Annotated in this window: 51 protein-coding genes, 1 tRNA gene, 3 rRNA genes and 1 pseudogene (2 of these 56 cut by a window edge); 28 read left to right on the top strand and 28 right to left on the bottom strand. The window is 65.1% G+C overall.

The annotated features are described in order from the left end of the window. The 4 genes from NATPE_RS10805 to NATPE_RS10790 all read right to left on the bottom strand — a co-directional run. Nucleotides 1-259 carry the 5' portion of a presenilin family intramembrane aspartyl protease PSH gene (locus NATPE_RS10805; RefSeq protein WP_006180891.1) on the bottom strand. The gene continues 803 nt to the left of window position 1, outside the view, so only the first 259 of its 1,062 coding nucleotides appear in the window; its start codon is at nt 257-259; the stop codon falls past the left edge of the window. A gap of 83 nt (nt 260-342) precedes the next feature. Next, nucleotides 343-582 carry an H/ACA ribonucleoprotein complex subunit GAR1 gene (locus NATPE_RS10800; protein ID WP_006180892.1) on the bottom strand — a complete coding sequence of 80 codons (240 nt, stop codon included), beginning with the start codon at nt 580-582 and terminating at the stop codon, nt 343-345. A 1-nt stretch (nt 583) separates the two neighbouring features. Beyond that, nucleotides 584-865, bottom strand: a complete 282-nt coding sequence (gene srp19, locus NATPE_RS10795) for a signal recognition particle subunit SRP19 (protein ID WP_006180893.1) — start codon at nt 863-865, stop codon at nt 584-586. 103 nt (nt 866-968) lie between these two features. Further along, a complete protein-coding gene (locus NATPE_RS10790; RefSeq protein ID WP_006180894.1) occupies nt 969-2,084 on the bottom strand; it encodes a PGF-CTERM-anchored ABC transporter substrate-binding protein in 1,116 nt (371 codons plus the stop codon). A gap of 60 nt (nt 2,085-2,144) precedes the next feature. Between NATPE_RS10790 and btuC the strand changes: the two genes are divergently transcribed. The 3 genes from btuC (at nt 2,145) to gatE (ending at nt 6,549) form a co-directional block, all read left to right on the top strand. Beyond that, on the top strand, nt 2,145-3,248 hold the full coding sequence (btuC, locus tag NATPE_RS10785; protein ID WP_015299044.1) for a vitamin B12 ABC transporter permease BtuC: 1,104 nt from the start codon (nt 2,145-2,147) through the stop codon (nt 3,246-3,248). After that, a complete protein-coding gene (locus tag NATPE_RS10780) occupies nt 3,245-4,600 on the top strand; it encodes a heme ABC transporter ATP-binding protein (protein WP_006180896.1) in 1,356 nt (451 codons plus the stop codon). The genes btuC and NATPE_RS10780 overlap by 4 nt, the downstream gene beginning before the upstream one ends. 80 nt (nt 4,601-4,680) lie before the next feature. Further along, nucleotides 4,681-6,549, top strand: coding sequence for a Glu-tRNA(Gln) amidotransferase subunit GatE (gatE, locus tag NATPE_RS10775; protein WP_006180897.1), 1,869 nt, complete (start codon nt 4,681-4,683; stop codon nt 6,547-6,549). A gap of 36 nt (nt 6,550-6,585) precedes the next feature. Here gatE and NATPE_RS10770 read toward each other — a convergent pair whose 3' ends face one another. Next, on the bottom strand, nt 6,586-7,068 hold the full coding sequence (locus NATPE_RS10770; RefSeq protein WP_006180898.1) for an Lrp/AsnC family transcriptional regulator: 483 nt from the start codon (nt 7,066-7,068) through the stop codon (nt 6,586-6,588). A gap of 181 nt (nt 7,069-7,249) precedes the next feature. Between NATPE_RS10770 and NATPE_RS10765 the strand changes: the two genes are divergently transcribed. Both NATPE_RS10765 and NATPE_RS10760 read left to right on the top strand, forming a co-directional pair. Further along, nucleotides 7,250-8,200, top strand: a complete 951-nt coding sequence (locus NATPE_RS10765; RefSeq protein ID WP_006180899.1) for a DMT family transporter — start codon at nt 7,250-7,252, stop codon at nt 8,198-8,200. Between the two features lie 139 nt (nt 8,201-8,339). Then, nucleotides 8,340-9,014, top strand: coding sequence for an HTH domain-containing protein (locus NATPE_RS10760; protein WP_015299043.1), 675 nt, complete (start codon nt 8,340-8,342; stop codon nt 9,012-9,014). A gap of 102 nt (nt 9,015-9,116) precedes the next feature. On the opposite strand, the gene NATPE_RS10755 is transcribed toward NATPE_RS10760, so the two are convergent. From NATPE_RS10755 to NATPE_RS10745, 3 genes are all read right to left on the bottom strand, one after another. Then, nucleotides 9,117-10,154, bottom strand: coding sequence for a hypothetical protein (locus tag NATPE_RS10755; RefSeq protein ID WP_015299042.1), 1,038 nt, complete (start codon nt 10,152-10,154; stop codon nt 9,117-9,119). A gap of 91 nt (nt 10,155-10,245) precedes the next feature. Then, entirely contained in the window at nt 10,246-11,007 is a 762-nt protein-coding gene (locus NATPE_RS10750) for an RNA methyltransferase (RefSeq protein ID WP_006180902.1), read from the bottom strand. Between the two features lie 266 nt (nt 11,008-11,273). Next, a complete protein-coding gene (locus tag NATPE_RS10745; protein WP_015298669.1) occupies nt 11,274-12,497 on the bottom strand; it encodes an IS701-like element ISNpe1 family transposase in 1,224 nt (407 codons plus the stop codon). Nucleotides 12,498-13,293: 796 nt separating this feature from the next. Here NATPE_RS10745 and NATPE_RS10740 point away from each other — a divergent pair. The 4 genes from NATPE_RS10740 to NATPE_RS10725 all read left to right on the top strand — a co-directional run bounded on the left by NATPE_RS10740 (nt 13,294) and on the right by NATPE_RS10725 (nt 18,057). Continuing rightward, nucleotides 13,294-14,520: a Cdc6/Cdc18 family protein gene (locus NATPE_RS10740; protein ID WP_006180903.1), complete on the top strand. Its 1,227-nt coding sequence runs from the start codon at nt 13,294-13,296 to the stop codon at nt 14,518-14,520. A gap of 201 nt (nt 14,521-14,721) precedes the next feature. Further along, a complete protein-coding gene (locus NATPE_RS10735; protein ID WP_006180904.1) occupies nt 14,722-15,936 on the top strand; it encodes an AMP-binding protein in 1,215 nt (404 codons plus the stop codon). A gap of 50 nt (nt 15,937-15,986) precedes the next feature. Further along, nucleotides 15,987-17,180 carry a dihydropteroate synthase gene (folP, locus tag NATPE_RS10730; RefSeq protein WP_006180905.1) on the top strand — a complete coding sequence of 398 codons (1,194 nt, stop codon included), beginning with the start codon at nt 15,987-15,989 and terminating at the stop codon, nt 17,178-17,180. Between the two features lie 169 nt (nt 17,181-17,349). Continuing rightward, nucleotides 17,350-18,057, top strand: a complete 708-nt coding sequence (locus tag NATPE_RS10725; RefSeq protein WP_006180906.1) for a 6-hydroxymethylpterin diphosphokinase MptE-like protein — start codon at nt 17,350-17,352, stop codon at nt 18,055-18,057. Between the two features lie 351 nt (nt 18,058-18,408). On the opposite strand, the gene NATPE_RS10720 is transcribed toward NATPE_RS10725, so the two are convergent. Both NATPE_RS10720 and NATPE_RS10715 read right to left on the bottom strand, forming a co-directional pair. Then, complete coding sequence (locus tag NATPE_RS10720) at nt 18,409-19,422, bottom strand: MBL fold metallo-hydrolase (RefSeq protein WP_006180907.1); 1,014 nt, start codon at nt 19,420-19,422, stop codon at nt 18,409-18,411. A 126-nt stretch (nt 19,423-19,548) separates the two neighbouring features. After that, nucleotides 19,549-20,709, bottom strand: coding sequence for a tubulin/FtsZ family protein (locus NATPE_RS10715; protein WP_015299041.1), 1,161 nt, complete (start codon nt 20,707-20,709; stop codon nt 19,549-19,551). A gap of 308 nt (nt 20,710-21,017) precedes the next feature. Between NATPE_RS10715 and NATPE_RS10710 the strand changes: the two genes are divergently transcribed. Both NATPE_RS10710 and NATPE_RS10705 read left to right on the top strand, forming a co-directional pair. Next, the gene (locus NATPE_RS10710; RefSeq protein ID WP_006180909.1) at nt 21,018-22,421 is read left to right on the top strand and encodes a cryptochrome/photolyase family protein; all 1,404 of its coding nucleotides are present in this window, start codon (nt 21,018-21,020) and stop codon (nt 22,419-22,421) included. Nucleotides 22,422-22,581: 160 nt separating this feature from the next. Beyond that, complete coding sequence (locus tag NATPE_RS10705; protein ID WP_015299040.1) at nt 22,582-22,887, top strand: HalOD1 output domain-containing protein; 306 nt, start codon at nt 22,582-22,584, stop codon at nt 22,885-22,887. A 6-nt stretch (nt 22,888-22,893) separates the two neighbouring features. Here NATPE_RS10705 and NATPE_RS10700 read toward each other — a convergent pair whose 3' ends face one another. The 7 genes and pseudogenes from NATPE_RS10700 to trmB all read right to left on the bottom strand — a co-directional run bounded on the left by NATPE_RS10700 (nt 22,894) and on the right by trmB (nt 31,249). Further along, the gene (locus NATPE_RS10700) at nt 22,894-23,862 is read right to left on the bottom strand and encodes a sugar phosphate isomerase/epimerase family protein (RefSeq protein ID WP_015299039.1); all 969 of its coding nucleotides are present in this window, start codon (nt 23,860-23,862) and stop codon (nt 22,894-22,896) included. An 85-nt stretch (nt 23,863-23,947) separates the two neighbouring features. Beyond that, the gene (locus tag NATPE_RS10695; RefSeq protein ID WP_006180912.1) at nt 23,948-25,030 is read right to left on the bottom strand and encodes a Gfo/Idh/MocA family protein; all 1,083 of its coding nucleotides are present in this window, start codon (nt 25,028-25,030) and stop codon (nt 23,948-23,950) included. Between the two features lie 132 nt (nt 25,031-25,162). Further along, complete coding sequence (locus NATPE_RS10690) at nt 25,163-26,350, bottom strand: ABC transporter ATP-binding protein (protein WP_006180913.1); 1,188 nt, start codon at nt 26,348-26,350, stop codon at nt 25,163-25,165. A 4-nt stretch (nt 26,351-26,354) separates the two neighbouring features. After that, nucleotides 26,355-27,413 (bottom strand): carbohydrate ABC transporter permease, encoded by a 1,059-nt coding sequence (locus tag NATPE_RS10685; protein WP_006180914.1) that lies wholly within the window; start codon nt 27,411-27,413, stop codon nt 26,355-26,357. Next, nucleotides 27,413-28,450, bottom strand: a complete 1,038-nt coding sequence (locus tag NATPE_RS10680; protein WP_006180915.1) for a carbohydrate ABC transporter permease — start codon at nt 28,448-28,450, stop codon at nt 27,413-27,415. Before NATPE_RS10680 ends, NATPE_RS10685 begins: the two co-directional genes overlap by 1 nt. Then, nucleotides 28,440-29,904 (bottom strand): annotated as a pseudogene (locus NATPE_RS10675) (extracellular solute-binding protein). The gene NATPE_RS10680 and the pseudogene NATPE_RS10675 overlap by 11 nt, the downstream one beginning before the upstream one ends. A 280-nt stretch (nt 29,905-30,184) precedes the next feature. Next, nucleotides 30,185-31,249: an HTH-type sugar sensing transcriptional regulator TrmB gene (trmB, locus tag NATPE_RS10670; protein WP_006180917.1), complete on the bottom strand. Its 1,065-nt coding sequence runs from the start codon at nt 31,247-31,249 to the stop codon at nt 30,185-30,187. Between the two features lie 139 nt (nt 31,250-31,388). On the opposite strand from trmB, the gene NATPE_RS10665 reads away from it, so the two are divergent. Together NATPE_RS10665 and NATPE_RS10660 are read left to right on the top strand one after the other, a co-directional pair. Continuing rightward, nucleotides 31,389-32,396 carry a mechanosensitive ion channel family protein gene (locus NATPE_RS10665; RefSeq protein ID WP_006180918.1) on the top strand — a complete coding sequence of 336 codons (1,008 nt, stop codon included), beginning with the start codon at nt 31,389-31,391 and terminating at the stop codon, nt 32,394-32,396. A gap of 93 nt (nt 32,397-32,489) precedes the next feature. Further along, the gene (locus tag NATPE_RS10660; protein ID WP_049804875.1) at nt 32,490-32,930 is read left to right on the top strand and encodes a universal stress protein; all 441 of its coding nucleotides are present in this window, start codon (nt 32,490-32,492) and stop codon (nt 32,928-32,930) included. A 22-nt stretch (nt 32,931-32,952) separates the two neighbouring features. Here NATPE_RS10660 and NATPE_RS10655 read toward each other — a convergent pair whose 3' ends face one another. Beyond that, entirely contained in the window at nt 32,953-33,363 is a 411-nt protein-coding gene (locus NATPE_RS10655; protein WP_006180920.1) for a universal stress protein, read from the bottom strand. A 157-nt stretch (nt 33,364-33,520) separates the two neighbouring features. Here NATPE_RS10655 and NATPE_RS10650 point away from each other — a divergent pair, with 157 nt between their 5' ends. Next, nucleotides 33,521-33,760 (top strand): DUF5816 domain-containing protein, encoded by a 240-nt coding sequence (locus NATPE_RS10650; protein WP_006180921.1) that lies wholly within the window; start codon nt 33,521-33,523, stop codon nt 33,758-33,760. A gap of 229 nt (nt 33,761-33,989) precedes the next feature. Continuing rightward, nucleotides 33,990-34,298 carry a DUF7116 family protein gene (locus NATPE_RS10645; protein WP_006180922.1) on the top strand — a complete coding sequence of 103 codons (309 nt, stop codon included), beginning with the start codon at nt 33,990-33,992 and terminating at the stop codon, nt 34,296-34,298. Nucleotides 34,299-34,323: 25 nt separating this feature from the next. Here NATPE_RS10645 and NATPE_RS10640 read toward each other — a convergent pair whose 3' ends face one another. Next, a complete protein-coding gene (locus NATPE_RS10640) occupies nt 34,324-35,535 on the bottom strand; it encodes a pyridoxal-phosphate-dependent aminotransferase family protein (RefSeq protein ID WP_006180923.1) in 1,212 nt (403 codons plus the stop codon). 209 nt (nt 35,536-35,744) lie between these two features. Between NATPE_RS10640 and NATPE_RS10635 the strand changes: the two genes are divergently transcribed. From NATPE_RS10635 to NATPE_RS10620, 4 genes are all read left to right on the top strand, one after another. Beyond that, entirely contained in the window at nt 35,745-36,731 is a 987-nt protein-coding gene (locus tag NATPE_RS10635; RefSeq protein ID WP_006180924.1) for a metal-dependent hydrolase, read from the top strand. A 71-nt stretch (nt 36,732-36,802) separates the two neighbouring features. Then, nucleotides 36,803-37,420, top strand: a complete 618-nt coding sequence (locus tag NATPE_RS10630; RefSeq protein WP_015299037.1) for a hypothetical protein — start codon at nt 36,803-36,805, stop codon at nt 37,418-37,420. Continuing rightward, nucleotides 37,413-38,072: a hypothetical protein gene (locus NATPE_RS10625; protein WP_006180926.1), complete on the top strand. Its 660-nt coding sequence runs from the start codon at nt 37,413-37,415 to the stop codon at nt 38,070-38,072. The genes NATPE_RS10630 and NATPE_RS10625 overlap by 8 nt, the downstream gene beginning before the upstream one ends. A gap of 84 nt (nt 38,073-38,156) precedes the next feature. Next, nucleotides 38,157-38,357 carry a dodecin gene (locus NATPE_RS10620; protein WP_006180927.1) on the top strand — a complete coding sequence of 67 codons (201 nt, stop codon included), beginning with the start codon at nt 38,157-38,159 and terminating at the stop codon, nt 38,355-38,357. A gap of 129 nt (nt 38,358-38,486) precedes the next feature. Here the strand turns inward: NATPE_RS10620 and NATPE_RS10615 are convergent, their stop codons facing one another. The 4 genes from NATPE_RS10615 to NATPE_RS10600 all read right to left on the bottom strand — a co-directional run bounded on the left by NATPE_RS10615 (nt 38,487) and on the right by NATPE_RS10600 (nt 40,960). After that, nucleotides 38,487-38,861 carry a HesB/IscA family protein gene (locus NATPE_RS10615; protein ID WP_006648667.1) on the bottom strand — a complete coding sequence of 125 codons (375 nt, stop codon included), beginning with the start codon at nt 38,859-38,861 and terminating at the stop codon, nt 38,487-38,489. Nucleotides 38,862-39,023: 162 nt separating this feature from the next. Continuing rightward, nucleotides 39,024-39,233: a hypothetical protein gene (locus NATPE_RS10610; protein WP_006180929.1), complete on the bottom strand. Its 210-nt coding sequence runs from the start codon at nt 39,231-39,233 to the stop codon at nt 39,024-39,026. A 76-nt stretch (nt 39,234-39,309) separates the two neighbouring features. Then, nucleotides 39,310-40,599, bottom strand: coding sequence for a histidinol dehydrogenase (hisD, locus tag NATPE_RS10605; RefSeq protein WP_006180930.1), 1,290 nt, complete (start codon nt 40,597-40,599; stop codon nt 39,310-39,312). Between the two features lie 139 nt (nt 40,600-40,738). Further along, on the bottom strand, nt 40,739-40,960 hold the full coding sequence (locus NATPE_RS10600) for a hypothetical protein (protein WP_006180931.1): 222 nt from the start codon (nt 40,958-40,960) through the stop codon (nt 40,739-40,741). A gap of 225 nt (nt 40,961-41,185) precedes the next feature. Between NATPE_RS10600 and NATPE_RS10595 the strand changes: the two genes are divergently transcribed. From NATPE_RS10595 to rrf, 5 genes are all read left to right on the top strand, one after another. Further along, the gene (locus NATPE_RS10595; RefSeq protein WP_006180932.1) at nt 41,186-41,797 is read left to right on the top strand and encodes a metal-dependent hydrolase; all 612 of its coding nucleotides are present in this window, start codon (nt 41,186-41,188) and stop codon (nt 41,795-41,797) included. Between the two features lie 726 nt (nt 41,798-42,523). Then, nucleotides 42,524-43,996, top strand: a 16S ribosomal RNA gene (locus tag NATPE_RS10590). 134 nt (nt 43,997-44,130) lie between these two features. Next, nucleotides 44,131-44,202: transfer RNA gene (locus NATPE_RS10585), tRNA-Ala, on the top strand. A gap of 224 nt (nt 44,203-44,426) precedes the next feature. After that, nucleotides 44,427-47,348: ribosomal RNA gene (locus NATPE_RS10580) — 23S ribosomal RNA — on the top strand. A 129-nt stretch (nt 47,349-47,477) separates the two neighbouring features. Continuing rightward, nucleotides 47,478-47,599 (top strand): 5S ribosomal RNA (gene rrf / locus NATPE_RS10575). The 16S, 23S and 5S rRNA genes sit together here with 1 tRNA gene alongside, the layout of an rRNA operon. Before the next feature lie 462 nt (nt 47,600-48,061). Here the strand turns inward: rrf and coxB are convergent. Continuing rightward, a complete protein-coding gene (gene coxB, locus NATPE_RS10570; protein WP_006180466.1) occupies nt 48,062-48,829 on the bottom strand; it encodes a cytochrome c oxidase subunit II in 768 nt (255 codons plus the stop codon). A 219-nt stretch (nt 48,830-49,048) separates the two neighbouring features. On the opposite strand from coxB, the gene NATPE_RS10565 reads away from it, so the two are divergent. Together NATPE_RS10565 and NATPE_RS10560 are read left to right on the top strand one after the other, a co-directional pair. Then, entirely contained in the window at nt 49,049-51,331 is a 2,283-nt protein-coding gene (locus NATPE_RS10565; RefSeq protein ID WP_006180467.1) for a DUF6789 family protein, read from the top strand. Then, entirely contained in the window at nt 51,328-51,912 is a 585-nt protein-coding gene (locus tag NATPE_RS10560) for a hypothetical protein (RefSeq protein WP_006180468.1), read from the top strand. The genes NATPE_RS10565 and NATPE_RS10560 overlap by 4 nt, the downstream gene beginning before the upstream one ends. A 42-nt stretch (nt 51,913-51,954) precedes the next feature. On the opposite strand, the gene NATPE_RS10555 is transcribed toward NATPE_RS10560, so the two are convergent. Then, a complete protein-coding gene (locus tag NATPE_RS10555) occupies nt 51,955-52,779 on the bottom strand; it encodes a manganese catalase family protein (RefSeq protein ID WP_006180469.1) in 825 nt (274 codons plus the stop codon). Nucleotides 52,780-53,100: 321 nt separating this feature from the next. Here NATPE_RS10555 and NATPE_RS22695 point away from each other — a divergent pair, with 321 nt between their 5' ends. Then, on the top strand, nt 53,101-53,277 hold the full coding sequence (locus NATPE_RS22695) for a hypothetical protein (RefSeq protein ID WP_006180470.1): 177 nt from the start codon (nt 53,101-53,103) through the stop codon (nt 53,275-53,277). A gap of 15 nt (nt 53,278-53,292) precedes the next feature. Here the strand turns inward: NATPE_RS22695 and NATPE_RS10550 are convergent, their stop codons facing one another. From NATPE_RS10550 to NATPE_RS23270, 3 genes are all read right to left on the bottom strand, one after another. Then, complete coding sequence (locus NATPE_RS10550; RefSeq protein WP_006180471.1) at nt 53,293-54,192, bottom strand: cytochrome c oxidase subunit 3; 900 nt, start codon at nt 54,190-54,192, stop codon at nt 53,293-53,295. A 117-nt stretch (nt 54,193-54,309) separates the two neighbouring features. Then, the gene (locus NATPE_RS10545; protein ID WP_006180472.1) at nt 54,310-55,701 is read right to left on the bottom strand and encodes an NAD(P)/FAD-dependent oxidoreductase; all 1,392 of its coding nucleotides are present in this window, start codon (nt 55,699-55,701) and stop codon (nt 54,310-54,312) included. A gap of 71 nt (nt 55,702-55,772) precedes the next feature. After that, nucleotides 55,773-55,901 carry a hypothetical protein gene (locus NATPE_RS23270; protein WP_006180473.1) on the bottom strand — a complete coding sequence of 43 codons (129 nt, stop codon included), beginning with the start codon at nt 55,899-55,901 and terminating at the stop codon, nt 55,773-55,775. 155 nt (nt 55,902-56,056) lie between these two features. Between NATPE_RS23270 and NATPE_RS10540 the strand changes: the two genes are divergently transcribed. Next, nucleotides 56,057-56,174: the 5' end (the start) of a D-2-hydroxyacid dehydrogenase gene (locus tag NATPE_RS10540; protein ID WP_015299035.1), read on the top strand. The gene runs 851 nt beyond the window's last position; only the first 118 of its 969 coding nucleotides appear in the window; its start codon is at nt 56,057-56,059; its stop codon lies beyond the right edge, outside the window.

Genomic DNA, 56,174 nt, shown 5'->3' with positions numbered 1-56,174 from the left:
AGATCGTCACGCTGACACCGACCAGCAGGAGTCTGATCAGCCCCTCGAGGTCGTACCGGAAGGCGGCGAGCATCAGCGCGGTTGCGACGAGCATGATACCGACGTAAAAGATGCTGTTGGTCGGATCCTGCGGGTTCTCGACGGCCTGTCGTCCCGACTGGTCGAACGGTTCGACCAGTGCCAGGGCACCGATCTGGACGGCGACGAACAGCAGGACCGTCGCGCCGACGGCCGCGAGGATCCGGCTCCGATCGTTCATGCGGCGGGGTTCGAACCCCGCTTATATCGGCTTTTTCACTCGAGGGGCTGGTGGTGACGAGGAGTTTCCGAGAAAAGCGACCGCTACCGCGCGTACAGCGTCGACCCGACCAGTGCGGGCAAGTGGACGCCGTCGTCGGGCGTCACCGCCAGATACGGCCGCGAGACCGGGCCGAAGACGTCGACCACGCGGCCGATCGCCTCGAGGTCGTCGTCGAGGACCGTCGTCCCGATCTCGTCGCGGTGGGCGTCGCCGTCCGTTTCGTCCGCCCGGAGGACCGCGAGGCCCTGTGCGGTGCGGACGACGCTTCCAACCCGGCGCATCTCACTCGCGCATCGCGACGACGTACGCCGCGACGGCTTGAACGAGGTCGTTCTTCGTCGAGTCGTCGGCCCCACGGACGACGACCCGGCCCCGGTCAGCCCAGTGTTCCCGCGAGTAGGCCTTGTCCCGCTCGATCGTGGCGTCGTACCCGATCTGCTGGACGGCCTTCGCGATCTCGTCGACCGTCGGTTCCTCGACCGCCAGATCCTCGGCCACGCGCCGTCCCTCGGCCCGCGAGAGGGCCGCATCGAGATAGGCGGGCCAGATGACGTTCTCGACCATGGGCGTTTCTGTGCGGCCCGGCGAGTAAACCCTTTTCAAAACGATACGTCGGCGCAGCGGGACGCGGCGAATCGAACGGGAGAGAGAGAAAGGACCCGAGACGCTATCGTCGCCGGGCAACGAAGCCGGCGGCGGCCAGCAGGGCGATCAGCGCGGCGGCAGTGCCGAAACCGGGGATAGCGCTCTCGTTATCCCCGTCGCTCTCCGATCCGCCGTCCGACTCGTTGCCATCGTCTCGGTACTCCCCGTCGACCGCCTCGAGGTCGCCTTCGATATCGTCGTACACCTCGGGGTGGACCGCCTCGATGAGCGTGTCGATCGCGTAGACGACGTTGGGGCCGGGTTGGCTCATCGCGTTGTCGTCGACGGCGACGACCTTGCCCTCACTGACGGCGGTCGTCCCCTGAAGGGCGTCCGCCGATGGCGGCGACTCCGTCCGGTCGGGGTAGACGATCCACTCGGGGTTCGCGTCGACGACGACCTCGGAGTTCATCTGCCCCCACCCTTCCTGACCCGTTTCGGCCGCCAGGTTGGTGAGACCGGCCGTCGTCATCACGTCGTGCTGGAACGTCTCCGTGCCGTGGGTGTCGCCGCTCTCGCCGCCGTCGTAGTACGCGAGCGGTGCGGACTCGTTTTCGAGCGCGTTCTCGTAGATCTCGAGGCGCTCGTTCATCCACTGGAGCGTCTCCTCGGCACCGTCGCACTCGCCGGTCACCTGCCCGGTCACGCGGACGTTCTCGCGAACGTCCTCGAGCGAGGTCGCCCGGTCGAGGACGACGACCGTGATCCCGGCGTCCTCGAGTTGCTCGCGGAGGTCAGCATTGCCCAGGGCGATATTTGCGGCGAGGACGACATCGGGGTTCAGGTTGATGATCTCCTCGGCGACGGGAGTCAAGCCGTCGTCGCCGGTGATGTCGGTCCTGTCGCCGGCCTCGAGCGACTCGGTGTACTGGCTGACTGGCATCCCGATGACCGTGTCCTCGGCACCGATCGAGTAGGCGAGTTGTGCGTCGCCCGGATAGAGCGTGACGACCGACTCGGGTTCGTCCTCGATCGTCACGTCCTCGCCGGTCGCGTCGGTCATCGTGCGTGGATAGTCACACTGTACCTCGGCGTCTTGTACGGCTGCTCCAGTCCCGGTTCCGGCGCCGGCCACGGCGGGCCCGATCGCCGAAACAGTGAGGAGAACTGTCAGGATGACGGCTAGCTGTCGTCGCATCCTCAGTACGTCCTCCCCACTTCAACAAATATTTGCCTACTGCAAGCGAGGTTGAGACCGATGCAGCGATCGGTCCGAACGATGGTCTGGTCGGCAGGACTGAGCGGGTTGCTCGTCACCGTCGTCGTCGTCAGCGCCGCCCTCGGACCGGTCCGGATCGAGCCGGCGACCGTCGCGATGGCGATCCTCAACGGCGTCGCCGTCCCGTCCGGGATCGAGGCCGGAACAACGACGCTACCACTGCTCGGATGGCCCGTGCCGGTGCCGGCTCTCGAGTTTTCGTCCGCGTTCTCGTTTCCCGTCGAGGAGACCCACGAGTACATCGTCGTGCAATTGCGACTGCCGCGGATCGTCCTCGCCGCGACGGTCGGGTTCGCGCTCGCCGCCGCGGGGACGGTGATGCAGGGGTTCTTCCGGAACCCGCTCGCTGATCCGTCGATCATCGGCGTCTCCTCGGGCGGTGCGGCCGGCGCGGTCGCGGCCATCGCCTTTCCCGCGCTCGTCCCGTTCGGCAGCCTCCATCTGGCCGCGTTCGTCGGCGCACTCGCGACGGCGTTTCTCGTCTACGCGATCGCGACCGAGGGCGGACGGACGCCGGTCGCGACACTGTTGCTCGCCGGCGTCGCCGTGCAGGCCTTTCTCGGCGCGATGATCTCGTACATGCTCATTCACAGCGGTGACGGCCTCAGGGAAGCCGTCGTCTGGTTGATGGGGAGCCTGGCGAACCGGGGCTGGAACGACGTCGCGTTCGCACTCCCGGTGTCGCTCGCCGGCGCGCTCGTGCTGGCGACGTACGCGCGGGAACTGAACGTCCTCCTGCTCGGCGAGGAGGACGCCCACCACCTCGGGGTCGAGGTCGAGCGGACCAAACTCGTTCTACTCGCGCTCGCGAGCGTCGTCACCGCGGCGGGGGTCGCCGTCACGGGCGTTATCGGGTTCGTCGGGCTGGTCGTCCCCCACATCATGCGGCTGCTCGTCGGCCCGGACCACCGGATCCTGTTCCCGACGAGCGCGCTCGCCGGCGCGTCGTTTCTGGTCGTCACGGACACGATCGCGCGGTGGCCGGCCGGCCCGACCGAGGTCCCGGTCGGCATCGTCACGGCGGCGCTCGGTGCCCCCTTCTTCCTGTTCCTGCTCACGCGTCGGGAGGTGTACTCGGTATGACGTCAGCCGACCGCGGGTCCGGTGCCGACCGCGACCCCGCCCGTGAAGCCGACCTCGAGCCGGCGTCGATCTCGATCGCGAACTGTTCGCTGTCGTTCGGCGACCTCGAGGTCCTCGAGGACATCTCACTGACGATCGAGCCCGGCGAGTTCGTCGGCTTCGTCGGTCCCAACGGGGCCGGCAAGACCACGCTTTTGCGGCTGATCAGCGGCGCGCTCGAGCCCGATTCGGGCTCGATCGAGGTCGACGGAACCGACGTTCACGGGCTCTCCTCGCGGGCCTCGAGCCGGCTCGTCTCGGTCGTACCACAGGACACGACGCTGTCGTTTTCGTTCCCGGTGCGGGATGTCGTCGAGATGGGCCGACATCCACATCGCTCCCGGTTCTCCTCCGCGACGCCCGACGACCGCGCCGCGGTCGAGCGCGCCCTCGAGCGGACCCGGACCGCCGAACTGGCCGACCGACCGATCGACGAGGTCAGCGGCGGCCAGCGCCAGCGAGTCGTGCTGGCGCGGGCGATCGCACAGGAGACCCCGGTCATGCTGTTGGATGAGCCGACCGCGAGCCTCGACGTGAACCACCAGGTCGAGACGCTCGAGTTGGTCCGGGAGCTGGTCGAGGGCGGTCGAACGGTCGTCGCGGCGATCCACGACCTCGAGCTGGCGGCCCGCTACTGCGATCGGCTCGTGTTGCTCGCGGACGGACAGGTCGCGGCGGACGGCCCGCCCTCGAGCGTGTTGACGCGGGAGGCGCTCGCGGATTCGTTCGACGCGAACGCGGTCGTGACGCCGAGTCCGGTGACCGGGACCGAGACGGTGACCGCGTTCGCGGCCGACCGCGAGGCGGGGCCGCTGCCGGACCGGGTCCACGTCTTGGGAGCCGGCACCGCCGCGGCCGGTGTCATCGCCCGCCTCGAGGCCGCAGGCGTCGGCGTCTCGGTCGGCCCGGTCTCGAGCGGCGACGCGGCGGCGGAGACTGCCCACTCGCTCGGCGTCAAAACCGTCGAGACCGAGCCGTTCGCCCGGCCGAGTAGCGCGGAGTTAGAGAGCGTCGAGTCGCTGATTCGGGCAGCCGGGACGGCAGTTCTCGCGGATTTCGTCGTCGGGGCTGGAACCCAGTCGCTGCTCGACCCACTCGACGAGACGGACTCGCTCGTGCTGGTGGAGACGCGGCCGTTCGCCGATCGGAACTTCGCCGGCGGCGAAGCGCGAGAGCGCTACGAACGGTATCGTGAACGCGGGCTCGAGGTGCCGGGCAGTCGCGTCCTCGAGGCGGTGTCGACGGTCGGGTCGGACCGGTCACGATCGCGGTCGTCGCCCCCGGCCGACTCGGCGGAGTCCCCCGACGACTGACGGCGACACCGGCACCGAGTGGACGGGCTGGCGGCGCGGACTGGACGGTTTTTTACCCCTCCGCCACCGAGTGGCCGCCAATGACCGAGTACGACTACGACGAGCTCGGACTCGTCGCCGGGCTGGAGATCCACCAGCAACTCGACACGGCGACGAAGCTGTTCTGTCAGTGTCCGACCGAGCTTCGCGAGCCCGAGGCGTCGACGCGAACGTTTTCGCGCTATCTCCACCCCACCCGGAGCGAACTGGGCGAACTCGACGACGCCGCTGTCGAGGAGAGCATGGTCGACCGCGAGTTCGAGTACCTCGCCTACGACACGACCTGTCTCGTCGAGGAGGACGACGAGCCGCCCCACGAGTTGGACGAGGAAGCCCTCGAGACCGTCCTCGAGATCGCCCAGCTCATGGACATGAGTCCAGTCGACCAGGCCCACGTCATGCGCAAGATCGTCGTCGACGGCTCGAACACGACGGGCTTCCAGCGCTCGTCGCTGATCGCCACCGGCGGCGCGATCGAGACCAGTGCGGGAGCGGTCGGCATCGAAGACCTCATGCTCGAGGAGGAAAGCGCCCAGCGCGTCGAGGAGACCGACGACGGCGTCCGCTACAGCCTCGACCGGCTCGGGATCCCGCTGGTCGAGATCGGGACGAGTCCCGACATCTCGACGCCGGAGCAGGCCCTCGAGGCCGCCGAACGGATCGGCATGCTGCTTCGCTCGACCGGGAAGGTCAAGCGCGGCCTGGGGACGATCCGCCAGGACGTCAACGTCTCCATCGAGGAGGGTGCCCGCGTCGAGATCAAGGGCGTCCAGAGTCTCGACGACATCGACGACATCGTCCGCAACGAGGTGGCCCGCCAGGCCGAACTCGTCGAGATCGCGGCCGAACTGGAGGAGCGTGAGGCGTCGGTCGGCGAGGTGCAGGACGTGACCGAGGTCTTCGAGGACACCGACAGCGGCGTCATTTCGGGCGCGCTGAACTCCGGCGGTGCCGTCACGGCGGTCCCGCTCTACGGCTTCGACGGGATCGTCGGCCGCGAGATCGCCCCCGACCGCCGGCTCGGGACCGAACTCTCCGATCACGCCAAGCGCCACGGCGCGGGCGGGATCTTCCACACCGACGAACTGCCGGCGTACGGCGTCACCGAGGACGAGGTCACCGACCTGCGTGCTGCCGTCGGTGCCGGCCCCGAGGACGCCGTCGCCATCGTCGCCGCCGACACCGAGATCGCGGAATCGGCGATCGAAGCCGCCGCCGAGCGTGCCGAGACCGCGCTCGAGGGCGTCCCCGAGGAGACCCGCGGCGCGAACGACGACGGGACGACCCGCTATCTCCGCCCCCTGCCGGGTGCGGCGCGGATGTACCCCGAGACGGACGTGCCGCCGGTCGAACCCGACCCGAGCGAGGTGCCCGAGCCCGAACTGTTGACCGAGAAGGTCGAGCGGTATCAGGACGAGTACGACCTCGGCGAGGGGCTGGCCGAACAGGTCGCCTACGGCGAGTATATGCCGCTGTTCGAGGATGTCGTCGCCGACGGGATCAATCCCACGCTGGCCGCGACGACGCTCGAGTCGACGCTGACCGAAGTCCGCCGTGACGGCGCGGCCGTCGAGAACCTGACCCGCGACCACCTCGAGGGCGTTCTCCGGCTGGTCGAGGACGGCGACCTGCCGAACGAGGGCGTCCCGGATCTGCTCGCGGCGCTGGCCGAGGAGCCGGACCGGACGGCCGAGGAAGCGGCCGAGGACGCCGGACTCGGCGGAGCAGAGGAGGACGAAGTCCGCGAGGCCGTCGTCGAGGTCGTCGAACGCAACGCGGGCCAAGTCGAGGAGGAGGGCATGCAGGCCTTCTCCGGACTCATGGGCGAGTGCATGGGCGCGCTCCGCGGGAAGGCCGACGGTGACCTCGTGAGCGAACTCCTGCGCGAGGAGATTCAGAAACGAGCGTAACTCGCTCGAGGCGCAGTGCTACCGACGCCGCGGTTCTCACTCGTCGACGAGTTCCTCGAGCAGCGTCTCTAACTCGTAACTCTGGAGCGCGTCCCGTTCTTCGATCGCCGAGATGACGAACGTCGAGTCGGTTCGTTCGACGCCCTCGAGTTGTTCGAACTCGGCGATCAGGCGTTCGACCATGCCGCTGTCGCTCAGGCGTGCGACGACGATGAAGTCCGTCTCTCCCATCGTGAAGTAGACGTTCGTGACCCCCTCGACGGTCAGGAGCCGATCCGCGAACGTCTCGTAGGAGCCCCGATAGTCCGCGTGAACCTCGATCAGGACGGTGACGCCCAGTCCGAGTGCCTCGAGATCGATGTCGTAGCGGTCGTTCTCGATGATGCCCTCCTCTCGGAGGTTGTTGAGACGGTAGTGGATCGTCGAGATCGGAATATCGGTTGCCTCGTGGAGCCGTTCGGGACTTCCCGTCTCGAGTTCGGCGATCGCCTTGAGGAGGCGCACGTCGCGTTCGTCCATGTGGACGAGGTTCGGCCCCGACCAACATGTGTTTTCCGGCTTATGTAATTGTATATTTCTTCAACTACTGGACGATTATCGGCGTCCAACTCGAAATGAATTCATATGTGTGGTTCTTGATTCTCAAAACACCGCTCGATTGTAGAAGGGTCTAAATACGACCGTGATTTTCGAAGAGGATATGAGTAAAATCGATTGGATTCCAGATGGGTGCCGTGATGCGGCACTCTTTTCGATACTTGCGCTATGCTGGGGCAGTTCGTTCGTCGCGATCGAGATCGGACTCGAGTACGTTCCGCCGCTCCTGTTCGCCGGCCTTCGCTACGCGATCGCGGGCACGATCGTCTTCGCATACGCGGCCGTGATGAACGATCGGGTTCGACCCGCGGGCCGAGGGGAATGGGCGGCAGTTACCGTCGCCGGCACGTTCGTCATCGCGCTCTATCACGGCCTGTTGTATCTCGGCGAACTGTACGTGTCGGGCGCGGTCGCGGCAACGATCGTTAGCACGGCACCGATCCTGACGGCAGGGTTCGCCGGCGTGGTACTCCCGGAGGAGCGGCTGGCACCTGCAGGGATCGCAGGCTTCGTCCTCGGTCTGGTGGGCGTGATCGCCGTCGTCCAGCCGTCGTCGGCCGCGCTCGGGAGCGACGTGACCGTCGGCGCTGTCCTCGTGTTCGGCTCGGCCGTCGCGTTCGCGCTCGGGAGCGTCCTCGTGCGCCCGATCGACTCGGCGCTCCCGATCGAGACGCTCCAGGCGTGGGCGATGCTCATCGGGGCCGGCGTGTTGCTCGGCTGGGCGTTCCTGCGCGGGGAGTCGGTCGCAGCGATCGAACTGACGTCGGCGACGGTCCTCTCGTTTAGCTACCTGACGCTCGTCTCCGGCGTGTTCGCGTTCTTCCTCTACTTCGAACTGCTCGAGCGAACCGGTGCGACGCAGGTTATCCTGGTCAGCTACGCCGAGCCGGTAGTTGCGATGGGGGTAAGCTGGGTCGCGCTGGGCTATCTCGTCGACTCGCTCACGCTCGTCGGCCTCGTGACGATCCTCGCGGGCTTCGTCATGATCAAACGCAAGGCGCTGCGGTCCGTGCTTCGCTCGGCGCTCGACGGAGCGTCTTCCACGACTCCGTGATCGGACAAATCTCGAGGCAGGCACTAACCGGTTTGCCACCGCACGGACGGCCCCGTCGGGTCGATCGGGTCCTGGCCGTATCTGCACCGTCGGAAACAGTTATTAGCACGCACGTTGCCCGACAACCTGACTGAGAACGATGCAGCGCAAAACCGACCATACGGACCGTACTGTGGTGTGTCACGTGCGCGCACCCCTGCTTCTCGAGCCGATCGACGAGCAGATCGAGACGCTACAAGCCTGCGAGGACGAGGGAGCGATCGACGACCTGCTGTTGCGGAGTTGGCCCAAGGAGGTCGCGCTCTCCGAAGAGAGCCCCCATCAGGCGGTCCTCGAGAACTACGAACGGTTCGAGCAGTGGGCCGATCGCCGCGGCGTGAGCGTCCGCCCGCCGTTTCGGGAGCGGGAAACGACCTCACAGATCACCGGCGAGACCCGCGAGCGGCTCGTGACGCCGCTTTTGTGTCTCGAGATCTACGAGGACGACGATCTGGTCGGGGTCTTCCCGCACACCGACGAGCGGACCGAGGAGACCTACACCACCGACGAGGCGATCGCGACGCTTCGGACCGGCGCGGTGCCGACCCCGCTCGAGCCGGTCGATGCCGGAGCAGCGACCGACGCCGACGGTGTGCCGGATGGGACGATCTCGGACCCGTGTCCCGACTGCGGCGGGGAGTTGATCGACGGCCAGGGACTGTTTGCCTGTGGCGACTGCGGCTGGGTCGGGCAGGTGACCGACTCCGGGCGGTACGTCGCCCAGGTGACGGCGTCCAAGACGGCGGCGGAAGAGCAGACGCCGCCGCAGTCATAGGGGCCCGTAGTCACGTGCCCCGTAGTCACAGTACCCTCGACGACTCCGTTTTGGTCGCGAACGCGACGGATCCGCCGCCGTCTCGCCGGCGCGTTCGCAGGTTTACTCCTCGACCAGGTCGCCGCTGTACTCGGCGTCGACCGCGACGGCCGGTCCGTCCTGTTCGAACGTCACCGCATCGGCGTCGGTTCCCAGCGCCGACTCGAGGCGGTCGCGGTCGACGCTGGCCTCGTCGGCGTAGGTGACGACGGCGCTTGCGGTCGCGTCGCCGTCGCCGAGCGAGAGCTGTTGGTGGACGCCGTTTGCCCCCTCGAACGCGCCAAAGGCGAACTCGAGGCTGTCCGAGGACACCTGTTCGTTGCCGAGGGTCGCGGGATCGAACGCCTCGGTTTCCGTGTACCGACAGAGCGCCATGCCGTCGGTCGAACTGGCACGAAGGAGCCACTCGAAGTCCTCGTCGACGGCGTGTTTCGGCTCCCGCTCGCCGACGGCCGTCTCGAGGACGCGTTCGACGGCGGCGACTGGCTCGAACCCGTCGTCGTTCGGGTTCGGCGAGGTGACCGCGAACACTTCCTCGGAGACGCCGACGGCTTCGCCGGACTCGCCGTCGCTGTAGAGGGCGTACGCGTCGGTTTCGGTCTCGACGGAGTAGCCGGCCGACTCGAGGTCAGCGGCGAGCCCGTCCCGATCGTACTGGCCCTTGACGGCGTAGACGCCGTTGGCGTCGACCAGCACGCCCTCGTCGGCAGCCGTCTGGTCGTTGTTCACGTAGGCCTGGCGGGAGGCGCGACTGCCGAAGTTGCTGAACAGAACTGCCATGACGACGGGGTTCCCGAGCAGGGGATCCGTCGGCTCGTTGCCTTCGGCTGCACCCTCGTCGTTGAGCAGGGTATCGAGCGTCGCGCCGTCGATCGCACCGTAGAAGTACGACGGGTCGTCGCTCTGTGGGAGAATCGAGGCGTAGGCGGGAAGGTCACCGTTTTCACCGTCGATATCCGCGTCACCGGCCGATTCGTCGGACTCGTCTTCGGTGTCGTCGTCGGAGCCGTTACCGTCGTCGGACGATCCGGAACAACCGGCCAGCAACGCCATCCCCGTTCCAAGTAGTCCCAGCGTCGCTCGTCGGCGATAGGTAGTCATGGTCAGGTGATGGTCACTGAAACCGTATTATTGTACCGGCCGTTATCGCCGATATTTAGCAGCGTTGACAGCCCGAGCGCCACCTCAACGGTCAGTCCTCGGCCGGCCGCTCGGTCGCACGCCGGAGGAGACCGAGCAGGGTGTTGGCCTCGCGTTCGGTCAGGTCCGCCCGACCGAACACCCGTCTGAGCATCCGCATCGTCTTGTCGCGTTTCTCGTCGGGGTGGTTGATCTCGGTCAGCAGGTCATCCCACTGGCCATAGAGCCGGTCGACGGTTGCCTCGGGGGCACGAACCCGTTCGACGTCCGGTAACTGTGTTTTCTCGAGCGCGAGCGACCGAAGTTCGTAGAGCGTGACGGTCGCGGCCTGCCCGAGGTTGAGGACGGGGTAGGCCGCGCTCGCGGGGATCGAACAGATCTCGTCGATCCGGGCGAGTTCCTCGTTGGTCAGCCCGACGCGCTCGCGGCCGAACACGAGTGCGGTCGGTGCCTCGACGGTCGGCAGTCGGTCGGCCAACTCCGCGGGGGTCGAGTAGGGAAATCGCGTGTGGCTGCGATCGTCCTCGTTGGTCACCGCCGTACAGCCGATCGTGTGGTAGTTCTCGACGAGGTGATCGAACGTGATCTCCTCGGCTTCGGGTAGGACGTCCTCTCGAGCGTGGCCCGCGTAGCCGTAGGCCTCGCCGTCGGGATCGAGTTCGGGCGGGTCGATCAACAGCAACTCCTCGAAGCCGAAGTTCTTCATCGAGCGGGCGATCGTGCCAACGTTCCCCGGGGACTGGGCGTCGACGACGGCGACGGCAGGCACGGTTCGCGCCGTCGCGTCCGCGGTAGGTGGGACATCCTCACTCATCGGTTCGGAAAGCTGACGACCGAGACGCGAAATCGTTCGATGCCTCGTCGGAGGAGTGCTGTCGTCGAGTTCGATGGTAACTCCGTTCCGAAACCGCCGGACGGGACGGATGCGACCGACGCGACGGAAGCGAGACGTGGGTTCATAGCCGGAGTAGTGGTCGGGACCGCAAAAAGGAGTCCGTTCGTGACTGGCCGCGACCGGCTGTCGTGTGGTGGCTCGAGCCAGACCAGTTGCCGTTTCAGGACACCTACTCTAGCTATTACTCAGCTTTGCACGCTAGCCTCGGTTGTTGAGTGAACGAAGAGATGATCGATCTCGGTCATAAGGTCATCAACACCGCGGTCATCATTGTCTCGAACCCACGAGAGAAGGTTGTAGACGGCTTCCTTCAGGGAGTGTTCGAGGTTCGCTCGAAGCGATGACGCCTTCGAGCGAACCGTTCCCAAGGCGCTCGAATCGGGATCAAGACGAACGAGACTGTAGGCAGCCATCAGGAGGTGCCAGTGGCGACTGGCACCTCCGTCAGTCTGCAGCTCGCAGTCTCCCAAGCCGAGATCCTGCTTCGAGTCCTCGAAGAACGTCTCGATGCGCCAGCGCATCCCGTAGGAGCGAATGATGTGGGCGGTTGGTGCGTCGGTCTTGTTCGTAGCGAGGTACTTGATCGGGTTATCTTCGTCTCCGTCGGTCTCTTTCTCTGCGATGACCAGCTTCACGTCTCCCAACTGGGAGACGGGAAGCTTCTTCGTCCAGATGTGATAGGTTTCGTCGTCAATATCGCGCTCAACCGTGTCGATGCGCTCTTCCAGCGCATCGACGCGGAGCTCTTTGCCGGCGTAAGTCACCTGTCGATTGCTCCGGAGCGGGCCGATCCAGTCCTTGCCGTAGGATTCGATGTGTTCAGGAAGGCCAGAATCGTGAGCGAACCACGAGTCGAAGAGGTAGGTGTTCGCAGGCACACCTACCTCTTCTTCGAGTTCGGTGATGATCTCGCGGGCGAGGTCGTACTTGGTGTCGTGGTCTTGGTCATCCTCGTCTTGCTTTTCGTAGAGGCGGAAGGTGAGCGGGTAAGCGGTTTTGTCGTCAGCGTAGAAGGCGTAGATGAGGTCTTGCCCCCAGACAGTGTCACCTTCGGCGTGATCGTAGAAGTGGCCGACGCCGGGGACTTCGTCCCCGGCTTTCTCGGTGATCGTGTCGTCGAGGATAATGTAGCCATCCGTTGACCAGCGTGTTTCACCGTGTTTCTGGAGTTCTTCAAGGCGTTCGTGGTTGAACTGCTGTTCGTCCCAGTCGTACTCGGTGAGGAACTTGTTGAGAGCGCGTTTGCTGTTGGCTGGAAGGACTTCGCGTGCGATGCCCGCCACGGTCTTGTTGCTGGCCGCAACAAGACCTGTGGCGTAGGTTTTGGCGTGATGACGTTGTGCTGGAGACAGCGACTCGAACTCGTCGAACGCACGCGTACACGACAAGAAGTCCGTAATCGGCATCATCCGTCTTTGCCACCGCCTACGTCACGCTCCTACTTCAACGTGCAAAGCTGAGGCTATTAGATATACTAGTCTAGAAATACTACTAGACTAGAGACTACTAGACTAGAGACATGGTCGTCCGATAGAACGGTCTCCCCATCGTAGTGTTCCGACAGTGTGTTTCCGTGACTGTGGGTCCTATCGAAGTCGTGGCCCCGTCGACTCTCCGTTGATTGTGCCGGTACAACCGGATCGTTCTCGTCCAGTATCGCCCTGTACGGGTTGGATTGGAATTAGTGAGAGAGGGACACACCCCCCTCGCGTTTGTAACCGTGATTGCGAGTGGGGGTTCTGTTCATGAACACACCTCTGTCGCGGATGAAAGACAGTTCGATAGTTCGCCTCATACGGCCCAAATCGGGCAATACTGATCGGACCACCCCACTCGTTTCCCGTTACAAACGCGACCGGGGTGTGCCCCCTCGAGCGAATCCCGATTCGAACGTTCGACCGCTGTAGCGATGCGGTTTCGACTGCAGTCTCGGATTCGGACCACACGCAGTGACCGCGACACAGTTCTCTGAATCGGTCGGTACTGGGGTTTTCGTGATCGAACGCGCCGGTTTTACACCCGCGATGGGGGTGCCCGTCGTGTGAATCGATCGGTTTTAGCGTTAGAAGCGCGAGGGCGGCGGATCGCTGGACGGACGGTCAGGTAGTCGAAAACGGGCGCTCGAGTCGCTTACCCGACGTGTTTACATCCGCGATCGATCTCCACAGCTTTATTTCAGTCGAGTTGAAAAGGCCGGCCACTGCAATGGCCGCCAACGACGATCGAGATCCGCTCTTTCGGTACGACGACCCCGTCTTCGCCGACGAGCGTCTGCTCGAGATCACGCACCTGCCCGGGCCGGACCGGATCGTCGGTCGCGACGAACAGATGCAACGGGTTGCAGACGCCCTGAACCCGGCGATCTTCGGGAGCGAGCCCAACCACCTGTTCATCTTCGGCAAGACCGGTACCGGCAAGTCGCTCATCTCGCGGTCGGTCACCCAGCGCGTAATCACCGAGGCCGAACACGACGACGTCACCGTGAAATACGCCTTCATCGACTGCGGGGAACAGAACACCGAGGCCTCCATCGTCAAGACGATCGCTCAGATCGTCAACGAACCCGACGCGAGCGGGGTCACCGTCCCCGACCGGGGGCTCGGGACCGGCGACTACTACAAGCGCCTCTGGCAGGCCGTCGATCACTGCACCGACGTGACGATCGTGATCTTAGACGAGATCGACATGCTCGAGGACGACGAAGTGTTGCGCAAGCTCTCCCGGGCCGGCGAGAACCGCCGGATCTCGGACTCGAGCATCGGTATCATCGGCATCTCGAACAAGATCGACTTCCCCGATCACCTCTCCGAACGCGTCAAGTCCAGCCTCTCGCGGGACGAACTCGTCTTCTCGCCGTACGACGCCAACCAACTCGTCGAAATCCTCGAGAAACGCCGCGACGCGTTCCACGACGGTGTCCTCTCCGACGACGTGATCCCGTTGACCGCCGCGCTCGCGGCCCAAGAACACGGCGACGCGCGCAAGGCGATCGACATCCTCCGGAACGCTGGCCGGATCGCGAAGAAGCGAAACGACACCCGTGTGACGGCCGACCACGTCCGCGACGCCAAGGAAAAGACCGAGGCCGACCGCTTCAACGAACTCATCGAGGGCTCGCCCCAGCAGGCCAAGGCGATCCTCTACTCGCTGACCCTGCTCACCGAGAACAGCCAGGAAAAGGAGTTCCCGACGAAGATCATCTACAACCAGTACAAGGAGATCGCCCGCCGGCTCGACTTCGACGTCCTCTCGGAGCGCCGGGTCCAGGAGATCCTCCAGGAGCAGAACTTCCTCAACGTAATCCAGTCCGAGCGCGAGGGTCGGGGACGCGGCCGGGGCGCTCACGCGAAACACCGCCTGCTCGAGAACCCCTCGATCGTCAAGAAGGTACTGCTGCGTGACTCGCGGCTGGCGGTCCTCGAGGAGGAGTGACGACGGGCACCTCGATCGTCGCGACCTGTGCGGACCGTGACTACTGGTGAGCGGCGGTTTTGGGACGATTTTCGATTGTCGCCACACATTCTGGAAGATATCCGCTCGTATCTCTATTAACAATCTATAAAACTATACTTATGTCCAGCTATTCAGCTAGCAGTAAATACTTATGAATATTTACCACGTCCGTTCGGATAGATGACGAATTTCGTAACCGAACTCCGATCGGCGATGCGAACCGACCCCGGAGCGACGGCAATCGATTGCGAGGATCCGATGACGTTTTCGCAGCTCTGGACCGCCACGGACTCGTTTGCGGGCGGCCTCGGGGAGCGGGAGATCACGGCCGGCGATCGGGTCGCAATTCACGTCGCCGATCCGCGCTCGGTTCTCGTCGCGGCCTACGGCACGCTCAGGGCCGGCTGCGTTCCCGTCACGCTCCCCGCAACCTACGGGAACCGAGACGTGCGACACGTCCTGAGCGACACCGAGGCGACGGCGCTCGTGACCGACTCGAGCCCGATCATGCCCCTCCTGACGGGCAGCGAATCGCTGCGCGTCGCCGTGACCGTCGACGCCGACACCCGGATGGGGGTCTCGTTCGCCGACTTCCTCGACAACGGCGGGATGAACGGCTCGAACTCGCGGACCGGCATCGATGTCGTGCGGCGAGCGGACGAGGACCCGGCGCTGATCGCCTACGTCGATCGCGACGAGCGCCCGCCCGTCGCCGCCGTCTACACGCACGCATCCCTGCACACGGCCGCAAGCGCTCGGCCGGACGCTCCCGGCGACGGCTCCGACCCCCTCGAGTCCCACCGTAGCGCGGTGCCCCTCTCGGACCCGATCGAGTTCATGTACGGGGCGAACGCGACGCTTACCGACGGCGGGCGATACCGGCCGATCACGACTGCCGATCCGACGACGCTGCGCTCGTTGCTCGTGACGACCGAAGCCGATCGGACGTTCGTCACTCCGGGTCAGTACCGCGATCTCCGCGCGAACGGGGGCATCGACGACCGCGGACTCCGCGTCGTCGAATCGACGCGGGCGACGTTCGGTGCGGAACACGGCGATGCCGGTGATCCCGGCGACGCGGTTCGGCTGTGCGGGTTCCCCGAAACCGGGCTGACACACGTGCGAACGCCGGCCGACGTCGCGTCCGTCTCGATCGGCGACCCCCTCCCCGGGGTCCGAGCGCGAGTCGTCGACGAGGGTGCCGGTGACGAACTCGCGGTCACCGGCGCGGCGGTCGCGGACGGCTCCCTTGATCTGCCCTCGCTGACCGACAAGCGGGCGGTGACGATCGACGGCACGCGCTGGGTCAGGACGAGCATCCCGGCGCGTTCCGAAGACGGCGTGATCCGTCGCCGAACGGAGGCCGAGCCCGTTCGTTCCGCCGCGGACCGATAGCGGTTCGCCGGAACCACGATACCTTTTTGCCTCGCTTCCTCAGACCGGGTATGCACAACGTCGACGCCGCCGGCCTAGGGATCGGTGACGACCACCCGCCCCGGATCATGGGCGTATTGAACGTCAGCGAGGAGTCTCCTTACGATCCCAGCGTCTACGACGACCCCGGCGACGCGGCCCGCTACGTCGACGAGGAACTGATCGGCGAAGGGGCCGACATCGTCGACATCGGTCTCGAGTCCGCGAACAAGCGCTTCGACGTCCTCTCGGCCGAGGAGGAACTCGAGCGGCTCCATATCGCGCTCGAGACGATCGAGAGCGTCTCGGGCGACGCTGTCTTCTCCATCGAAACCCGGTACGCCGAGGTCGCCGACGAGGCGCTCTCGCAGGGGTTCGACATGGTCAACGACATCGCGGGCTTCGCCGACCCCGAGATGCCGACAGTCTGCGAGGACCACGACGTCGCGGTCGCGAAGATGGCCAGCCCGCCGGATCTCGAGCGCCCCGGCGCAGTCGAGGAGACCGACTGGTCGTCTCGGAAGTCTTCCGACTGGGCGGCCGATGCGGACTACGTCGATCAGGTCTACGAGGCGCTGAAACAGAACGGGCTGACCGACAAGACGATCGTCGATCCCGCCTTCGGCGGTTGGAGCGAGGCCCAGACGGTCGCCGACGATCAGGAGACGTTCCGGCGTCTGCGGGAGTTCCGGGCGCTCGAGCGGCCGATGCTGGTCTCGATCAATCGGAAGAACTTCCTCGGGGAAATCGCCGGCCGCGAGACCGAGGAACGGCTGCCGGTGAGTCTGGCCGCGACCTCGATGGCCGTCGAGCGGGGGGCACACGTGATCCGGACCCACGACGTGGCCGAAACGCGGGACGCGGCCCTGATCGGGAAGGCGTTCACCGAGCGACGGGCCGGGACGGTCGCGGGGATCGACGTCTCGCAACTGGACGTCCACTCGACGGCCGAGTTCCGGGCGCAACTGCGAGAGCGCGGCGTCGATCCCGACTTCGCCGATGACTGGCAGGCCCAACTCCTCGAGATCGACGGGCTCGATTCCGACGCCGGGGAGCGATTGACGGCGGTCGCGGCCGACCACGGGGCAGTCGTCCAACGCACGTCAGACGCCCGACTGCTGCTCGTCGGATCGACGACGTCGGTTTCCGGCGTTGCAGCGGATCTCGCGTCCCGTGACGGCCGTTTGGGCGCGCTCGGCGAGAAGCTGTCAGAACTGCTGCGTTAAGAGAAAGCTTATACCGGATGCTTCAAAATGGGAGAGTGGACGCCGGGCGGCCTCCCGGGTAGGGGTACTTTGGAGGCGACCCCCGGCCCACATCACGGAATTATTGTGGTCCTACGTCGACCAGCAGTGAGTCCCGAAGGTCCAAACCGGTAGCGCCGCGAGTACCCATATGGAGTTCGACGAGTGGGAACCGGTCTATGCAGCCATCCTCGAGGATTTCGGCTACGGTCGGGCCGGCGACGAGCGCGGTCGCGACCTGCTGGCATCGCTGCTCGAGACGTCGTTCGACCCGACGGAACTCCCGATCGGGCCGGACGCGACGGTGGCAATCGCGGGGGCCGGCCCATCGCTGACCGACGATCGGAGCCTCGAGCGGGCGCGCCAGGCCGACGTCGTCCTCGCCGCATCGACCGCCGTCGATACGCTCGCGAGCCGCGGGATCGACGCCGACTGTATGGTGACCGACCTCGACAAGAATCCCGGGACCGTCGAGCGACTTACCCACCAGGGGGTCCCGGTCGCGGTTCACGGCCACGGCGACAACCGCGAGGCTATTCGGGACGTCGTTCCGGCGTGTGACCACGCGTACGTCCTGCCAACGACCCAGGCCGCACCGACAGGACCGGTCCGGAACTTTGGGGGCTTTACCGACGGCGACCGAGCGACCTTTCTCGCCGATCACCTCGGGGCCGCCGATCTGATCTTCGTCGGCTGGGACTTCGATGATCCCGCGGTCGATGACGCGAAATCGCACAAACTCGAGTGGGCCGAGCGACTGCTCTACTGGCTCGAGGGCCGACGTGGCGAGCGGTTCGACGTCCTCGACGGACGGCGGGACGGCATCGAGACGGACCTGCTCCCGATCGACTCCCGCTGACGACGCCGTCGTCGGCGCTTTCCGCTGACTCCGTAGTCGTCACTGGATCCGATACTCGACGATGTCGTCACAGCCACAGGCCGGACACGTCGCGGCCGACTCGAGCGTCGTTCCACACCGCCGACACTCCTCGATTACCGTCCGGCCGTCGCTCCGGAGCAGTACCGCCTCGAGCGTCTTTCGTACGGTCGATCCGGTCGTGGAATCGCTCCCCGCTTATCCACCCATAGCAGTTCGGTCACGCATATCACAGTTCGTTATTGTCAGGTTACTCGAACTGACACGAACGGTGATGTGACCCGAGCCGATACCCGATGGCCCACGGTGGTCTCCCGCGGCGGTAATCAGTCCCTAGACGCCCGTTTCTCGGGTCCTCGGCTCCCGATCGACGGGCCGGTAGCGACGGGGCGGATCCTCGAGGCGATCGACCCGTCCCTGCCGCTCGAGGGTCCGCAGGTGCGCCGCCGCTTCGCCGGCCCCGAACTTGACGTGGATCCCCACGAGGTCACCGAACAGGTCGCCGGCGAGGTCCCAGGGGGTCGCGGTGCCGCGTCGTTCGAGCGCCGCGAACACCCGCCGGGAGCGCTCCCGGTGATGGGTCAGGATCTCGGCGACGCGTCCGGACTCGACGGCGGTACCGTGGCCGGGTAGGAGCCGCTCGGACCGGTCGGCGAGTCGCTCGAGCGTACGCCGAAACGCCGCCAATGGGTCGTGATCGATCGCCGCGCCACCGGCCGCCGGATCGTCGCATCTGGCCGGGTTGACCGCCGTCGGGCGAAGGGTCCGGGTGTCACTCCCGCCGACGTTCGGCGTGGTGGTCGGCAGGACGGCGTCGCCGACCAGGACGAATCCGTCGCCGGCGAAGGCGGTGTGCCCGAGCGTGTGTCCCGGCGTCGCCACCGCCTCGAGCCCCGCGACCCGGTCGCCGTCTGCGAGTCGCTCGACGGATGTCTCGTCGGGCATCGCCGAGACGGCGTCGCCGTCGATGACCTCACTGACGGCGTCGGCCGGCACGCCCCAGGCGTCCATCGTCGCGGCGTCGCGCTCGAGGCGGCGCTCGCGCTCACGGGCGTAGTCGGCGACCAGCGGCGCGTCGCCGGCCCCCATCGCGAGCGTCGCGTCCGCTGTCGCGGCCAGCCGCGGCGCGATTCCGGCGTGATCCGCGTGCCAGTGGGTCACGAGGACGTATTCCATCGCCGTCGGCTCGACGCCGGCTCGCTCGAGGCCCGTCCGGAGGTCGCGCCACGCGCGGTCGGTCGGCGGTCCGGGGTCGACGACGGCCCGATCGCCAACGAGGTACGCGCTGTTGGTCCCTTCCGGCGCGTCCCCGCCAACGTCGATGCGCGTGATCTCGTCGGCAGTCATTCCCGCGACTCTCGGGCGGCGGGCGTCTTAGTTCCCCGTCGTTTGCCGTCCGATGGCGTCCGTGTAGGGCCGTGAGAGTCTTCGCTTCAGATACATGGTCGACGAACGCCGCGGGCCCTCGGGCAACTAAAATAGTGCGTCGAGTTCGCCGCCGGTGTCCATCAGGGACGTAAACGCCTCGTCGGCCTGCGCCCGGACGTCCTCGGTCGTCTCCTGTGCCTCGATGGCGACCTGCTGCAGTTGGTCGATCCGCGGCACGTCGGTGACTCCCGACAGCAGGACGATCGTCCCGACCTCGTTCCGGTCGGGCAGGGGGTAATCGCCACCGCGGATCTCCATGCTTCCCGTCTCGTCCTCGAGCCACTGGCGGCCGCGCTCGACGCCCTTGCGGTTGAGCCGGCTCGGCGGGCCGGTGGCGACGACCAGTCCGCGGTCGGCGCTGGCGACGTCACAGGGCATGGTCAGCCGGCCGAGCGTGGCCTTGCGGACGAGGCTCGTCAGCCGGTTGGTCGCCGCGCCCTCGTCGAATCCATCGTCGCCGGTCAGCGACGAGAGCAGTCCGTCGTCGGTCTCGACCGTCTCGCTGGCGTAGCCGATCGTGGAGACGCCCCCGCCCGAGAGCGTGTTGATGATCTCCGAGGAGTCGACGACGCTTTCGGCGACGTGATCGCCCTGGTCGATCTCGCCGGCGGCGAAGAGGAGCCCGAACCGCTCGACGATCTCGCGGTTGATCCGGTCGTAGCCGCCCGCGACCGACTCGCCGGCGCTGCGCCATGCGTCGTTGTCGAAGACCAGCAGGTTGTCGACCTCGTCGACGAACGTGCGGAACGACCGGGCCGCGTTGAGCGTGTAGATCCCGCCCTCGTCGGTCCCGGGGAGGATCCCGAGCCCGTAGACGGGCTGGGTGTAGATCCGCCGGAGGTGTTTCGCGAGGACCGGTGCGCCGCCGCTCCCGGTGCCGCCGCCCATGCCGGCGACGACGAGGAAGGCGTCGATTTCGTGGACCGGAATCCGATCGATCGCGCCCTGTATCTCGTCGATGTCCGCCTCGGCGATTTCGGCACCGAGTTCGTTGTCCGCGCCGACGCCGTGGCCTTTCACCCGGGCCTGTCCGACGAGGACGCGGTTCCGTTCCGGGACGCGCTCGAGCCCTTTCAGGTCCGTCGTCGCGGAATTGACCGCGATCGCGGACTCGACGAAGCCGCCGCCGATCCGCTCGTCGAACGCCAGGAACTCGTCGACGACCTTCCCGCCTGCCTGACCGAAGCCGATGAGTGCGAGTTTCATAGCTGTCTGTCGTGGCCGTTCCCCGGCGCGACCGCGACCGGTCAGTCGGGACCGGCCGCCGCGGCCGAGACGGAACGGGTTCCACGGCTCGAGCATCGACACACCGAGATATTGTTATGGCTCACATATACTCGATGAAAAGACGTTCATTGGAACACTATAATCTGGTAACGACTACTTTTAGCGATCGATTATAGTCTCTTGTTCATGACTATCATAGCCAATGATAGGCGCGCACCCTCGAGGACGAGAGACGCCCGCCTCGCCGCCATCCCCACGCTTTCGGTCCTCGAGTCCCGACTGCGACCGTGAACGTCTTCTGGCACCGCCGGGATCTCCGGCCCGACGACAACCGCGGACTGGCACGCGCCGCGGCCGCCGACGAGCCGGTCGTTCCGCTGTTCGTTCTCGATCCGACGGTCCTCGACTACGCCTCGCCCGTCCGGGTCGCGACGTTGCTCGAGGCCCTCGAGGACCTGCGGTCACAGTACCGAGAGCGCGGGAGCGACCTGCTGGTCGTCCGCGGGGAGGCGAGCGCGGCCGTTCCCGAGGTCGCGACCGAACACGACGCGACGACGGTCGTCTGGAACGAGGACTACAGCGGGCTCGCACGCGAGCGCGACCGGGCGGTCCGGGCGGCCCTCGAGGACGAGGGCATCGCTGCGGAATCGGTCCACGACGCGATCCACCACGAACCGGGCTCGATCACGCCCAATCAGGGCGATCACTACTCGGTATTTTCCTACTTCTGGAAGAAGTGGCGCGACCGGGACAAACGCGAGCCGGCTCCCGAACCCGCGGCGGCCGACCTCGCGGCCGTCTCGGGCGAGCCCATCCCGACGCTCGCGGACCTCGGGTTCGACGACCCCGAGGCGACACCGCCGACGGTGACGACGGCGGCGGCTCGAGAGCGGGTCGCCGACTTCTGTTCGGGGCCGATATACGACTACGCGGACCGACGCGATTACCCGGCCGAGAGCGGCACCTCGCGGCTCTCGCCGCATCTGAAGTGGGGGACGATCGGTCCGCGGGAACTGTACGCGGCGACCGAGAAGGCTGCCGAACGGGCCGCCGGTGACGACCGCGAGAGCGTCCGCGAATTTCAGCGCCAGCTCGCCTGGCGGGAGTTCTACGCCCACGTCCTCGCGTTCAATCCCGAGACCGTCACCGAGGACTTCAGCGGCTACGAACACGAGATCGAGTGGCGCGACGATCCCGATGCGCTCGAGGCCTGGCAGGCCGGCGAAACGGGGTGTCCGATCGTCGACGCGGGGATGCGCCAACTCCACGCCGAGGGATGGATGCACAACCGCGTGCGGATGCTCGTGGCCTCGTTTCTGACCAAGGACCTCCTGCTCGACTGGCGGGCCGGCTACGACTGGTTCCGTCGGAAGTTGGCCGACCACGACACCGCAAACGACGTCGGCGGCTGGCAGTGGGCGGCCTCGACCGGCACCGACGCCCAGCCGTACTTCCGGGTGTTCAACCCGATGAAACAGGGCCGGGAGTACGACCCCGACGCCGAGTATATCCGCGAGTACGTCCCCGAACTCGCCGACGCGAGCCCCGCGGAGATCCACGGCTGGCACGAACTGTCCGATGCGGAGCGAAAGCGAATCGCCCCCGACTACCCGGCCCCGATCGTCGACCACGCGGCCCGCCGCGAGCAGGCGATCGCGATGTTCGAACGGGCACGCGACGACGACTCGTAGCCGTCGACCCAGCCGTCCGATCGCGTCCCGTCGCCGTCGGCGACCGATCAACGGCACCCGCACCTTTCTAATAACTGAGCCAACACGAAAATCTTACTTATAGGCATCAACGTCCACGTTTGCCACCACCCTTATCCGGCGGACTCTCTTAGCGGCTAGTATGTCCTCTCCGGACGAACCGTCGACGCCGAATGGAGAGGTGCCGCCCTCTCAGGCGATCATCGAGGCGATCGCCGCACACGAAGGCGTCGATGTCACCGAGATCGAGCCCCCGGCCTACGAGCCGCTGTTTACCGCGGTCAACCCGGAGGCGCTCGACGAACTGTTCCGAACCGCCGCGGGAACCGAAAGCAACGCGGTGGTCTCCCTCGAGTACGAGGGCTACGAGATCGCTGTTCGCGCCGATGGCGTCGAGGTCCGTGATCGGGCCGCCGACGAGTCGGTCAGCCGGGCCATCGAGGAGTAAGCCGCCTCAGTCGGCCCAGTAGGCCTCGCCCGGCTGTGTCTCGAAGATCGCTCGATCGAGCAGTTCGATCGCCTTCTCGAGGCCCTCCCGCGAACTCGTCAGCGAGTCCTCGTGTTCGATGCTCAGGGTGCCGTCGTAGCCGACCAGCCGCAGCGCCGAGACGATGTCCTTCCAGTGGGCCTCGCCGTGCCCGTAGCCGACCGACCGGAAGAGCCACGATCGGTTCGGTTCGTCGTCGTAGGCGGTCGTGTCCAGCACCCCTTTCTCGCGGGCCTGCGCCTCGTAGATCTTGGTGTCCTTGGCGTGGACGTGGTGGATCGCATCGCGCTCGCCCAGATAGCGGATCGCGTCGGTGATGGTGATTCCCTGCCAGTAGAGGTGGGATGGATCGAAGTTCGCACCGATCCGCTCGCCGGTCTCCTCGCGGAGCCGTGCCAGCCCGTGGGGTTCGTAGATCAACATGTTCGGATGCATCTCGATCGCGACGTCGACCCCGTGGTCGGCCGCGTGATCGGCGATCCCGTCCCAGTAGTCGACCGCTCGCTCCCACTGGTACTCGAGCGCGTCGGCGTGTTCGGGCGGCCACGGCGCGGTGATCCAGTTGGGAACCTCGTCGTTCGGCCCGCCCGCGGGCAGCCCAGAGAAACAGGTGACGGCGTCGACCTCGAGCTGGGCGGCCAGCCGGATCGCCTCCCGGAGTTCGGTGTCGGCCGCTTCGGCCCGCTCGTCGTCGGGGTGGAGCGGGTTGTTGTGGGTCGCGAGCGCGCTGATCTCCATGTCACACTCCTCGAGGAGGTCCCCCAGTTCGGCCTGTGCGGTCTCGTCGTCGAGGTACTCGGACCGGACGAGGTGATCCTGCCCCGGGTGGCCGCCGACGCCGGGTTCGATCGCGTCGACGCCGAGGTCGTCGAGATAGGGTAGCGCACTCTCGAGTTGTTCGTCGGCCAGTGGTGGGGTGTGGACGCCGATCTGCATAGGTCAGCGACCACGGCCGAGGGAATAAAACGGGGGCAGGCAGCCGATGGCGGCCGGTCGCTCGCCGCTGGGCTGTGGGTCCTTTTTACTCGTCGATCCTGACCGTCCGTCCCTCCTCGCTCGAGCGGTAGATCCCGTCGACGAGTCGCTGGACCGTCAGCGCCTCCTGCACGCTGTCGGCGCACGTCCCCACCGCGTCGCTGTCGCTCTCGACGATCCGATCGAAAAAGGCCCGCTGTTCGTCCGAGTGGGTGTCGTTCTGCCGGGCTTCGATTGTCGTGTCCTCGAGGTGATCGGGACCGGCCTTGCTCGCCGAGTGGACGCTGAGATCACCCTCGAGGAGGTCGAAGCGGGCGGCCGCGTCGGTTCCCCGGGCGACGAACTCGTGGGTGGCCGGCCGGTTGGTCGCCCACGCGACCTCGAGCGAGATGGTCCGGTTGTCCCCACAGCGGATGAACGCGCTGGCGGAGTCGTCGACGTCGAACCCGCCCGGTCCGGCGTCCTCGGCCCACATATCGAGGTAGGCGTACTCCTCGCGGGAGCCGAACTCCCCGCGGTCGACGCCGGTCACCTCCTCGACTGCGGGGTAATCGAGCAGGTACAGTGCGAGATCGATCGCGTGGACGCCGAGATCGATCAACGCACCGCCGCCGGCGATCTGCCGGCGGGTGAACCACGACCCTCGTCCGGGGATGCCGCGTCGCCGGACGTAGTTCGCCTCGATGTGTGTGACGTCGCCGAGGTCCCCCCGTTCGATGCGGTTTTTGACGATCCGGACCGTGTTCGCAAACCGGTTGTTGAACCCGACCATGCCGACCCCGTCCGAGGCCGCCGCGGCCTCGGCGATCCGCTTGGCGCTGTCGATCGAGTGGGCCAGTGGCTTCTCGAGGAGGACGTGTAACCCGCGTTCGAACGCGTCGACGGCGTACTCCTCGTGGTACTTGTTCGGGGTCGTGATGATGACGGCGTCGATGCCGTCGTATAACGCCCGGTGGTCGTCGTAGACGTCGACGTCGTATCGCCGGGCGAACCGTGTCCGGGCCTCGGAAGCGACGTCCATGCCACCGACCAGCGGGACGCCGAGGTCGACGAGTCGCTCGGCGTGGTACTGGCCGATGTTTCCGAGGCCGACGATGCCGGTTTGGATGTCAGTTCGGTCAGGTGTCATTGTCTGGGGGGCCGCTGCGAGCGTCTCGTCTCGATCCGATACACCGATAGTCGCTATATCGAATATGGGGGCTCGAAGACCTTCGATCCGTCGCCAAACGACGAGTGGGTGGAGTCGGATCGGCGGGGCCGATCAGGTGTCGGCTTCCGTCGGTGTCGTCCCCGGTTCCCGTCCCGATCGGTCCGTCAACCCGTGGAGCAAGGCGTCACCGGAGGCCGTCTCGAAGAGGTGGATCTTCGAACGGTCCAACACGACGTCGACGTCCTCGCCCGCCTCGATCTCCGTATCAGGGGTAACGCTCATCAGCAACTGATTTGGCGAGGTAGCGGGGTCCTGTTCCATCGACCCGGCCGCGGCCTCGGAGAGCAACAGGTAGACGAAGACCTCGTCGCCCATCGGCTCGAGGACGTCGGTCCGGGCCCCGATCCGATCGGTCGAGTCGGTCAGCGAGTCGGCGTACCGAGTCAGGTGAACGTCCTCCGGTCTGACACCGAGGGTGACGGCGTCGCCGACGCCGACTCCCGACAGCCGTGCGGGATCGAGGCCGACGGTGAAGTTGTTCGTCTCGAGGCCGTCCTCGACGAGCGTCCCTTCGACGAAGTTCATCGAGGGCGAGCCGATGAAGCCGGCGACGAAGAGGTTCGTGGGTTCGTTGTAACAGGTAAGCGGTGCGGCGATCTGCTGGAGTCGGCCGTCGTTCAACACGGCGATCCGGTTGGACATCGTCATCGCCTCCGCCTGGTCGTGGGTGACGTAGATGACTGTCGCATCCAGCTCCCGATGGAGCCGCTGGAGTTCGGTCCGCATGTGGACCCGTAGCTTCGCGTCGAGGTTGGCCAGCGGCTCGTCCATCAGGAACACGTCGGGGTTGCGCACGATCGCGCGGGCGATGCCGACCCGCTGTTGCTGGCCACCGGACATCTCCGAGGGCATCCGATCGAGCATCCCCTCGAGCTGGACGATGTCGGCCGCTTCCTCGACGCGACGGCGGACCTCCTCGTCGTCGTACTTCCGGAGCCGCAGCCCGAAGGAGATGTTCTCGTAGACGTCCATATGCGGGAACAGGGCGATGTTCTGGAAGACCATCGCGACCCCGCGGTCCTTCGGGGCGAGGTCGGTGACCTCGTCGTCGCCGATGTAGACCCGTCCCTCGGTGGGCTGGGTCAGCCCCGCGACCGTCTCCATTGTGGTCGACTTCCCACAGCCGGAGGGACCGACGAAAGTGACGAACTCGCCGTCCTCGACCTCGAGGCTGATGTCGTCGACCGCCGTTTCCTCACCGTACCGTTTCGTGATGTTCTCGAGTCGTACTCGTGCCATTGTGTTACTCTTTGAGTGCGCCCGCGGTCAGTCCGCTCACGATCTTTTCCTGTGCGATCACCACGAGGATCGCGACGGGGATCACCCCGAGGATGCTCGCGGCGGCCATGAGGTGGTACAGGACCTGGTACTGGCCCTGATAGGCCAGGATCCCGTCGAGGATCGGTGCCCAGTTCTCCGGCTGGCCGTCGGTCATCAGGAACGAGAAGAAGAACTCGTTGTAGACGGCGATGAAGGTCAACACGCCCGCGGTTGCGACGCCGGGGGCCGAGAGCGGGATGATGACCCGGAACAGCGCGCCGAGTCGCGTCGTCCCCTCGACCCGGGCCGCGTCCTCCAGCCCGTCGGGGATCTGTCCGTAGAACGTCGTGAGGATGAAGATCGCCAGCGGCATGAAGATCGCCGACAGCGGCGTCACCAGCGCGAACGGCGTGTTGTAGAGGGTCCCGTCGCCGGTGATCGGCTCGAGGAAGAAAAAGGAGGTGTTAAAGAGGTCGTTCAGCGGGATGAAGAAGGCCGCCGGCGGGAAAAAGGAGATCACCAGCACTAACAGCATCAGCGGCGTTCGGCCGGGGAACTCGAGGCGGCCGAACGCGTAGCCGGCGAGGCTGGCGACGACGAGGACGACGGCCGTCGAGGCCAGCGCGATCACGAAGCTGTTGAACATGTAGACGTGGAAGGGGATGAACTGGAACACTTCGACGAACGCGCCGGGGTTGAACCCGTTCGGCGTGAAGACGATGTTCTGGAGCTGTCCCTCCGGCGTCAGCGCGACCATGAGCAGCCAGTAGAAGGGAAACAGCGTCGTAAAGAGGAAAAAGACCGCGGCGACGTAGAACATCGCCCGGTAGACCCGGTCCGGGTTCTCGATGGAGTCGGCGACCCACTGCTGAAACGGGCCCCGATCGAGTTCCGCGTCCCGGCCGTCTTTGAGGATCGAGGCGTCGTCGGACCCGCTCGCAGGTGTGCCGCCGTCGGGGCGGCGAAGCGTCGGATCACGTGGCGGATCGGCTCCCGACTCGTCGATGCCGCTTGGATCGGTGGTATCTCGTGGATCGGACATCAGTACATCCCTCCTTCGGTGTCGCGAAACAGCAGCAGGTAGATGCCGATGATCAGGCCGATGACCAGCGCCGTCCCGAAGGCCACGGCGGCGGCGGTCGCGTAGATGCGCGTGCCGCCGAACATCGCCTCGACGACGAGGCAGGTCAGCGACGGCACCGTCGTACAGCCGGCCGTCGACTCGATCAGTCCGAACACCCGCATCGCGTCCATCGTCCGGAACAACATCGCGACGAGCAGGGCCGGCATCACCAGCGGGAGCGTGATGAGTTTGAACCGCTGCCACGGCGAGGCGCCGGCCACGCGTGCGACATCGTACAGGCTGCGGTCGACGCTCTGCAGCCCCGCGAGGATCAGCAAGGCCATGAACGCCGACGACTTCCAGATGTCGGCTACGAGGATGATGATGAAGGCGTCGCGGCTGTTGGCAAGCGGCGTCGCGCTGAAGATTCCCAGGCTCTGCATGAGGTCGGAGCCGAACCCGACCGTCGGCTGAAAGAGGAGAAAGAAGATCATTCCCTGGATGACGATCGGCACCGCCCACGGGAGGATGATCGCCACGCGGACCCACCGTCGTCCCCGGAAGTCCTGATCGAGGACGTAGGCCTGTCCGAACCCGATCACCGTCTCCATGACGACGCTGATGACCGCGAACGCGAGCGTGACGAACAACGCCTGTTGGAAGAACGGGGTGCCGAGTTCGACGAAGGGAAACGACGAGGTCAGTCCCACGTCGAGGAACTGCCGGGCCAGCCGTGCGTTCCCCGTGAGGATGTCGACGTAGTTCTCGATGCCGACGAACCCGCCAAGCGGGTCCAGCCCTCGCGTCTGATCGGCACGCAGCGACGTGATGAACGTCCGGAGCATCGGGTAGAACGCGACCAGCGTCAACAGCGCGAACGCCGGCAGTAACAGCAGGTACGCGTACGCCGCCTCGCTCAGTCCCTCCATCCAGTTGACGACGGCGTTGCCGGTCCGCTCCCGGTCTTGGCGCCGTCCAGTGTCGCCGATCCCGTCCGTATCTGTGTCAGTCGCCATCGGTAGTCACCTCCGCCTCGCTCTGTTCGAGTTCCTCGGCAAGGTCGTTCATCGCCGTCTCGGGATCTTTCGCGCCGCGGTAGGCCGCGTTGACCTCCTGATAGACCAGCGCCGACTGTTCCGGCCAGAGATCGGTCGCCGGCCGTGGGACCGCGTTCTCGCTGGCCGACTGGACCACGTCGGCATAGCGGGCAACGGGGCCGACCTCCGCCGGATCCGCTTCGCCGACCAGCTCGAGGTTCGGGGGGAGATACCCCCCGAGTTCGAACACCGTCAGCATGACCTCCTCGGTGGCGAACGCCTCGAGGACCTGCAGCGCCTCCGCCTGCCGATCCGAGAACGGGCTCACGGCGAGGTTCCAGCCGCCGAGTGCGGCCGTGGTGCCGCCGGTGCCCTCGTACTCGGCGTCGGATTCGGAGACCGCGTACGGCCGGGTCATCACGCCAAGGTCCTCGCCGAAAGCCCCTTCCGCGCCGGTCTGTGCGATCGCGAACGACCAGTTGCGGTTTCGAGACGGCGTCGCCGTCCGCGAACGGGCTGAGCGACTGCTGTTCGGTCCACTGGACGATCGCCGACGGACAGATCTGTGCGTACTGGTCGGCATCGCTTCCCTCGCCCTCGATGAACGACCGCATCATCCGGATCGCGTCGATCACCGGCTCCTCGTCGACCGTAATCGGCCGCTCGCCGGCGGTAAACAGGTTGTCGGTACCGCCGAAGTAGGCCCCGCCCCAGGAGGTCATCACTTCGTTGAACGTACAACACGACAGCCCCTCGTACGCGGCCGCCTGCGTCGTGAACCCGTAGTCGAGGCCGGCCCCGTCTCGCGCGTCACGGACCGCCGACGCGAACTCCTCCCAGCGGGGCGGGTCGGTCCCCCAGCCGCTCGTATCGTAGCCGGCGTCCTCGAGCAGGTCCTGCCGGTACAGGGTAAAACCCAGATCAGGGAACAGCGGCAGCGCGTGGAGATCACCGGTCTGGGGGTCCCGCGCCGTCTCGAGGATCGCCTCGAGATAGTCGCTGTTGACCCGCTCGAGGACGTCGTCGGACAGCTCTTCGGTCAGGTTGACCGTCTGGTTTCGGAGGATAAACAGGACCGTCCAGCCGCTGTCCATCATGTGGATGTCCGGCGGGGCTCGACCCGCCTCGAGGGCCGACTGGGCGGTCTGCATCCGTGACGCGGAGTTGCTGACGACGGTCTGGATCTCGATGTTGATGTCCTCGTCCAGTCCCGCATCCCAGAGCGCTTGCTGGACCGACGGCCCGTCGCCCTCGTCCCGGATGATCCCCGCAACGCCCGAATCGGCTGTCATCACGACAGTGTTCGGGCCCGGACCCCGACTGAGGCAACCGGCAACCCCCACGACTCCCGCCGTCGCGGCTGCCGTCCCGGTCAGGAACGACCGCCGTCCGGCGCTGAAGCGGTCGTCCCCGCCGGTGGTATCTCGTCCCATGCGAGGGGACGGACCACGGTCACCACCTTAATTGTTAGCTGTAAATATGATAATAAAATTTGACTGTCTCGATAACGGTTCCGTTACGCGGACGCGGGCTTGCGAGCCCCGGTCGAGCCCGTTTCGGGCGACTCGCAGGGCGGGGTCTAGTCGCCGATTGCGGGCCGACGGTCGGCAGGTGCCGGCCGAGCGTATTCGACCGTGGCCGTCGGGACTGGGGCGATCGACACCGAACGCGAGCGGACCGGCGCCGACCAGTCGACAACCGCTCCCACACCGCTTAGTCGTCAAGCGTCGGCGGCTCGTCCCGGCCGATGTGGATCTCGTGGGCCTCGATGTCCTCGAGCGCGGCGACGCGACCGCCGACCGAGAGTTCCTCGCCGTCGGCCGTCTCGATCGTGAGGCTCGCGACTTCCTCGCTGATCTCGAAGGAGATATCGAGAACCCGACCGCGGACGACCCGCTGGCCGCCGACCTCGACGTCTCGGCCCTCGATGGTGGCGTAGAACTCACCGCCCTCGTCGATGAGATCTTTCACACACCGGCGGATCGAGGCGTACTTGCGGGGGTACGACCGCGCGGTGTCGTCCTCGCCGAGCGTCTCCTCGGCGGTCGTCCAGAGGACGGTTCCGAAAAAGCCCGAGACCAAAAAGCCAAGCGCCGAGCGGTTAAAGATGACGCCGTATCGGTCCTGATCGTCGCGCAGTGCGTCTTGGGTCGCGTAGACGGAGTAGTTGCCGTCGGCGACGGCGAGTACCGGTGTCGTGATCCCGCGTCGCGCGCGGGCGGTCGAGGCGACCTCACCGTAGGCGAACTCGGCGGGGTCGGGCGCTTCGCTGGCCGGTGTCACGATTAGGTCGACGCTGACGCCGGCGTCGACGGCCGCGCGCAAGTCCTCCTCGAACCGGGTCAGCAGGTCCGGCGTCAGCGACAGCGCGAGTTCGAACTCCGCGGCGTCGATGACCTCCTCGAGGTAGCGCAGGATCGTCGATCGGGACTTGACCAGGGAGACGGCCTCGGTGTCGCGGGCCGGCGCGGTGTATCGGGCCTCGAGTTCGTCGACCATCCGCTCGAGGGAGGTCTGGACGTCGTCGAAGGCCTCACCGGGATCGAGCGCGACGACTTTCATCGGGCGGGACTCGCGCAGTTCGACGAGTCCGCGGTCGCTGAGACTGCGCACGGTATCGTAGACTCGAGGCTGGGGGATCTCCGTCCGGTCGGCGATCTCGCTGGCCGTCAGCTGGCCCTGCTCTAACACGGTGAGATAGGCGTCGATCTCGTACTCGCCGAGGTTGAACCGGTCCCCGACGCGCTCGACGGTCGAGCGAAGCTCGTCTGGTGCCATACCGGCTCCTATGCTCCCAGTGATTAAATGATTTATTATACATCGAGTAGCACGCGTTTTCGAAATCGGGTTATTTGTAAATCGGTCGCACGGAGAGAGGGTCAGAACGCTTAACCACACCGCACCTGAGCGTGTTGGTATGCGCGCGGTCCTCCAGGGGAACGAGAGTACGGCGGCCGAGAACAGCACCACGGCAGCCGAGGAGCTTCAGGCGTTCCTCCCCGATATGGTCCCGCCGCGAGCGATCGAGATCGGCCTCGCGCTCGTCGTTCTCGTCGTCGGCTGGTATCTCTCGAAGCTCGCCGTCCGGATCGCCGGGCGGACGGTCGCTCGACGCATCGAGCGGCCCAGCGTCACTCGGACGGTACTTCGCGGTGTCAGGCTCACCGTCTTCCTCTGGGCGGCCGGCATCGCCGCCGGCATCATCGGCGTCGGCAACACCCAGATCCTCCTGTCGGTGACCGTTATCTCGGCCGTGATCGCGATCGTCCTCGCCCCGATCGCGGGCAGCTTGATCAACGGCTTCTACGTGCTGGCCGACCGGCCCTACGAGATCGGTGATATGATCGAAGTGACCGACGCGGGCCACCGCGGGTTCGTCGAGGACATCACGATCCGCTATACGAAGATCTTCACCCTGCAGAACACGTTCATCGTCATCCCCAACTCCGAGATTCACGCCCGCGACGTCGTCAACTACTCCGCCGAGGACGAGCGGACCCGCGTTTCCGTCGGCTTCGATATCACCTACGAGAGCGACCTCGAGGCGGCGCGCCGGGCCGCCGAGCGGGCCGCTCGGAACGTCGACGACGTCATCTCCGGCGGCCCCGATATCCGGATCGGCAGCGCCCGCTACGCCGCAGCGCCGTCCTGTTACGTCGACGAATACGGCGAGCATGGCGTCTCCCTCAAACTGTTGTTCTGGATGAAACACCCCTACAAGCAACTCGTCGTCCGATCGGCGGTCCAGGACGCCATTGGCGAGCGGTTCGCGGATCTCGACGTCGAGTTCGCCTACCCGCATCGCCATCACGTCTTCGACGACACCAGCGGTGTCGCACGCGTCGGCGTCATCGACAGCGAGCGACGGGCCCCGGATGCCCCGGCCGAAGCCGGCGACAGCCCCGCGGACCCGGCCGATCGGTGACGCCTCGGGGGTCGGTCTCGGTCCGGATCCGGGCTCCCGGTATCGTGGGGGTGATTTATGCCCTCCCCGATCCAAGTCGACAGTCACTCGACGATGTACGACGACATTCTCGTTCCCACCGACGGGAGCGACACGATTCCCGAGACGCTCGCACACGCACTGCCGATCGCCGCCGACAACGACGCGACGGTTCACGGTCTCTACGTCGTCGACAGTCGCGTCACCGCGGCCGCCGACGACGAGACCAGTACCGACCTCGAGCGCTCGCTCGAGGCGGAGGGTGAGGAGGCCGTCGCCGCCGTCGAGGAACGGGCGAGCGACGAGGGGCTCGAAACCGTCGGCGAGATACGACAGGGGACCCCGTCGAAGACGATCCTCGAGTACGCCGAGGAGCAGGGGATCGATCTGATCGTCATCGGAACCCGGGGCAAGAGCCCCCGCGAGAAGGTGACATCGCTGGGCAGCGTCTCCGAGCGGGTCGTCGACAACGCTTCGATCCCGGTGTTCGTCGTTCGGAACGCTGGCGAGGAGTAGCCCGGACGTACAACGGTTCGTATCAGGCCCGCGCGCTCTCGACCGTAATGACCTCGCAGTCGAGATGTGTCCGCAGATAGCTGTCGATATCCGGGTTGTCGGTAAAGCGCTGGAAGAGGCGCCGGAGTCGGCTGGCCTGTTTGGTCCCGACGACGACGACGTCGGCCTCTTCCGCACCGACCTCGTCGAGGATGCTTTCCTCGACGAGAAACCCCGTCCGGACGACGTACCGGGCGTTCTCGAGTCGCCCGAACGTACTCTCGACCGTGTTTTTCAGGTCGATCCGGCTCACTTTCTTCCCGTTCTGGTAGAGGTCGACGTGCAGGACCGTCAGCGCCGCGTCCCGGTCGCGCGCGACCTCGATCGCCCGCTCGAGCGTTCGCCGCGAGTGTTTCGACAGCGGATACCGAACGGGGACGACGACCAACGACATTAGACAACCGAAGGACACCCGGGCGGGTAAACCTTTCAGTACGGACAGTCTACACTGCGAACCAGTCCCATGGGGCTGGGGGTCGTCCCCGTTCGATCCCCGCGAGCCGGTCGGGCGGAGAGACAGTCATTTAGGGTGAGCGCGGCTATGTCCGACCATGCAATCCTGGTCGACCGACGACGGCAACACCGTCTTCGTGTCCGAGACGGACGGCGACAAGGGGTCGAAGGGCCCGTTTCTCGCCGCATACGAGTCGTCCGACTTCGAACGCCGGTACGGCTGGTTCTGTACGAACTGCGAGAGCTTCGACAACGCGATGGACGCGATGGGCCGTATCAAGTGCAATCAGTGTGGGAACTTCCGCAAGCCGACCGAGTGGGACGCTGCCCACGAATAGGATCGTGTGATCCCTCGAGGCCGGATTCGGACGGGGTTCTCCTCGAGATCGCGAAATCGCTGCAGGGGCCAATAGACGATTACTCGGCGAACGGCCGGCCGCTTTCGGTACGAACGAACCGAAAGAGCGGGATAGTTCCCGTTCGTTCGGAAGTAACCCCTCGTTCTTGTCACGTACTAACATTTATGGTGGATGCCGACATAGGTGGTATTGAATGGGTCCTGTTAACATGCGTCTCGTCGAGCAGGCCAGGTCGATCTTCGCAGAGCTGGGTTACACCGTCGAAGGCAACGGCCCCGAGTTCCGTGCCGAACGAGCATGGAAGGTCGTTCACGTCAACGCCGTCCTCGAGGCGGACGAACTTCCGACGTCGGCGTCGGGACAGTTCCACTGTTTCGTCGCTGAACCGGACGACGCCGACGACCTCGAGGCACGACTCGAGCGGACGAACCCGAACTACGAGTGGGCCATCATCGTCGTCGACGGAGAGGACTATCAGGTCGAACGAGCGCCACCAGGACCGCGAGTAACAGCGTAGAACAGCCGACGACCGCGGCTGCGGCCTATTTTTCGAGCGCGTTACGTGTCGCAGTGACGCCTGCGCCCGGATCGACGTCTGCGCCCATCGACTCGAGGACGTCGCCAAGCGCCGTCACGACGTAGATCACGTTCTCGGGCCGTGCGGAGTGGCCCATGCAGCCGATCCGGAAAATATCGCCGGCGAGATCGCCCAGCCCGCCGGCGATCTCGAGATCGTACTGTTCGAGCAAGGCGTCACAGACCGCGCCGTCGTCGATGCCCTCGGGGACGCGGACGGCGTTGAGACTCGGCAGCCAGTACTCGTCGGGGGCGTTCATCTCAAGCCCCATCGCCTCGACGCCGGCCTTCAGCGCGCCGGCCAGTCGCTCGTGGCGGGCCCAGCGCTCCTCGATGCCCTCCTCGGCGACCAGCCGCAGGGCCTCCCGGATCGCGTAGACGTTCGTGATCGGGGCGGTGTGGTGATACGCGCGCTCCTCGCCCCAGTAGCCCTCGAGCAGGGAGAGATCGAGATACCACGAGCGAGGATCCTCGTCGCGCGAGAGGACCTTCTCCATGGCCTCGTCCGAGAGGGTCAGCGGGCTCGCGCCCGGCGGACAGGAGAGACACTTCTGGGGTCCCGAGTACGCGACGTCGATGCCCCACTCGTCGACTCGCAACTCGACGCCGCCAAGGGAGGTGACGGTGTCGGCGATGACTAGGGCGTCGTGGTCGTGGGCCGCGGCGGTCAGTTCCGGGACGTCGGGCTGGAGGACGCCCGTACTCGTCTCGGCGTGGACGAACCCGAAGACGTCGGGGTCGTGTTCGGCCAGCGCGTCCGCGACGTCGTCGGGCTCGAGCGGCTCGCCCCACGGTGCCGATACCTCGACGACCTCGCCGCCCGCACGTTGGGCCATCGAGGCCATTCGGCCACCGAAGTAGCCGTTGGTCGGCACGAGCATGGTGTCGCCGGGTTCGACGACGTTGCCGATTGCGGCCTCCATCGCCGCGGAGCCGGTCCCCGAAACCGGAATCGTCCACTGGTTGTCCGTCCGGAACGTATAGCGCAACAGCTCCTGGACCTCGTCCATGATCTCGACGAAGGAGGGATCGAGGTGGCCGACCAGCGGCGTACTCATCGCCCGAAGGACCCGCGGGTTCACGTCGCTCGGCCCGGGCCCCATCAGGGTCCGGTCTGGGGGTGTGAGTTCGCCGACGGATGGCGCGCGATCCGCCTCGTTCGACGGTGTCTGAGCCATGGGCGTGTGCTCGCCGGCCACTCGCAAAGACCTACCGGCAGCGGCGAATTACAGGTCCTCGTGCGGCCGAATCGACGCCGGTCTCGGTATCGTGGTTTCGTTCGCGAACGCGGCCGTATCCCGACATTTCCGCCACCGACCATAACCCGTGGTACCGTCCAGCGTGGCTGCGAGCCGTTTAAGCCGACTCACCGCATAGGCGACATATCATGTTCGTCGGTCACGCGCTCCTCGCGTTCGCCGTCGCGGCGCTCGTCGCCGACTGGCGAGGCTGGGCCCCCCAACGAGCGCTCCTCGTTGGGGCTATCGCCGGCGCGTTCGCCACGATCCCCGACATCGACGTCGCGTACGCGCTCGTGGGCCTGCTCGAGTGGCAGGCCGGCGACGGCGCGCTCGGCGCGTCGACGGCGTTCTGGGACGCCAGCCGCGGCGTCCACCGTTCGGTCACCCACTCGCTGGTCGTCGGCGCGGTCGCCGCACCGGCCTTCGGCCTGCTTGCCGTCCGCGGCTACTCCCCTCGCGTGCGACTCGTTCGGTCGGTCGGGATCGCCGTCCTCGCGGCACTCGTCGCTATCGCGTTCGTCTGGGGGGGCCCCATCGCCGCACTCGTTACGGGACTGTTCGCTGTCAGCGGCGGGCTCGTTTCCCGGACGATCGCCCGTCGCTCGAGGGTGTCGCCGGCGACGGTCGGTCTCGCCGCGCTCTGGGGACTCTGGTCGCATCCGTGGGGCGACCTCGCGACCGGCTCACCGCCCGACTGGTTTTTCCCCTTCGACGCCGCCGTCCTCGAGTCGCGACTCGTCCTCCATCCCGACCCGACGTTGCACCTGCTCGGTGCGTTCGCCATCGAACTCGCGACGATCTGGCTCGCGGCCGCCGTCCTCTGTCGGCTCACCGATCGCTCGGTCGTCGCCACTGTCAACCGCCGGGCCGCCGTCGGCGTCGCCTACGGTCTCGCCGCGCTCGCGGTGACGCCGCCGACGCTCGAGGTGTCTTACCACTTCGTCTTCTCGATCCTCGGCGTCGGTCTCGTCTGTGGCGCCATCAGGGAGACGCCGACTTCCACCACGGTCGCGAGCGTTCGGGGTCTGCCCGAACTCGAGACGCTACTCGAGGCCGGGGTGACTGCGCTGGCGGCCGTCACCGTTGCGCTCGTGGCCTACTCGTCAGTCTATCTGTTTGCCATCGCACCGTAGTGCTGGGCCGCAGCCTTCGTTTCAGTGTGGGACAAAATATGCTTTTGTGAGAGTAGACGCTACGGACCACTGTGTCGCAGGCTTCACTTGAGGGGTTGCTCGCGGACGGGCGATCGAACGCAGCGATCGCGTGGATGCTGGTCGCCGCGATCGCGAGCATCGGTATCGGTGCGCTGATAACTGGCGGCGTTCTCTGGATGACGTTCGCGGCGGTCCTCGTGGCGCTTGCGATTATCCCACCCGTCGCTTTTCGATCTCCCCTGATCATGCTCCCCTGGGAGGTCCTCCTGTTGGCGGCGTTGCCGGTCCTCGGTGTCGCGTTCGGTGCCGACCGGCTAATGGGACACGTCACGTCCTACCTCTCGGTCGCGGCCATCGCGCTCGTCCTCACCGTCGAACTGCAGGCGTTTACTACCGTGCGGATGACGCCCAGCTTCGCCGTCGTCTTCGTCGTGGTCGCGACGATGGCCGCCGCTGCCCTCTGGGCTCTCCTTCGGTGGAGCGCCGCCGGTGTCCTGGGCGTTCCGTTCACAGCCGACCACGACGACGTGATGTGGGAGTTCGTCTATTCGGCCATCAGCGGCCTCGGAGCCGGTCTCGTCTTCGAACTCTACTTCAGACGGCTCGGACGTGCCGACCGGACTCGACTCGTCGACGACGTCCCGATCGGTGGAGGTGACGATGACTAGCCTCGCTGACATCGTTCCCTCTCGGAAGCGGCAACGCCAGCTCACCTACCTCATGGAGATCGGGCTGATCGGTATGCTGTTCATCGGCATCGAACGTGGTAACGGCGGCATCGTCATCAACACCGGTGTCGCCCTGCTCGTCACGCAACTGCCGCCACTGCTCGAGCGCGACTACGAGATTCCGATGGATCCGCGGCTCACGCTGTGGATCACGACCGCCGTCTTCCTGCATGCTTTCGGTACCGTAGGGCTTCCCGGCGCGACCGCGACGCTCTACAGCCAGATCTGGTGGTGGGATCATCTGACCCACGCGCTGTCGGCCTCGTTGGTCGCCGGCGTGGGGTATGCCACCGTTCGCGCGTTCGACGAACACGCCCAGGGAGTCCACCTCCCACAGCGGTTCATTGCGGTGTTTATCCTCCTTTTCGTCATCGCGTTCGGCGTCCTCTGGGAGATCCTCGAGTTCGCGATCGCGCTGGCTGCCGAGGCGCTCGGTACCAGAGCCGTCCTCACCCAGTACGGGCTCGAGGACACGATGCTCGATTTCGTTTTCAACTCCATCGGTGCGCTCATCGTCGCGACGTGGGGCGGTGCGTACCTCTCGAACGTCACCAGCGCGATTCGAGAGCGGTTCGACTCGCGGGCCGACTGAAACCGCCGATCCGGCCGCCCGTCTTTCACTCAGTCCGAACCGACGCCGTGTTTTACGTCGGTACGCGCCGTAGATCACGAGGCCATGGTCTTCAAAAAGATCACGCTGATCGGTACCAGCCCCGAGAGTTTCGACGCCGCCGCGGACGACGCCATCGACCGCGCGGAGGCAACGCTGCAGAACGTCCAGTGGATCGAGGTCGACGAACTCGGCGTCGAAGTCGCCAGCGCCGACGACCGCGAGTACCAGGCCGAAGTCACCGTCGCCTTCGAACTCGAGGAGTAAGCCGGGAGAACGCTCGACGCCTCGTGTCGTCACTCCGTCCTCGAGGCGTTCTCCGACGTGACCGGCAGCTGTCGGCCGTCGGTCGTCGGAAAATCCGGTGGAACCTGGGACGCGATGAACCGCAGTCGCTTACGTCCGGAACGATTCGCCACAGCCGCATTCGCTGACGACGTTCGGGTTGTCGACGTGGAACCCCTCGGCCTGCAGCCCGTCCTCGTAATCGAGGACGCTGCCCTCGATGTATTTGAGGCTCGCGGGGTCGACGAACACGCGCAGGTCGTGGTGTTCGTAGATCGTATCGTCTTCGTCGGGTTCATCGTCGAACCGCATCCCGTAGGAAAGACCCGCACAGCCGCCCTGCTGGACGAACAGCCGAAGTCCGGCCTCGGTCACGTCCAGCCCCTCGCCCTCGAGCAGCGAGAGGGCCTGCTCGGCGGCGGCTTCCGTGACTTCGATCTCCGGCTGCGTCTCCGCGGTCCCACCATCCATACTGTCCGTACTCATACCCATCCCTTTCGGCGCGACGATGTTAACTGTGACGCCGTGTCGAGCCGAACGAACTAGCTGATTCTGGTTATATCGGCGCGGACAGTTACGATCGTCGCTACCGAACCGGTTTACGATACCGCCGCCCGATCAGGCGTACAACGAGGTCCAAGAGCCACGCTAACAGCTCGCCCGCCGGAGCGAGCGATACCACGTGCCGAACTGTCGCCTGTCGTTGCGCGAGAGTTCGATGTCGTGTGCTGCGAGCAACTCGAGCATCCGCGCCACGTCGCAGTCGTACCACAGCGAGAGGAGCCGCACGTTTCGCTGTGCGTAGTCGTAGTTACGCTCGAGGACGCGCCCGTCCAGCGGGTCGACATGCGGTTCCATCTCGGTTCCTACTCGGACCTCCAGCCACGTAAAACCAGCTCAGCGTTCCGCACACTGTGACTCGGGGCGGTTGGCGCTATTCGCCTGCGTCGTCCTCGAGTCGAGTCCGAACGCTCTCGGCGTGGGCCTCGAGCCCCTCGGCGTCGGCAAGCGTGGTGATCGTCTCGCCGAGGTCGGCCAGCCCCTCGCCGGAAAGGCGCTGGACCGTCGTCGACCGGAGGAACGTCTCGACCGAGAGCCCGCCGCTGACGCGTGCCCCACCGTTCGTCGGCAGCACGTGGTTCGTCCCGCTGGCGTAGTCGCCGGCAGCCACGGGCGTGTTCGGCCCGAGGAAGACGCTACCCGCGCTGTCGATGCGCTCGAGGAGCGACTCGTCGTCGGCGATGATCGAGAGGTGTTCGGGCGCGTACTCCTCGGTGAAGAGGATCGCCTCGCTCATCGATCGGGCGTGTAACACGCCGCTGGCCTCGTTTTCGAGTGCAGCCCGAATCACGTCTTCGCGCTCGCGCTCGCCCACGCGCTCGTCGACGGCGGCGGCGACGGCCTCGGCGGTCGCTGCGTCGTCGGTGACTGCCACGACCGAGGCGTTCGGGTCGTGTTCGGCCTGCGCGAGCAGTTCCGCGGCGACGAGGTCCGGGTCGGCCGTCTCGTCGGCGACCACGACTACTTCGCTCGGCCCCGCGAGGAAGTCGATCTCGACGTCGCCCCGAACTTCGGCCTTGGCCGCCGTCACCCACTTGTTGCCCGGCCCGACGATCTTCTGGACGCTCGTGATCGACTCGGTGCCGTAGGCCAGTCCCGCGACCGCCTGTGCGCCGCCGACGCTGTAGACCGCGTCCGCGCCCGCGGCGTGGATCGCGGCCAACGTCACCGGATTCAGCTCGTCGGCCGGCGGCGTCACGACCGAGACGTGATCGACGCCGGCCACGACTGCTGGTACGACCCCCATGATCGCGCTCGAAGGGTAGGCCGCCGACCCGCCGGGGACGTAGACGCCGACCCGCTCGAGCGGCCGGAATCGCCGCCCCAGCTCCCGCCCGGTGTCGAACTCCCGTCGCCAGTCCTCGGGCAGTTGTGCCTCGTGGAACTCGCGGACGTTCGCGGCGGCCGTCTCGATCGCCGATCGAACCCCATCGTCGATCTCGTCGTAGGCCCGTTCGCAGTCGTCGGTGATCTCGAGGTTCCCGACTTCGACGCCGTCGAACTCGCTTGTGAACTCACGGACGGCGACGTCGCCCTCGGTACGGACCCGGTCGACGATGTCTCGGACTGGTTCTCTGACTCCCTCGATACCGGCGTCGCGCTCGAAGAAGGCCACGCGATCGTCCGGCCCGAGGTCGGCGATGGCCTGCACGTCGATTGTCATGACGTTGGGTTCGTGGGGCGGGCGAAAAACGGTTTCCTTCCGGACAGCCACTCGCCGGTCGTCGCTCCTCCGGCGAACCGCATCGACGACTCGTACGACGATTTTCGGCCGTCCGTCGGTCTACGGACCCGTTGTCGTCTCACGCGTCGGGGTTTTCGATCTCCCAGAGGCCGACGTAATCCAGGGTCGCCCGTACGAAGAGGTAGACGAGGAGAACGAAGCCGACGACCGCGATCGGTGCCTGCAGCAGTTCGGCCGTCTCCACGCTGAGGACGATCCGACTGATCCCCCGGACGAAGAAGCTCAGGACCACGAGGCCCAGCGCAATGACCGCGAGTTTGACGAATCCCGATCGATCCATGTGTCACCGTACGACCACGGGTGCTAAATTATGTCGGTATTCGCACGCTCGCACGGGCGCGCGACTAAGCCTATCCCCACGACGCTCCCGGTAATCTCATCTTTCTCGACCCATGGGGTTGCCGCTCGAGTCGCGAGCCGTCGGCCGGCCCGGTTCTCCTCGCACCGGGATTCCGTACGTGCAGGGGCCGTATAACTATTCGCCGCCCACGCTACCGTACGGCCAATGTGGCCGTGGGAACACGCGATAATCGGTTATCTCTCGTATTCGCTGGTCTGTCACCTCGTCTTTCGAACCTCCCCCGGTGGACCCGATGCCTTCGCCGTCGTCTTCGCATCGGTCCTGCCGGACCTGATCGACAAACCGCTCGCGTGGGAGTTCGGTGTCTTCGAGGCCGGCTATGCGATCGGTCACTCGCTGTTCTTCGCCGTCCCCCTCTCGATCCTCGTGGGAACGATCGCCCGCCGTGTCGGCCACCCCCGGATCGCGTTCGCGTTCCCGATCGGCTACTTCCTGCATCTCCCGGGAGACATCCTGTATTCCTACGCCAGTGAGGGGGTCGTCTACGTTGAGATCGTCCTCTGGCCGATCGCAGTCGTTCCTGGGGACTCCGCTCGGCGGGGGTTCTTCGAGGCGTTCGAGCTGCTGTTCGGGCGGTACGTACAGACGTTGCTCACCGGTGACGTGTCGACGTACGTCTGGATCCAGTTCGGTCTCGCCGGGCTCGCGTTTCTCGTGTGGCTCTCCGACGGACTGCCCGTTCTCCGTGATCTCTGGATCGGCTGCAGACGGATCGCTCGCACGCTGGTCGGCTCGAATCGGACGACTCGCGAGTGATGGACCCATCGACGATCGATACCGCCGTCGATGACAGCCGCCGACTCGGCCCGTAGCGGGATCGACCGTCCGTCGTTCACATCCGAATCCGACCGTCCGCGTGACTGTCCAACGTAGCCCATCGTCTCCTCGAGACGACGGCCTTATATGTTCACCCGGCTTCGACAGTAATGCGAACAACGTGGCGCTCGCCGCCGCGTCTTCCGGCCGCATTCCGGCACGGAAGGAGTATACGTATCCGTCCCTCGTCGAGCGGACGATCCGCTCGCTCTCGAGGGCATTCGGATTCCCGTGATCGACGTCGAGCAGTCGGCGTCAGAGGACGATGGCCTTATATACTTCAGGCTCGTCCCGAATTACACGCGGAAGTCCCCGCCGGGTGTGGTTTCCGGCGTGGCAGTGATCCGATGCCCTTATATGTACGAGGGCGTTGGGATACGAACGCGAAAGACGATGTGGTCGGCGGGCCGTTCAACTCGGTCCGTCATCTCGGATGGTTCGAACCCGAAGGGGTTATGTACCCCGGACGGTCTACGAATACATCCGAAGGAAATGAGGATTCCACCCCTGCGGTCCGCCGTACAGATGGGATCTGATGTTAGCCTTGGTAGTTCGGTGACGCTCGATCGGTCAGACGACCGGCGTCAGCGAACGTGGACCCATGTGTGAGTGTGTACCAACATTCACCGCCAAACAGACCCTCCCCAGCTGGGGAGATCAGATAGCATTCCGGTTGATCCTGCCGGAGGTCATTGCTATTGGAGTCCGATTTAGCCATGCTAGTTGCACGAGTTTAGACTCGTAGCAGATAGCTCAGTAACACGTGGCCAAACTACCCTATGGATCCGAATAACCTCGGGAAACTGAGGCTAATTCGGAATACGATTCATCACCTAGAGTGGTGTGAATCCGAAACGCTCCGGCGCCATAGGATGTGGCTGCGGCCGATTAGGTAGACGGTGGGGTAACGGCCCACCGTGCCCATAATCGGTACGGGTTGTGAGAGCAAGAGCCCGGAGACGGTATCTGAGACAAGATACCGGGCCCTACGGGGCGCAGCAGGCGCGAAACCTTTACACTGCACGAAAGTGCGATAAGGGGACTCCAAGTGCGAGGGCATATAGTCCTCGCTTTTTGCGACCGTAAGGTGGTCGCGGAATAAGTGCTGGGCAAGACCGGTGCCAGCCGCCGCGGTAATACCGGCAGCACGAGTGATGACCGCTATTATTGGGCCTAAAGCGTCCGTAGCTGGCCGTGCAAGTCCATCGGGAAATCCGCGCGCTTAACGCGCGGGCGTCCGGTGGAAACTGCATGGCTTGGGACCGGAAGACCAGAGGGGTACGTCCGGGGTAGGAGTGAAATCCCGTAATCCTGGACGGACCACCGGTGGCGAAAGCGCCTCTGGAAGACGGATCCGACGGTGAGGGACGAAAGCTCGGGTCACGAACCGGATTAGATACCCGGGTAGTCCGAGCTGTAAACGATGTCTGCTAGGTGTGGCACAGGCTACGAGCCTGTGCTGTGCCGCAGGGAAGCCGTGAAGCAGACCGCCTGGGAAGTACGTCCGCAAGGATGAAACTTAAAGGAATTGGCGGGGGAGCACTACAACCGGAGGAGCCTGCGGTTTAATTGGACTCAACGCCGGACATCTCACCAGCATCGACAATGTGCAGTGAAAGTCAGGTTGATGACCTTACTGGAGCCATTGAGAGGAGGTGCATGGCCGCCGTCAGCTCGTACCGTGAGGCGTCCTGTTAAGTCAGGCAACGAGCGAGACCCGCACTCCTAATTGCCAGCAACACCTAGCGGTGGTTGGGTACATTAGGAGGACTGCCAGTGCCAAACTGGAGGAAGGAACGGGCAACGGTAGGTCAGTATGCCCCGAATGTGCTGGGCGACACGCGGGCTACAATGGCCGAGACAGTGGGATGCAACCCCGAAAGGGGGCGCTAATCTCCGAAACTCGGTCGTAGTTCGGATTGAGGGCTGAAACTCGCCCTCATGAAGCTGGATTCGGTAGTAATCGCGCCTCAGAAGGGCGCGGTGAATACGTCCCTGCTCCTTGCACACACCGCCCGTCAAAGCACCCGAGTGGGGTCCGGATGAGGCCGACGCAACGTCGGTCGAATCTGGGCTCCGCAAGGGGGCTTAAGTCGTAACAAGGTAGCCGTAGGGGAATCTGCGGCTGGATCACCTCCACAGACCGGGACCGGGGCGCTGCCCCGGCCCACCTTCGCGGTTTCACGTTCGATCGACCCACGTTGTGGCCGATCGGGCACCTTTGAACTACCAAGGCTAACGCTTCACGCTCTGTCCGCCCTTGTGGCGGACGTGGGCCCATAGCTCAGTGGTAGAGTGCCTCCTTTGCAAGGAGGATGCCCAGGGTTCGAATCCCTGTGGGTCCATGTCTCGGAGGAAATCACGGATCGTGCCCCTTAAGTGGGGGACGACCCGAGGATTGAATCCGAACGAACCGATGCACCACCCCGCGCAAGTGCGGGTGGGAAGGGTTAATGCAGGCCGGCCGTCTACCGGCGTGCAGATGAGACCGTGTGTACGTGTAGTCCAGGCGTCCACTGGACCCGTTCCCGGGTCACGATGTTGCGACTCTGTCGCAACGCCGATCCGATGAACGTGGCTACTGTGCCAGCTGGTGGATCGCTCGGCTTGAGAGCTGAAGAAGGACGTGCCAAGCTGCGATAAGCCCAAGGGAGCCGCACGGAGGCAAAGAACTTGGGATCTCCGAATGGGAATCCCCACCGCAATTGCTTCGCGCAATGGGGAACGTCGAGAATTGAAACATCTTAGTATCGACAGGAAAAGAAAGCAAACGCGATGTCGTTAGTAATGGCGAATAAACGCGACACAGTCCAAACCGAAGCCTTCACGGGCAATGTGGTGTTCGGACTGACGATCACTTCCCGAACGGCGACGCGAAGTCTCTTGGAATAGAGTACGAAACAGGGTGACAGTCCCGTACCGTCGACAAGTAAGGAACGAGTCAGCTCCAGAGTATCGGGGGTTGGATATCCCTCGTGAATATCGCGGGCATCGACCGCGAAGACTAAACACTCCTCAAGACCGATAGCGAACAAGTAGCGTGAGCGAACGCTGAAAAGCACCCCACGAAGGGAGGTGCAATAGGGCGTGAAATCAGTTGGCGATGGAGCGACAGGGCACACAAGGTCCCGGACAAAATGAATCAGGTGCGAACCTGTAGTAAGAAGTTTGGGAAGCCGGTGTTCTGTCGTACGTTTTGAAAAACGAACCAGGGAGTGTGCCTGTTTGACGAGTCTAACTCGATCATCGAGGAAGGCGAAGGGAAACCGACATGGCCGCAGTGCTTTGCACGAGGGCCGCCGTGTTCAAGCGCGGGGAGTCAAACGGGCACGACCCGAAACCGGACGATCTAGGCGTGGGCAAGGCGAAGCGTGCCGAAAGGCACGTGGAGGCCTGTTAGAGTTGGTGTCCTACAATACCCTCTCGTGACCTACGTCTAGGGGTGAAAGGCCCATCGAGTCCGGAAACAGCTGGTTCCAACCGAAACATGTCGAAGCATGACCTCTGCCGAGATAGTTCATGGGGTAGAGCGACGGATTGGGGGATCGCACTCCGAGAGGAGTGTGCCCCCCTGTCCAACTCCGAACCTATGAACGTCGTTTGACGCAGGGAGTCCGGTGCACGGGGTAAGCCTGTGTACCGTGAGGGAGACAACCCAGAGCTGGGTTAAGGTCCCCAAGTGTAGACTAAGTGCGATCGAAGGTGGTCTCAAGCCCTAGACAGCCGGGAGGTGAGCTTAGAAGCAGCTACCCTCTAAGAAAAGCGTAACAGCTTACCGGCCGAGGTTTGAGGCGCCCAAAATGATCGGGGCTCAAGTCTACCACCGAGACCTAGCAGCACCACTGATACTGGTGATCTCGTAGGTTGGCGTTCTGTTCGGGTGGAAGCACGGTCGAGAGATCGTGTGGACCGTTCAGTAACGAAAATCCTGGTCATAGTAGCAGCGTTAGTCGGGTTAGAACCCCGACGGCCGAACGAGTAAGGGTTCCTCAGCAATGCTGATCAGCTGAGGGTTAGCCGGTCCTAAGTCAGCCCGTAAGTCGAAGCTGACAACAGGGAAATAGGTTAATATTCCTATGCCAGTGTGTACTCAAAGCCAACGCTTTGGGGCCGCCTCTGCCGGGCTTTCGCCCGGTCGAACTATCGAAGTTCGTGGAAGCCGTAATGGCACGAAGCGACCGAATGATAGGATAGCGCAAGAGAGGTCAACCTAGAGCCCGTGAAAAGGCAAACACACTGTCCGTACCGAGATCCGACACAGGTACTCGTGGCGGCGAAAGCCAAGGTCTGTCGGGAGCAACCGACGTTAGGGAATTCGGCAAGTTAGTCCCGTACGTTCGCAATAAGGGATGCCTGCCCTGCAATGGGGCAGGTCGCAGTGACTCGGGCGCTCCGACTGTCTAGTAACAACATAGGTGACCGCAAATCCGTAAGGACTCGTACGGTCACTGAATCCTGCCCAGTGCAGGTATCTGAACACCCCGTACAAGGGGACGAAGGACCTGTTAACGGCGGGGGTAACTATGACCCTCTTAAGGTAGCGTAGTACCTTGCCGCTTCAGTAGCGGCTTGCATGAATGGATCAACGAGAGCGCCACTGTCCCAACGTTGGGCCCGGTGAACTGTACGTTCCAGTGCGGAGTCTGGAGACCCCCAAGGGGAAGCGAAGACCCTATAGAGCTTTACTGCAGGCTGTCACTGAGACGTGGTCGCCATTGTGCAGCATAGGTAGGAGCCGCTACACAGGTACCCGCGCTAGCGGGCCACCGAGGCAGCATTGAAATACTACCCGATGGTGACTGCGACTCTCACTCCTGGCGGAGGACACTGGTAGCCGGGCAGTTTGACTGGGGCGGTACGCGCCTGAAAAGATATCGGGCGCGCCCCAAGATTTCCTCATCCGCGTCGGAGACGCGGAAAAGAGCGCAAGAGCAAACGGAAGTCTGACAGTGTCCGGCACAACGACGGACGCTGACGCGAAAGCGTGGTCTAGCGAACCAATTAGGCTGCTTGATGCGGCCAATTGCTGACAGAAAAGCTACCTTAGGGATAACAGAGTCGTCACCCGCAAGAGCACATATCGACCGGGTGGCTTGCTACCTCGATGTCGGTTCCCTCCATCCTGCCCGTGCAGAAGCGGGCAAGGGTGAGGTTGTTCGCCTATTAAAGGAGGTCGTGAGCTGGGTTTAGACCGTCGTGAGACAGGTCGGCTGCTATCTATTGGGGGTGTTACGGTATCTGACGGGAACGTTCGTATAGTACGAGAGGAACTACGAATGGGTGCCACTCGTGTACCGGCTGTCCGAAAGGGCACGTGCCGGGCAGCGACGCACCACGGGGTAAGAGCTGAACGCATCTAAGCTCGAAACCCACCTGAAAAAGAGATACCACCGAGGCCACTCGTAGAAGACGAGATCGATAGACTCGGGGTGTACGCACCAAGGCAACGAGGTGTTGAGCCCGCGAGAACTAATCGGCCAAGCCACACACTCATACACTACATCGCATTGGATCCGTGACGCGCGAACGGGTCCGGACGCAAACTGGACTACACGTACACTCGGTCTTGGAGAGACCACCGATATTGGCATGATCGCGGTTCGATTCCGTGAATCGGCGTTACGGCGGCCATAGCGGCGAGGTGCCTCCCGTACCCATCCCGAACACGGAAGATAAGCTCGCCTGCGTTTCGGTCAGTACTGGAGTGGGCGACCCTCTGGGAAATCTGATTCGCCGCCACCATTCATACTTTCATCCAACCTCGAACAGCCACTGCCAGCCAGTGGCTGCTCGGGGTTTTCTGCATTTATGAGAAACCGAGACGGTTCCGATACTTCGATCGGTGCTATTAGAAACCGGGTAGCTACTGCACTGGACTGAGTACCGAACATTGATTCCCGCCTATTCCATGCCCGATCTTTCCTGCATTCGGTAGCGAAGGATCTCAGTAGTAGTGGAAATGTCGCCCGGAACACTAACGTCCAGCCTCATCCCGTGGCGGCGTGCCGCGTCGGCTGGCTAACCCTCGTGCCGGGCGGAAGGACTCGAGGAGCCCTCCAGTAACTGACTGTCGCGTGCCCGGGTTCGCCGTGCTGTCATCGCACCCGAAACGGGTTTGCTCGGACGGGGACTGAAGGCACGCACCGGACCTATGGGCGTGACCCGTTTAACTCTTGTAGCTCGGTCCCGTCCGCGAACGGAGGGTCAACCGGGGTCGGGTGCGTCCGTGATGGTGCCCTCGTTCGCTGCCAGCCATTCGTCGTAGGTGTCGCGCTCGACGACGACGATGGAGCCGTCCATCCGGGAGTGGCCGGCCCCACAGAACTCGGCACAGACGGCGTCGTAGCGGCCGGGTTCGGAGACGGTCGTACGGGCGCGAGTATAGTCGCCCGGGAAGGCGTCCTGTTTGACACCCAGATCGGGGACGAAAAGCGAGTGGACGACGTCGTCGCTGGTGAGCCAGAACGTGACGTCCGTATCGGCAGGGATCACGATCTCGGATTCGGTCGTGACGTTGGCCTCTGGGTAGGTGGCCTGCCACTCCCACTGGTAGCCCCGGATGTGAACCTCTTCGTCGTCGGTGTCGGGGAGGTCCGCGAACGAGTCGAACCCGTCCTGACTGGTGTCCTCGCCTTCGAGGGCCTGCGACGGGGAGACGTAGGGGTTGACGAGGACGCTGTAGCCCGAGAGGCCGACGAACAGGAGGATGAGCGCGGTCGCAACGGTCCAGGTGATCTCGAGGGCGGGGTCCTCGGTGGTCGGTTGGGGATCGTCGTTGTCGTGGAACTTGACGGCCGCGTAGACGAGGATCAGGAGGACGAAGAGCGTGAGCGGCAGGGCGACGTAGAGCAGTTGGTACTCGAGGCCGTCGATGAGGTCACGGTTTTCGGATTGGGCGGCGACCGTACCCATCGAGAGAAGCAGCGAGAGCGCCGCGACGACGAGCGCGACGAGCGTGCGTCGACGGTCCATTGGCGGAGGTTCGACGACCGGCGGGATATACGGCCTTCGTGGTTCGGTGAACTGTCACGACCGCGTAGTGGTCGTAAGCGACGAATACTCCCAAACGGCGTATCACGGGCGGTGACAGTCAGGGAAACGCCGGCCCATATTTATTGGAACCGATGGTGAGGCCACCGCTATGTGCGGCCGAGAGCGGGGCGCTCGAGCGATGGGGGGTGACCGGTGGCGATGAACCGAGCGCTCGCGGAGGTGTCGCTGTTCGGCCTCGTCCTCGCGGGCTGTCTGCTGACGGTCGCGCTCGCCCGCCGGTGGCGAGCGGAAGCGTCGCCGGACGGCGGGTACGTCCGGGAGCAGCGGCGACGGCTTTCGCTGGCCGACGCGAAGGCGGCGGCCGTTCGGTGGACGACGACGACCAATCATCGCGAGATCGGACTGCTCTACATCGCGTTCGGTACCGTCGCGGCGATCTGGGGCGGGATCGACGGGATGATGATCCGGACGCATCTGCTGACGCCCGAGGCGACTCTCTGGACGGAGGGGACGTACAACGAACTGTTCACGATGCACGGGCTCACGATGCTGATTTTCTTCGTGACGCCGGTGTTTTTCGGGATCGGGAACTACTTCCTGCCGCTGTTGATCGGGGCCGACGACATGGCGTTTCCGCGGCTCAACGCCGTCGGGTTCTGGCTGTTGCCGCCGTCGCTGTTGCTCGCGCGGTTCGGAATCATCGCCGAGGTGACGGGGGCGCTACTCGCGGTCGTGGTCCCGGCGGACCGGTTGTCGGTCTTGCTCGCGTTCAAGGAGCCGGCGATCGGCTGGACGGTGTATCCGCCCTTGTCGCTGGCACCGAACCCGCAGACGAACTTCCTGCTGCTAGGACTGCATCTGAGCGGGATCGCGACCACGATCGGCGCGCTCAACTTCATCACGACGGTCGTCTACGAGCGCGACGAGTCGATCGGGTGGGCGAACCTCGATATCTTTTCGTGGAATATGCTCGTTACGAGTGCGATCGTCATCTTCGCGTTCCCGTTGCTCGGCACCGCCCTGTTGATGCTGTTGTTCGATCGGAACTTCGGGACGACCTTCTTCGCGGTCGAGGGCGGGGGACCGATCCTCTGGCAACACCTATTCTGGTTTTGGGGTCATCCGGAGGTGTACATCATCTTCCTCCCTGCGACTGGGCTGATGAGTCTGATCTTGCCGAAGTTCGTCGGCCGCAAGCTGTTCGGGTTCAAGTTCATCGTCTACTCGACGATCGCCATCGGCGTCCTCTCCTTTGGCGTTTGGGCCCACCACATGTTCGTCACCGGCGTCGACCCTCGAGTCCGGGCGAGTTTCATGGCGACGTCGATCGCCATCGCCGTCCCCAGCGCGATCAAGGTTTTCAACTGGATCACGACGATGTGGAACGGTGACGTCCGACTGGCCGCGCCGACGATCCTTTGTGTCGGTTCGATCGGCCTGTTCATCGTCGGCGGCGTCACCGGTATCTTTCTCGCGGTGATCCCGATCGACGTGGTCTATCACGGCACCTACTACGTCGTCGGTCACTTCCATCTCATCCTCATGGGGATCATCCCGCTCATGATGTTCGCCGCCAGCTACTACTGGTATCCCCTGCTTACGGGTCGGATGTACGACCGCCGACTCGCGATCTTCCAGTCGTCGCTTTTGGTCGTCGGGTCCGCGCTCACCTTCATGACGCTGATGGCGCTCGGTTTCCTCGAGTTGCCCCGCCGCTATGCGACCTATCCGGCCGAGTACTCGGGGCTGCAGGTCGTCGCGACGGTCGGTGCCTTCCTCATCGGCATCAGCGTCCTCATGTGGCTGTACAACATGCTCTGGTCGTACTTCCAGGGAACGCCGGTCGAGACGGCGGACCCCTGGGACCTGAAAGCGACCGAGCAGTTCACCCCCGAGTGGCAGTGGTTCGAGGACCGCCTCGAGCGCGAGCGCGGCGTCCCGCCCAGCGAACCCGAAGAGGTCCGGCCGTCGTACGTTCCGGCGCAGGGGGAGCGCCCGCTGTCGCTGTACGGCCGGATCGTCCCGGTGGCAAAGCGGGTGGCGAACGACGCCGGGACGGGCGCGGCCGGTGGGTTCGTCGGCACGATGTTGTTGACGGGTACCCTTCTCGTGGCAGTCGCCTTGGGATCGTTCGACCTCGAGGCGTTCGCGACGCTGGCGACGTTCGTCGGGCTGCCGGCGAACCTCGCGCTCGGCTACGGTCTGTTCCTCCTCGGGGGGATGACGGTCTGGCCGCTGCTCTTTCTCTCGCTGGGCGAGTACCTGCCCGGCGAGTTGACCCTGGTGACGGGGCTGTGGTACGCGACGGTCATTGCCTCGGGCTTCGCGCTTGCTTTCTACACCGGACAGTCCGGCCTCGAGTTGGTGACGTACGTCCTGTTCGTGATCGTCGCCCACTGGGTCTACGGGCTGGGTCTGGCCGGGACGATCGCGGTCTTGGGCGGCCGCCAGCGCCGTCCGTCGACGGGGGACGACGGATGAGTGCGGACGACGAGCGGGCGGTCGACACGACGGAGTCCTCTGCCGCCGACGGGACAGGGCCGCTCGAGCCCACGGCGGCCGCGGAGTCGCTGGTGTTGACCTACGCTGTGCCCTTTCTCGGTGTCGTCCTGATCGCAGTAGGGCTGCCGCTGGCGATCGTCGGCGGCTACGTCGTGGTCCAGGACGGAATCGGACTCTGCGGCGAGCCAACGATCTCGGCGACGCCAGTCGACGAACGCGAGGGTCCACCCACGACCGTCGAGGAACTGCCCGCCGCGGCGCTTTCGACGGCCGAACAGCGGGCCCTCGAGGAAGCGATCGATAGCCCGCTTCGGGAGGCGAAAGTCGACGGCGAGATGCGAAACCGGGCGGCGCTGCTCGAGGGGGCGATCGTCGAGTACGAAGGGGAACGGTACTACGTCCAGATCACGTCCCAAAACACGTGTCTCGAGGTCGCGCCGCTTTTGTTCCCGATCGGGGCGATCGCGATCCTGATCGGAATCGTGGGTGTGTTGACGCCGCCGATCTATCGGAAGATGGCCGGCTTCGAGGAGCGGGTCGGCCGCGACCGGTCGGACTGAGGTGACTCTCGCGTTCGGCGGCGGTCGCGCGGCGGGGCGGCGCTACTGATCCGTCCGGTTCGGGTCGTCGTTTGTCATCGGATCCGGATCGGGGGCGGCGACGTCGCCGTCACCCGGCTGCTCGGCGGCATAGGAGAACTGGCCTTTCCCGTCGGGAGCCTCGCCTTCCGTCCAGGGGTGGCCGGGATCGGGCTGTTCCTCACGGCGGGTCGACATGAACGTGTAGTTGACGTCCTGATTCTCCTGTTCTTGCGGGAAGCTTGCGGGAACTGGAACCGGATCGTCGAGCGTCTCGAGGGCCTCGAGCCACTGGTTCTGGTGCATCGTATCCCGGGCGATGAGATAGGAGAGCATGTCCTTCATCCCGGGGTCGTCGGTGTAGTTCCAGAGTCGCGTCGCGAGGGTACGGCCGGTCGCCTCGGCCATCACGTTCGCGTAGAGGTCGCCGGCGAGGTTTCCGGAGGCGACGATGTAGTTGCCGGTAAAGGGCGCGCCGTTGCTGTCGACCGGCATCGCCGACTCGCCCGCCGAGAGGAACTGTCGCGGGCCCTGCGCGGTCATCGACTCGGCCATGTCTGCGGTCTCTCGGACCTCCTCGCTCATGCTCTTGGTGGCCCCTCTGAGGTTCTTCGTGACTGCCGTCGCGAGCATCTCGATGTGGCCGAGTTCCTCCGCGGCAGTTTCCATCAGCAGGTTCCGATATTCCTCGTGCTGTTCCGGCACCGCCCACGCCTGAAACATGTACTGGAGCGCGACGCGCATCTCGCCTTCCTGTCCGCCGATCGCTTGCTGGAGGAGCTTCGCGAAGTGGGGGTCCGGTTCTTCGACGGTGACCTCGTACTGGAGTTCCGGTTCTTGGAAGAACATCCACTGGTCCTGCCCACGACCGAGGTGATAAACCACTGTTACGAGCGGTACTGAACGTGTAACCGGCTGGTAACTAATCGAGACGAACCATTCGGCTGGCATGGCAGACGGATCGAAGGCGGCAATCTCGAGCCCTGCCTCGTCGCCGACTCGCCGCGGGGAGATCGCTCGAGACTCAGTGTCGGGGGGCGACATGGTCGTGAACTCGCCGGGCCCGAGTCCCGATACGCGTTCCTCGAGACGACGCGGTCCCCCGTCACGGAACAGCGGCCGGGGTTTTTCAACGGTGGCTGTGGTACGGTTCGTCGCGAGGTGACCCTGGTGGGTAATCCCGATGACAAACACAGGGCCGCCGCGACGTGCACGCGTTGCGGGGAGATCGGAATCGTACAGGTCTGGCCCGACGGAACGCTTCAACCGCTCGGCCAGTCGGACTTCTGTGACTGTCCCTCGTCGACGCTCCGGGTCCTCGAGACCGACATTGACGACCGTCCCTAGCAGGCCCCTTGCGGATCAGACCGACGCCCCGACGTAGAGAACGGTCACGAGAACGAGCCAGACGAGATCGACGAAGTGCCAGTACAGCGAGACGGTCGCGATCGAGGTGTCCCGGTCCGGTCCGTAGTGGCCCCGTAGCGCCCGCCAGCACAGGACCGCGATGGCCCCGACCCCGAGCGCGACGTGAAAACCGTGGAGCCCGGTCAGGCCGTAGAAGGCAGTCCCGAAGGCACCGCTATCGAGCGAAAAGCCCTCCACGGCGACGAACTCGTAGTACTCGTAGGCCTGCCCGGCGAGGAAGACGATCCCGAGCGCCAGCGTCGTCCCGAGGAACCCGAGGAAGCGTCGCCGGTTCCCCGCCTCGAGGGCCGCGTGCGCGTAGTGAAACGTGACGCTGCTGGCGAGCAAGATTGCGGTATTGGCGGCGACGAGCGAGCCCACGAGCGGCGGGAGTTCCGCGGGCGGCCACGCCCCGACCCTGACGAAGGCGTAGTAGACGAACAGCGCGCCGAACGTCGAGACGTCGGTCGCCAGAAAGAGCAGCGTCGTCGAGACGTACGACTCGCGGGACTCCGGTGACCCCGCGTCTCGAGCCGGCAGCAGAAACGCCTCCCGGAGCCAGCCGCCGATGCCGGCCAGCAGGACGGCCGCGCCGACGACGGCGAGGGCGACCCCGACGAGCGGTGGCACGAGCCCGGTTTCGGTACCCAGAACGGCGATCGCGACTCCGGCGTAGAGTCCGGCGGCTCCGGCGGCGGCGATCAACGGCCACCGGCTTCGATGCTCGTGGTCGTCGCCGTCACCGCGTCCGCGGTGGTCGCCGTACTCCTCGGGCGCTTGCCCCTCGGGGACGTGGTGACCGGAGCCGTCGGCTCGAGGGGGCGGAGTGCGGTCGGAGCCGTCACCGGTTCCCATAGGCGCGCTTCCACGTCGACGCCGAAAAAGGATCGCCGCGAACGTACGGTTAGGGTCGGCGTACGGCGACGGAACCGAAATTCGGGTCGCGGCCGCTGCCCGAGCCCCGAGGGCCGATCAGTAGAAGTAGTCGTCCTCGGCGAGCTGGACGTAGCCGCCGTCGCGGTACGTGAACTTCGTGCGCTTGTAGGTCGCGGCGATCTTCGCGGCGTCGAACCCGGCGGTGTACTTCCGTGCGATCAGGCCGTCGTCGGTGCCGTTGCCCTGCATGTCGTTGACGGTCGAGAACGCCCAGTCCCAGTCGTCGGGGCCGTAGTCGGCGACGATGTCGGCGAAGGCGACGTTGCGCAGGATCTCGTCGCCGATGGCGTCTTTCCAGATCTCGTTGTAGTTCTCGAGCGAGTCCGTTCCGGCGAGCCGGCCGGCGATCTTGCCGGTGCGGACGGCGACGTGGTAGCCACCCTCGTGGAAGGCCGAGGTGGTACCCATCGCACCGCCGGCGACGGCGATGTTCGCGCCGACGGGCGAGTCGATCGGCCTCGTCGAGGAGATGGGGTAGGTCTCGGTCCCCTTGGACTTGCCGCGGTCCTCGACGCGGGGGATGTCTTCCTCGATATCGTACTCGTCGCCGTACTCCTGTTCGAGGAGTCGGTTGATGTACTCGGCACCGGAGGGGATCCGGTCGTCGTCCGGCCGCAGGAGCTTGTAGGAGCCGGGATCCTCGACGTCCTCGAGTGTCATCCCGATCGGCATCGTCAGCCCGACGCGGGCGACGGTGCCGTCGTTGGGGAAGACCCACGGGTAGGCGGTTTCGCCGGGCATATACCCCCACCAGAACTTGAGTCGGTCCTCGAACTCCGCGAACAGTTCTTCGGGGAACTCCCGATACTCCTGATAGGCGATGTGATTCGCCTCCGGCGGCGAGAGGTGATCGGAGACGCTGCGGCCGGGCGCGGTGAACTGATCGAGGGCGTCGAGCGTGATCCGGCGCTGCGGACCGTCGGCCAGCACGACGTACTGGGCCTCGATCACGTCGCCGTTCGACAGCGTCAGCGTGTGGGTCGGCCCCTTCGGGCTCGAGGCCCGGAGGTCCGTCTCGAGGTCCTTGACGCCGACGCCGACCCGGAGATCGGCCCCGGCGTCGGTCGCGCGCTCGTGGAGCCAGTCGTCCATGCGGGCGCGATGGAAAGTGTACCCGAACTTCGGGTAGCTGGCGTCCATCCCGGTCGAGGTCAGCTCGACGGCGCTGTTCGGGCCGATGAACTCGGTGCCCTCGAGTTCCCGGTGGATGACGTCGTCGGGAATCTCGCGGTAGTCGAACTCCATGAGGTCGATCCAGTAGTCGAGCATTCCGGCGGCGTCGGTCGAGTCGGGACCCACTCCCTCCCGATCCTCTCGGGGGACCCCCTGCTCGAAGAGCACGGTTTCCGCGCCGTGGGCTGCCGATTGCTCGGCCGCGGACGCACCGGCGGGGCCGCCGCCGACGATCGCGACGTCTACGCGTTCCATACGACGTTCGGACTCAGCGCGTCATTATAAAAACTGCGAGGCGGACTGTCCGGCGAACGGACCAGTCGCGGTTAGAAGAGGCCTCTGGCCAGGACGAGCAAGACGCCGGAACCGATGATGAACCCGAGAAAGCCCGCGAAGATGATCGCCGCCTGTCGTCCGGTGAGCGATTCGCCGTCGAGAAACTCGTCTGAAGGCATACTGTCGGCGTTCGTGGCTCGCTCGCTTAAACGTGATGGTCACGTCATTTGATGGGTGGGACGCTGCCAGCGACTCGATCCCTCGAGGGGCGGCCCCGACCGCCCGCAGTGCCGCGAGACGAACGCTTTTGATCGCACTGGACGAGGATGGGGACATGAGTGAGGCCGACGCGCCGGACGTGCTGGTCCTCCGGCGTGGCACCCACGGGATGCCGGTCGAACAGTATGCCGACGCGATCCGTGAGCGACTCCCCGACCGCCGCGTCGAACTCG

Origin of the sequence: Natrinema pellirubrum DSM 15624 (genome assembly GCF_000230735.2) — an archaeon.
Classification (GTDB): domain Archaea; phylum Halobacteriota; class Halobacteria; order Halobacteriales; family Natrialbaceae; genus Natrinema; species Natrinema pellirubrum.
This window is presented reverse-complemented; position numbering and strand designations above follow the sequence as displayed.

Bases quoted from the DNA above. Each gene is read 5' to 3' on its own strand.
- NATPE_RS10800 (WP_006180892.1), bottom strand. From the start codon at position 582: ATGCGCCGGGTTGGAAGCGTCGTCCGCACCGCACAGGGCCTCGCGGTC.
- srp19 (WP_006180893.1), bottom strand. From the start codon at position 865: ATGGTCGAGAACGTCATCTGGCCCGCCTATCTCGATGCGGCCCTCTCG.
- NATPE_RS10790 (WP_006180894.1), bottom strand. From the start codon at position 2,084: ATGCGACGACAGCTAGCCGTCATCCTGACAGTTCTCCTCACTGTTTCG.
- btuC (WP_015299044.1), top strand. From the start codon at position 2,145: ATGCAGCGATCGGTCCGAACGATGGTCTGGTCGGCAGGACTGAGCGGG.
- NATPE_RS10780 (WP_006180896.1), top strand. From the start codon at position 3,245: ATGACGTCAGCCGACCGCGGGTCCGGTGCCGACCGCGACCCCGCCCGT.
- gatE (WP_006180897.1), top strand. From the start codon at position 4,681: ATGACCGAGTACGACTACGACGAGCTCGGACTCGTCGCCGGGCTGGAG.
- NATPE_RS10770 (WP_006180898.1), bottom strand. From the start codon at position 7,068: ATGGACGAACGCGACGTGCGCCTCCTCAAGGCGATCGCCGAACTCGAG.
- NATPE_RS10765 (WP_006180899.1), top strand. From the start codon at position 7,250: ATGAGTAAAATCGATTGGATTCCAGATGGGTGCCGTGATGCGGCACTC.
- NATPE_RS10760 (WP_015299043.1), top strand. From the start codon at position 8,340: ATGCAGCGCAAAACCGACCATACGGACCGTACTGTGGTGTGTCACGTG.
- NATPE_RS10755 (WP_015299042.1), bottom strand. From the start codon at position 10,154: ATGACTACCTATCGCCGACGAGCGACGCTGGGACTACTTGGAACGGGG.
- NATPE_RS10750 (WP_006180902.1), bottom strand. From the start codon at position 11,007: ATGAGTGAGGATGTCCCACCTACCGCGGACGCGACGGCGCGAACCGTG.
- NATPE_RS10745 (WP_015298669.1), bottom strand. From the start codon at position 12,497: ATGATGCCGATTACGGACTTCTTGTCGTGTACGCGTGCGTTCGACGAG.
- NATPE_RS10740 (WP_006180903.1), top strand. From the start codon at position 13,294: ATGGCCGCCAACGACGATCGAGATCCGCTCTTTCGGTACGACGACCCC.
- NATPE_RS10735 (WP_006180904.1), top strand. From the start codon at position 14,722: ATGACGAATTTCGTAACCGAACTCCGATCGGCGATGCGAACCGACCCC.
- folP (WP_006180905.1), top strand. From the start codon at position 15,987: ATGCACAACGTCGACGCCGCCGGCCTAGGGATCGGTGACGACCACCCG.
- NATPE_RS10725 (WP_006180906.1), top strand. From the start codon at position 17,350: ATGGAGTTCGACGAGTGGGAACCGGTCTATGCAGCCATCCTCGAGGAT.
- NATPE_RS10720 (WP_006180907.1), bottom strand. From the start codon at position 19,422: ATGACTGCCGACGAGATCACGCGCATCGACGTTGGCGGGGACGCGCCG.
- NATPE_RS10715 (WP_015299041.1), bottom strand. From the start codon at position 20,709: ATGAAACTCGCACTCATCGGCTTCGGTCAGGCAGGCGGGAAGGTCGTC.
- NATPE_RS10705 (WP_015299040.1), top strand. From the start codon at position 22,582: ATGTCCTCTCCGGACGAACCGTCGACGCCGAATGGAGAGGTGCCGCCC.
- NATPE_RS10700 (WP_015299039.1), bottom strand. From the start codon at position 23,862: ATGCAGATCGGCGTCCACACCCCACCACTGGCCGACGAACAACTCGAG.
- NATPE_RS10695 (WP_006180912.1), bottom strand. From the start codon at position 25,030: ATGACACCTGACCGAACTGACATCCAAACCGGCATCGTCGGCCTCGGA.
- NATPE_RS10690 (WP_006180913.1), bottom strand. From the start codon at position 26,350: ATGGCACGAGTACGACTCGAGAACATCACGAAACGGTACGGTGAGGAA.
- NATPE_RS10685 (WP_006180914.1), bottom strand. From the start codon at position 27,413: ATGTCCGATCCACGAGATACCACCGATCCAAGCGGCATCGACGAGTCG.
- NATPE_RS10680 (WP_006180915.1), bottom strand. From the start codon at position 28,450: ATGGCGACTGACACAGATACGGACGGGATCGGCGACACTGGACGGCGC.
- trmB (WP_006180917.1), bottom strand. From the start codon at position 31,249: ATGGCACCAGACGAGCTTCGCTCGACCGTCGAGCGCGTCGGGGACCGG.
- NATPE_RS10665 (WP_006180918.1), top strand. From the start codon at position 31,389: ATGCGCGCGGTCCTCCAGGGGAACGAGAGTACGGCGGCCGAGAACAGC.
- NATPE_RS10660 (WP_049804875.1), top strand. From the start codon at position 32,490: ATGTACGACGACATTCTCGTTCCCACCGACGGGAGCGACACGATTCCC.
- NATPE_RS10655 (WP_006180920.1), bottom strand. From the start codon at position 33,363: ATGTCGTTGGTCGTCGTCCCCGTTCGGTATCCGCTGTCGAAACACTCG.
- NATPE_RS10650 (WP_006180921.1), top strand. From the start codon at position 33,521: ATGCAATCCTGGTCGACCGACGACGGCAACACCGTCTTCGTGTCCGAG.
- NATPE_RS10645 (WP_006180922.1), top strand. From the start codon at position 33,990: ATGCGTCTCGTCGAGCAGGCCAGGTCGATCTTCGCAGAGCTGGGTTAC.
- NATPE_RS10640 (WP_006180923.1), bottom strand. From the start codon at position 35,535: ATGGCTCAGACACCGTCGAACGAGGCGGATCGCGCGCCATCCGTCGGC.
- NATPE_RS10635 (WP_006180924.1), top strand. From the start codon at position 35,745: ATGTTCGTCGGTCACGCGCTCCTCGCGTTCGCCGTCGCGGCGCTCGTC.
- NATPE_RS10625 (WP_006180926.1), top strand. From the start codon at position 37,413: ATGACTAGCCTCGCTGACATCGTTCCCTCTCGGAAGCGGCAACGCCAG.
- NATPE_RS10620 (WP_006180927.1), top strand. From the start codon at position 38,157: ATGGTCTTCAAAAAGATCACGCTGATCGGTACCAGCCCCGAGAGTTTC.
- NATPE_RS10615 (WP_006648667.1), bottom strand. From the start codon at position 38,861: ATGAGTACGGACAGTATGGATGGTGGGACCGCGGAGACGCAGCCGGAG.
- NATPE_RS10610 (WP_006180929.1), bottom strand. From the start codon at position 39,233: ATGGAACCGCATGTCGACCCGCTGGACGGGCGCGTCCTCGAGCGTAAC.
- hisD (WP_006180930.1), bottom strand. From the start codon at position 40,599: ATGACAATCGACGTGCAGGCCATCGCCGACCTCGGGCCGGACGATCGC.
- NATPE_RS10600 (WP_006180931.1), bottom strand. From the start codon at position 40,960: ATGGATCGATCGGGATTCGTCAAACTCGCGGTCATTGCGCTGGGCCTC.
- NATPE_RS10595 (WP_006180932.1), top strand. From the start codon at position 41,186: ATGTGGCCGTGGGAACACGCGATAATCGGTTATCTCTCGTATTCGCTG.
- coxB (WP_006180466.1), bottom strand. From the start codon at position 48,829: ATGGACCGTCGACGCACGCTCGTCGCGCTCGTCGTCGCGGCGCTCTCG.
- NATPE_RS10565 (WP_006180467.1), top strand. From the start codon at position 49,049: ATGAACCGAGCGCTCGCGGAGGTGTCGCTGTTCGGCCTCGTCCTCGCG.
- NATPE_RS10560 (WP_006180468.1), top strand. From the start codon at position 51,328: ATGAGTGCGGACGACGAGCGGGCGGTCGACACGACGGAGTCCTCTGCC.
- NATPE_RS10555 (WP_006180469.1), bottom strand. From the start codon at position 52,779: ATGTTCTTCCAAGAACCGGAACTCCAGTACGAGGTCACCGTCGAAGAA.
- NATPE_RS10550 (WP_006180471.1), bottom strand. From the start codon at position 54,192: ATGGGAACCGGTGACGGCTCCGACCGCACTCCGCCCCCTCGAGCCGAC.
- NATPE_RS10545 (WP_006180472.1), bottom strand. From the start codon at position 55,701: ATGGAACGCGTAGACGTCGCGATCGTCGGCGGCGGCCCCGCCGGTGCG.
- NATPE_RS23270 (WP_006180473.1), bottom strand. From the start codon at position 55,901: ATGCCTTCAGACGAGTTTCTCGACGGCGAATCGCTCACCGGACGACAG.